Annotated in this window: 43 protein-coding genes and 3 tRNA genes; 1 reads left to right on the top strand and 45 read right to left on the bottom strand. The window is 60.0% G+C overall.

Annotated features, from left to right (window positions below; translation table 11 throughout):
• The 41 genes from WCT10_04110 to WCT10_04310 form a co-directional block, all read right to left on the bottom strand.
• Positions 1–419 (bottom strand): alpha/beta hydrolase (locus tag WCT10_04110; GenBank protein ID MFA6603992.1); only part of this gene is annotated, 419 nt, incomplete at its 3' end.
• 529 nt (positions 420–948) lie between these two features.
• Complete coding sequence (locus WCT10_04115; GenBank protein ID MFA6603993.1) at positions 949–5,904, bottom strand: hypothetical protein; 4,956 nt, start codon at positions 5,902–5,904, stop codon at positions 949–951.
• A 567-nt stretch (positions 5,905–6,471) separates the two neighbouring features.
• Positions 6,472–6,560, bottom strand: a tRNA-Ser gene (locus WCT10_04120).
• A 353-nt stretch (positions 6,561–6,913) separates the two neighbouring features.
• On the bottom strand, positions 6,914–7,591 hold the full coding sequence (locus WCT10_04125) for a hypothetical protein (protein ID MFA6603994.1): 678 nt from the start codon (positions 7,589–7,591) through the stop codon (positions 6,914–6,916).
• A gap of 26 nt (positions 7,592–7,617) precedes the next feature.
• A complete protein-coding gene (locus WCT10_04130) occupies positions 7,618–8,265 on the bottom strand; it encodes a hypothetical protein (protein ID MFA6603995.1) in 648 nt (215 codons plus the stop codon).
• A gap of 34 nt (positions 8,266–8,299) precedes the next feature.
• A complete protein-coding gene (locus WCT10_04135; GenBank protein MFA6603996.1) occupies positions 8,300–10,201 on the bottom strand; it encodes a DUF87 domain-containing protein in 1,902 nt (633 codons plus the stop codon).
• A 7-nt stretch (positions 10,202–10,208) separates the two neighbouring features.
• Complete coding sequence (locus tag WCT10_04140) at positions 10,209–10,904, bottom strand: TraC family protein (protein MFA6603997.1); 696 nt, start codon at positions 10,902–10,904, stop codon at positions 10,209–10,211.
• Between the two features lie 6 nt (positions 10,905–10,910).
• Positions 10,911–11,348, bottom strand: a complete 438-nt coding sequence (locus WCT10_04145) for a PrgI family protein (GenBank protein ID MFA6603998.1) — start codon at positions 11,346–11,348, stop codon at positions 10,911–10,913.
• 38 nt (positions 11,349–11,386) lie between these two features.
• Positions 11,387–12,685: a hypothetical protein gene (locus WCT10_04150; protein MFA6603999.1), complete on the bottom strand. Its 1,299-nt coding sequence runs from the start codon at positions 12,683–12,685 to the stop codon at positions 11,387–11,389.
• A 10-nt stretch (positions 12,686–12,695) separates the two neighbouring features.
• A complete protein-coding gene (locus WCT10_04155; protein ID MFA6604000.1) occupies positions 12,696–13,982 on the bottom strand; it encodes a hypothetical protein in 1,287 nt (428 codons plus the stop codon).
• A gap of 24 nt (positions 13,983–14,006) precedes the next feature.
• Positions 14,007–16,745 carry a hypothetical protein gene (locus WCT10_04160; protein ID MFA6604001.1) on the bottom strand — a complete coding sequence of 913 codons (2,739 nt, stop codon included), beginning with the start codon at positions 16,743–16,745 and terminating at the stop codon, positions 14,007–14,009.
• Between the two features lie 23 nt (positions 16,746–16,768).
• Positions 16,769–26,341, bottom strand: a complete 9,573-nt coding sequence (locus WCT10_04165) for a hypothetical protein (GenBank protein ID MFA6604002.1) — start codon at positions 26,339–26,341, stop codon at positions 16,769–16,771.
• 62 nt (positions 26,342–26,403) lie between these two features.
• Positions 26,404–27,063 carry a hypothetical protein gene (locus WCT10_04170; GenBank protein MFA6604003.1) on the bottom strand — a complete coding sequence of 220 codons (660 nt, stop codon included), beginning with the start codon at positions 27,061–27,063 and terminating at the stop codon, positions 26,404–26,406.
• A gap of 96 nt (positions 27,064–27,159) precedes the next feature.
• On the bottom strand, positions 27,160–27,990 hold the full coding sequence (gene rsmA / locus WCT10_04175; protein MFA6604004.1) for a 16S rRNA (adenine(1518)-N(6)/adenine(1519)-N(6))-dimethyltransferase RsmA: 831 nt from the start codon (positions 27,988–27,990) through the stop codon (positions 27,160–27,162).
• Between the two features lie 20 nt (positions 27,991–28,010).
• Positions 28,011–29,225, bottom strand: coding sequence for an MFS transporter (locus WCT10_04180; GenBank protein MFA6604005.1), 1,215 nt, complete (start codon positions 29,223–29,225; stop codon positions 28,011–28,013).
• A 12-nt stretch (positions 29,226–29,237) separates the two neighbouring features.
• Complete coding sequence (locus WCT10_04185) at positions 29,238–29,873, bottom strand: L-threonylcarbamoyladenylate synthase (GenBank protein MFA6604006.1); 636 nt, start codon at positions 29,871–29,873, stop codon at positions 29,238–29,240.
• Positions 29,870–30,835, bottom strand: coding sequence for an NAD-dependent epimerase/dehydratase family protein (locus tag WCT10_04190; GenBank protein ID MFA6604007.1), 966 nt, complete (start codon positions 30,833–30,835; stop codon positions 29,870–29,872). The genes WCT10_04185 and WCT10_04190 overlap by 4 nt, the downstream gene beginning before the upstream one ends.
• Before the next feature lie 54 nt (positions 30,836–30,889).
• Positions 30,890–31,981, bottom strand: a complete 1,092-nt coding sequence (gene prfB, locus WCT10_04195; protein MFA6604008.1) for a peptide chain release factor 2 — start codon at positions 31,979–31,981, stop codon at positions 30,890–30,892.
• 142 nt (positions 31,982–32,123) lie between these two features.
• Positions 32,124–32,513 (bottom strand): hypothetical protein, encoded by a 390-nt coding sequence (locus WCT10_04200; GenBank protein ID MFA6604009.1) that lies wholly within the window; start codon positions 32,511–32,513, stop codon positions 32,124–32,126.
• Between the two features lie 372 nt (positions 32,514–32,885).
• On the bottom strand, positions 32,886–34,535 hold the full coding sequence (gene groL / locus WCT10_04205; GenBank protein ID MFA6604010.1) for a chaperonin GroEL: 1,650 nt from the start codon (positions 34,533–34,535) through the stop codon (positions 32,886–32,888).
• A 20-nt stretch (positions 34,536–34,555) separates the two neighbouring features.
• A complete protein-coding gene (locus WCT10_04210) occupies positions 34,556–34,846 on the bottom strand; it encodes a co-chaperone GroES (GenBank protein ID MFA6604011.1) in 291 nt (96 codons plus the stop codon).
• 90 nt (positions 34,847–34,936) lie between these two features.
• Entirely contained in the window at positions 34,937–36,256 is a 1,320-nt protein-coding gene (locus tag WCT10_04215; protein ID MFA6604012.1) for an O-antigen ligase family protein, read from the bottom strand.
• Entirely contained in the window at positions 36,253–37,182 is a 930-nt protein-coding gene (locus WCT10_04220; protein ID MFA6604013.1) for a hypothetical protein, read from the bottom strand. The genes WCT10_04215 and WCT10_04220 overlap by 4 nt, the downstream gene beginning before the upstream one ends.
• A gap of 167 nt (positions 37,183–37,349) precedes the next feature.
• A complete protein-coding gene (locus tag WCT10_04225; GenBank protein MFA6604014.1) occupies positions 37,350–37,838 on the bottom strand; it encodes a deaminase in 489 nt (162 codons plus the stop codon).
• A 131-nt stretch (positions 37,839–37,969) separates the two neighbouring features.
• Entirely contained in the window at positions 37,970–38,518 is a 549-nt protein-coding gene (locus tag WCT10_04230; GenBank protein MFA6604015.1) for a hypothetical protein, read from the bottom strand.
• A 157-nt stretch (positions 38,519–38,675) separates the two neighbouring features.
• Positions 38,676–39,227, bottom strand: a complete 552-nt coding sequence (locus WCT10_04235) for a hypothetical protein (protein MFA6604016.1) — start codon at positions 39,225–39,227, stop codon at positions 38,676–38,678.
• A gap of 188 nt (positions 39,228–39,415) precedes the next feature.
• A complete protein-coding gene (locus tag WCT10_04240) occupies positions 39,416–39,727 on the bottom strand; it encodes a PRC-barrel domain-containing protein (GenBank protein ID MFA6604017.1) in 312 nt (103 codons plus the stop codon).
• Positions 39,728–39,740: 13 nt separating this feature from the next.
• On the bottom strand, positions 39,741–40,475 hold the full coding sequence (locus tag WCT10_04245; GenBank protein ID MFA6604018.1) for a YidC/Oxa1 family membrane protein insertase: 735 nt from the start codon (positions 40,473–40,475) through the stop codon (positions 39,741–39,743).
• A gap of 63 nt (positions 40,476–40,538) precedes the next feature.
• Positions 40,539–41,819 (bottom strand): transcription termination factor NusA, encoded by a 1,281-nt coding sequence (gene nusA, locus WCT10_04250; protein ID MFA6604019.1) that lies wholly within the window; start codon positions 41,817–41,819, stop codon positions 40,539–40,541.
• Between the two features lie 328 nt (positions 41,820–42,147).
• Entirely contained in the window at positions 42,148–42,738 is a 591-nt protein-coding gene (locus tag WCT10_04255; GenBank protein MFA6604020.1) for a class I SAM-dependent methyltransferase, read from the bottom strand.
• Positions 42,739–43,019: 281 nt separating this feature from the next.
• Positions 43,020–43,619 (bottom strand): hypothetical protein, encoded by a 600-nt coding sequence (locus tag WCT10_04260; GenBank protein MFA6604021.1) that lies wholly within the window; start codon positions 43,617–43,619, stop codon positions 43,020–43,022.
• Positions 43,620–43,693: 74 nt separating this feature from the next.
• Positions 43,694–44,125: a YraN family protein gene (locus WCT10_04265; GenBank protein MFA6604022.1), complete on the bottom strand. Its 432-nt coding sequence runs from the start codon at positions 44,123–44,125 to the stop codon at positions 43,694–43,696.
• Positions 44,079–44,507 carry a hypothetical protein gene (locus WCT10_04270; protein MFA6604023.1) on the bottom strand — a complete coding sequence of 143 codons (429 nt, stop codon included), beginning with the start codon at positions 44,505–44,507 and terminating at the stop codon, positions 44,079–44,081. Before WCT10_04270 ends, WCT10_04265 begins: the two co-directional genes overlap by 47 nt.
• A 263-nt stretch (positions 44,508–44,770) precedes the next feature.
• The gene (locus WCT10_04275) at positions 44,771–45,325 is read right to left on the bottom strand and encodes a methyltransferase domain-containing protein (protein ID MFA6604024.1); all 555 of its coding nucleotides are present in this window, start codon (positions 45,323–45,325) and stop codon (positions 44,771–44,773) included.
• Positions 45,326–45,338: 13 nt separating this feature from the next.
• Complete coding sequence (locus tag WCT10_04280) at positions 45,339–45,602, bottom strand: hypothetical protein (GenBank protein MFA6604025.1); 264 nt, start codon at positions 45,600–45,602, stop codon at positions 45,339–45,341.
• A 72-nt stretch (positions 45,603–45,674) separates the two neighbouring features.
• Positions 45,675–45,751: transfer RNA gene (locus WCT10_04285), tRNA-Val, on the bottom strand.
• Between the two features lie 432 nt (positions 45,752–46,183).
• Positions 46,184–46,270: transfer RNA gene (locus tag WCT10_04290), tRNA-Leu, on the bottom strand.
• Between the two features lie 124 nt (positions 46,271–46,394).
• A complete protein-coding gene (locus WCT10_04295; GenBank protein MFA6604026.1) occupies positions 46,395–47,174 on the bottom strand; it encodes a diacylglycerol kinase family protein in 780 nt (259 codons plus the stop codon).
• A gap of 246 nt (positions 47,175–47,420) precedes the next feature.
• On the bottom strand, positions 47,421–47,843 hold the full coding sequence (locus WCT10_04300; protein ID MFA6604027.1) for a polymer-forming cytoskeletal protein: 423 nt from the start codon (positions 47,841–47,843) through the stop codon (positions 47,421–47,423).
• A gap of 151 nt (positions 47,844–47,994) precedes the next feature.
• Positions 47,995–49,599 carry an ATP-binding protein gene (locus WCT10_04305; protein ID MFA6604028.1) on the bottom strand — a complete coding sequence of 535 codons (1,605 nt, stop codon included), beginning with the start codon at positions 49,597–49,599 and terminating at the stop codon, positions 47,995–47,997.
• Between the two features lie 9 nt (positions 49,600–49,608).
• Positions 49,609–51,303: an ATP-binding protein gene (locus WCT10_04310; GenBank protein MFA6604029.1), complete on the bottom strand. Its 1,695-nt coding sequence runs from the start codon at positions 51,301–51,303 to the stop codon at positions 49,609–49,611.
• A gap of 51 nt (positions 51,304–51,354) precedes the next feature.
• Here WCT10_04310 and WCT10_04315 point away from each other — a divergent pair, with 51 nt between their 5' ends.
• A complete protein-coding gene (locus WCT10_04315) occupies positions 51,355–51,933 on the top strand; it encodes a hypothetical protein (protein MFA6604030.1) in 579 nt (192 codons plus the stop codon).
• 129 nt (positions 51,934–52,062) lie between these two features.
• Here the strand turns inward: WCT10_04315 and WCT10_04320 are convergent, their stop codons facing one another.
• The 4 genes from WCT10_04320 to tyrS all read right to left on the bottom strand — a co-directional run bounded on the left by WCT10_04320 (position 52,063) and on the right by tyrS (position 57,451).
• Positions 52,063–53,208, bottom strand: a complete 1,146-nt coding sequence (locus WCT10_04320) for a type III PLP-dependent enzyme (GenBank protein ID MFA6604031.1) — start codon at positions 53,206–53,208, stop codon at positions 52,063–52,065.
• A gap of 334 nt (positions 53,209–53,542) precedes the next feature.
• The gene (locus tag WCT10_04325) at positions 53,543–54,358 is read right to left on the bottom strand and encodes a histidine decarboxylase, pyruvoyl type (GenBank protein ID MFA6604032.1); all 816 of its coding nucleotides are present in this window, start codon (positions 54,356–54,358) and stop codon (positions 53,543–53,545) included.
• A gap of 98 nt (positions 54,359–54,456) precedes the next feature.
• Positions 54,457–56,214 (bottom strand): arginine--tRNA ligase, encoded by a 1,758-nt coding sequence (gene argS, locus WCT10_04330; GenBank protein ID MFA6604033.1) that lies wholly within the window; start codon positions 56,212–56,214, stop codon positions 54,457–54,459.
• 1 nt (position 56,215) lies between these two features.
• Positions 56,216–57,451: a tyrosine--tRNA ligase gene (gene tyrS / locus WCT10_04335; protein MFA6604034.1), complete on the bottom strand. Its 1,236-nt coding sequence runs from the start codon at positions 57,449–57,451 to the stop codon at positions 56,216–56,218.
• Positions 57,452–57,671: the final 220 nt, after the last annotated feature.

Consider the following 57,671-nt stretch of genomic DNA (forward strand, 5'->3'; position numbering starts at 1 on the left):
GCCAGGTCGGGACGGCCGCCGCGCGAGACGATGGCGGCGATGGCGCGGCCGCGGCGGGCGGCGACGTTCAGGGCGGCCGCGGCGCCGGTGCTCGCGCCGGCGAGTCCGATGGGCAAACCCCGCAGTTCCGGCGCGGCCAAGACCCAGTCAACGGCGAGATCCAGCCGCGCGGTCAGGAGATCGAGGTCAAAGACGTTCTGGCGATAATTCTCTTTCTCCCCGGCGGTCAGCAGATCGAGCAACAGCGTGGCGAAGCCAGTCTCGTTCAGCCTGGCGGCGACAAGTATGTTGCGCGGGCTCTCCTTGCCGCTGCCGCTACCATGAGCGAAAACAATGACGCCGCGAGCGCGGTCTGGCACCAGCAATCGTCCCGGCAGGACAATGCCGTTCTTCGTGATGTTGATCGCTTGGTCGTGCATAATTCAACGGTGTCGTTCGCTGTGCTGCGGATCGGCTGCTGTTTTAAAATAAAAAATCTGCATCAACCGATGATGCAGACCGTCGACAGGATATCATCGTTCAAAATATTCTCGTCGCTGATATTAACGGCGGAGAAACGCCGAGCTGACTTCGAATTTCTAACAGCCACCGAATCAATGATTCCGGACGCAGTGGGGGTAAGAGAAAAGCGCATGAATCGTATTTTTAACCGGTTTGGTCTTTCATTTCACCGCTGCTGTTTCATGTGACGGATGGATGACACATGAAAGCTCCTATATGTATTTTACCAGCTAATGGGGGTGGGCACAAGCCCAAGCCCGACGAAAAATCGTCAGACGATTTTAAGGTTAAAACCGTCTGACGAAAACGGGGTCAAAACTGTCTGACGGTTTTTTGGGGGGCTTACGAATAAAAGTATTTAAGGCAAAAGAGACTGTTCTTTTTCGAGGTCATATCAAACGACCCGGCCGATCAAGGCCGAGTCGTTCTTTCAGGTCCGATCCAGGTTTATTTCCTGCCGAGGAAATCCAGGAGCGGGCTCCAGTCGAGACTGGTGCCGATCTCCAGAGACCGGGCTTCCCGGGTGCCTGACGGCAAACCCCACTCGGGGATGCTGAGCTGGTTGATCTCGGCTACCCGCCTGACGAGCTGTTTGACGGCTTCGTCCTTGGCTGAAGTACCCATCTCATGCTTGACCACCTTCCAGAGGGAGTCGCCCACCGCAAGCTTGGTCAGCGACACGCTGCCGGTATTGGCGGCGGTCGCGGCCAGGGTCACGATGAACTTGACGTCGCTCTTGTAACCGTAGAAGGAGCCGTTCCGGTACTGCTTCGTGATCGTGGCGGCGATGGCCGCCTCCATATCCACGAAGTCAACGGCCGCCACATCCTTGCCCACGTAGACGTACTTGCCGCTCTCGCCGTCGAAGTACCGGGCGATGACCAGGTAGTGGCCCGGAGCCGCCACGCCCTCGTAGCAAGTGCCGGTGGCGTCAGACGTGCAGCCGCCGATGCGGCCGGTGTTCTGCTGGTAGATGAGCGGGTACAACGAGCTATCGGGCTGATTCTTGCCGGAGAGCGCCTGGAACGCCGGATCGGCGTAGTCGAAGAGTTTCGTGCGCACGCCCCAGAGCGAGGTCTTCACAGAGACCTTCGTCGAGAGTTCCAGTTTCTCCAGGGTGAAAGTGTTCTTGATGCCGATGGAACAGCCCTGATAGCCGGCGCTGCCGGACGTGGAGGGCGGACACATATCAACGATCCACGTCATCGAGGCCGGCGTCGCCTGGATCGTACCGAACTCGTCGAATGCGCGGACCTGATAAGTGTGCGTGCCTGCGGTCAGACCCTCGATAGTCATCGGAGAGGCGCAGGCCGAGAACTCAGCGCCATCGAGGCTGCACTCCAGCCGATCCGTCGGCTGAGGAACAGAAGGTGGGGTGGTTATGCGTAATTCGATGACGTGCTGACCAAGTGAGAGTCCACTGAAAACGTTGTAGTTCCGACAGTTCAGGTAGTCACCACCATCAATACTGCACTCAGTATTCGCAGGCACTCCCATTACCCTGGAATAGTCGTAAACCAGGACTCGGTCGATGCTGAAAGTGGTCGCCTCCGGACCGCATTCGAAGCTGTTGAGATAATATTCGTAATCGGAGTCGTAACCTCGTATCACGCACATAGCTGCTTGCGACAACGGCCCCTGCGACCCCTGGCTGCCCTCGGTGCCACTGAACGTGACGACCAACGGATCAGCGAAGCCCGCGTCGGGAGCAGCGCCTATGACATTATTACCCTTCCAGTCAATGGCCGAATCGATGGAGGACGCCAGGACCACAGGCGATCTGAGATCGATCTGGGTAAGCTTTTGATTCCACAAGCCGTCTGCATCCTTGCATCTCATGGGCAGATAATGACTGCCGGCAGACGGAGTCCCTGCAATCACACCTGTCCAGCCGGACCAGCCCGCTGGCAGGGTCACTGAAGCCGTACCGCTCACGCCGCCGACATCCGAAAGGGTCATAGCTTCGGAGACCCTAGGGGTAGCGGAGTTGTTGCTGTCGAGCCAGCATTCGGTCACGCCCTGGTCATCGCTATACGACGCGGTGAATGTCCGCGGCTGGTCGATACGCGCCCAAGCCGGCGCGAGATCGCTCAGGACCGGAGCGGTCGGATTAAGATCTTGATTCCACCAGTATCCACCGTCCTCATCCATATTCCCTTCCAGATCAACGCACCTCGCGCTGAGAGAGGTCGTGCCCGAGAGCCATCCTGCTGAATTTGTCTCACCACTAATAATGGTACTTACACTAGGAGCATTGTACGTTCCGGGTATGAAATACGTCTCCGTGGTGCCGCTGGTACTGCCGCGGGTCAGGATCAGCTCTTGGTTAATAGTTCTATAGGTAGGTTCGTATCCCTGTTCCGCCCCCACCCTCCCCTCCTCTGCGTTCGAGGCATAGAAACGGCAGGCATAGATCCCCTTGGGGGCAGAGTAGCTGACCGAGACCGGCTTCGGCACGCCTTTAGAACCTGACAAGCTGGTGTTAAGACCAATCTGAATCTCATCAGTGCCAAGCTGATAGGCCATATTGGCCAGTATCTGATTCGAACGTCCGAGCGCATCAGTGCAGGTCAGGTTCATGGAGACGGACCAATTTCGGTAGCCAGTGAATATTCCTTGGTAAGCTCCCCAGAACACTTCCGGTCCAGTGAGCGTCAGGGCGTATTCGTTGGTGGTCCAGGTTTTCTTCACCAGAGAGGTCGCGAACGAGATCTCTTCGTTGTAAGAATGGGAACTAGCGGTGCAGGAGACCAACTCGGAGTCGTCGACGACCGTAAGGTTGAGGACGGGAGAGAGGACTGAAGCGGGGAACACGGTCGGGACATCGACGAAGTAAGGCGGACCGATGAGCGTCGATATCGTCGTAAGCTCACCCTGCCCAGTTTGGCCGGCGGTATCCGTACAAACGACGTAGACATTCCAATTGTCGCCGCCGGAGAACGTCCAGGGCAGCGTGGCTATCCCCTGATCGGCGCCGGGTGCCGACAACGTGGCCGCGGCATGGCTGCCGTCATCGAAGACGAACTCGCAAGCAGTCACTCCTCCCTGGTAATCCGAATAAGGAGCGGACAATAAGGTTTCGCGTCCGGGCACCACCAGGGTCGGTTCGACCGTGCCAGCGGACGGAGCATAGTCTACAGGCCTCGTCAGGTAAGCCGACGATTCGCTGCCGACCGTGCTATTGCCGTCGGCATCGCTGCACCTGGACTGCATATAATGGTACGACCATTCGTCGTTCCCATAAGGCCACTGGAAGTCGGCCGGGATCACATAGGTGGCAACGCCGCTCGTGCCGCCCGGAGCCGACAGGGTCATCGGACCGATGTCCGTGTAGTCGGCGATGAAGATACACTCCGTCACGCCCAGATCATCCGCGTAGTCCACTTTAACAGTCGACGGGACTCCGATACTGATCTCGAAGGCGTACGGATCCAACTCCGTCTGGCCGACGACCGGAAGGGCCGGGTTCGGCGTCAGTTCGAAGTACGTATAATTCTGATCGTTGCTGGCGCCGCTGGCGTTCGAGCAGACCACAGCCACGTAATGGAATGAATTCATGTTCCCCCAGGGCCACTGAAAGTCGGCTGGAATCACGTAGGTGGCAGTACCGCTCGCGCCGCCCGGAGCCGACAGGGTCATCGGACCCATATTCGTGTAGTCGGCGTAAAAGTCGCAGCTAACGACGCCGGCCTGATCCGAATAATCGGCGGAAATGGTCACCTCCGTACCGACCGGGGCAGAAGTCGGCGAAATCGGTCCGACCGTCGGCCGCGGAACGCTCAGCATGACCAAACTCCAGTAGGAAGACCCGATCTTGCTCTCGACATCCGTACACGTAGCCATCGCGTAATGGTAGGTCTCGCTATTCCCGAAAGGCCACGAGAAATCAGCGGGCAGGGTGTAGGTCGCCGTGCCGCTCACGCCGTTGGGATCAGAGAGCTCCATCGACAGAGGCGTGACCAGGTCCCAATCATCGATGAACAGGCTGCAGGAAACGATGCCGAGATCATCAGAGTAATCCACCGTGAAGCTCGCAGTCTGGCCGAGCTGAACCGAACTCGGCGCGCTGAGGGAAACGGTCGGCACCCCAGCTTCGGCCAGGAGAACGATGTACGTCGATCCTTGTTCCCAGTACATGCGGCCGGTCGTGTCTGCGCACTCCGCATAGACATAGTGATAGCTGTCGGGATAATTCCCCCAGGACCACTGGAAATCTGACGGGATGGTGTACGAGACCGTTCCGGTGCTGCTCGCGGGATCGCGAGTGATGGTCATGGGACCGACGAAAGAGTAATCGGCGTAGAAGGCACAGTAATCCAGGATCGCACCTTCCAGCTCTTCATAAGAAGCGGTGAAGGTCGCCTCCGAATTCAGATTGACCGACGTCGGAGAGAACTGGCCCACGTAAATGCCGGCGTTCATCCCGGTGACCGCGATGGTCGTGAGAGCGCCGGTGCCGGAGTTATCCGCGTCATCGAGGCAGACGACCTGCGCCGTCTGGTCGCCGGTAGAAGTAAAGACGTACGCAAACGAGGCTGTGCCGCTCATGGCACCCGGGGCGGAAAGGTCCATGGCCCCCAGGTTGGAGCCGTTCACGATGAGGTTGCAGCTCATCACGCTCTGATCATCCGAGTAGTCGGCGGACAGCGTGACTGTCTCGCTCATGACGGCCGAGGTCGGGCTCACGGCGCTGACGGTCGGCGGAATGATGTTGCTGGCATTCCGGGCCAGCAGGCTGGTCACCGGACCCTGGCCGACGTTGCCGCGGTCGTCCTCGCAGGTGACCCGGGCTTGGTGCGGCCCCACCACGGCCGTCCGATACCGAAGAGTGGCTGTGCCGCTCGCCAGGTCATGCTTGATGAGCGTCATCGCTCCGATTGCGGTCCCGTCGAACTCGAAAGTACACTTCTTCACTTCCGCCAGGAGCCCGATGTCCTGGTATTCGGCGGAGAAGGTCACGTCCGTGTTGGTGTTGAACTTCACCGGCGCGACGGCGCCGACCGTGAGCGGGCTCACCGCCATGAGCGTCGTCTCCGTGCCGTTGCCGACATTGCGGTTGTTGTCGGAACAGACGACCAGCGCACGATGCTCGCCGGTCTCAGGCACCACATAATTAATCTTGGCCGCGCCGCTCGTGCCGCTCGCCGCGTTGATCTGAGACAATTGCATCTTTCCGATCATCCGGCCGTCGAACAGGAAAAGACATTCTTTCACGCCCACGTTGTCGGTGAAGTCCGCAGAAAATGGTGTGATGACATTGGCGCCGACCAGACCGGGAGTGACCGCGCCGACTTCCGGAGCCGTGATATCAGCGGTCCTCGCGTTCGCCAGGCCACCGGACAGCATGGCGCCGGCAAAAATGGCGACAGCCGCTGTAATTATCCGTAACTTTAGGTGCTTCATACTTTTCTTGTTTATTCTGAACCCCGGGATCGGGGCCTGAGAAATGATTTATGTAATTATTAAAAAAAATCGCCTTGTTAATGATTCATAACATAGACGGATCTTGAGCCGCAGCCGGCTGGATGTAGGATTGCTATCGTCATGCGTACCCTGTCGTTAGTCTTGCCGGTTCATGACCGCAATAAAATGTGATTTATTTTTGTTTATTCTTGAAACTTTTCAAGCCTGTGGATACATTATATCAATTTTACCCCCCCCCTCACAAGAGCCCCGCTCTCTTCCATAACCTTAGTGCCTGACACCGAAGTCACTAACAATTGGGAGAGTGAGGGAGTGCGGTAGTCAGGGAGAGACGGAGCCACGTCGTTCGCGAGCGACGTGGCGGAGGGTGTGGGGCTCCTCCTCGCCCGCCACTCGCTACCAGGGGCCCCTGCCCCTGGTGCTCGCGGCTCCTTCGGAGCCCGGGTCGTCCGCAACTTGCCATACTAGGCAAGTTGCGTCCGTACCCTTCGAGCCCCACACTTCCATAATTAAATGTGACCCCGCATTAAGCGGAGTCACATTTAATGGCGGAGGGTGTGGGGCTCGAACCCACAAGACCCCTTACGGGGTCGCAGTTTAGCAAACTGCTGGCTTACCATTCGCCTCAACCCTCCTTAAAATGTAGGACCGACCTATTTATGTTTCCGTGATCGAGAACTGGCTTACAGTGCCCTTGGTCGCGCAGCGACCAAGACTACAGACGAGGCGGCTAAGGCCGCCACATCTCACTGCAGGCCGCACCATCGGACGGGCGGAGCGCAGCGAAGACCTGTCCGGCGGCATTTCGCTCGCATATTATATGAATTTGCTCGCAAAATCCAGGGCGCCCCTTGGCGCCCGCACATTGTTCGCCTGCTCACAATGCGCCCATTCGCCTCAACCCTCCAATAAACTAGTTACTGGGTGCTAGGTGCTAGTAGCCCCGGAATCCTACCCCAAACGCGCCTATTTGTGAAGACCGACGAGCCTATCCACGCAACAACGTCAGCCCCCAAACCCGCTTGGCTCCCCGCGCTCTGAGCACCCGGGCGCAAACCGACAAGGTCGCTCCGGTAGTGAAGACGTCGTCAATCAGCAACACCGATTCGGGAACTCTCGTCCCCGGCTCCAAAAATATCATCCGCTCAACGTTCCTGTGCCGCAACAACGGCGAATCCAGCTGAGTCTGGCGCTTCCAGCCGAAACGCCGCCGTAGCAGCGACCGGACCGGCAACCCAAGCGGCGCCGCGACCGCCGTCGCCAGCGTCCCGGCCTGATTGAAACCACGCCAAGCCTCGCGCCAGGGGTGCAGTGGGACCGGCATGATCACGGCCTCGAGCCCGAGCAAGCTGCCCATGACCGGCTGCGACCGGGCCGCAAAACCGCCCAGAACGCCCGAGATCGCCCGACCGGCTTCCAGGATGCCGGAATACTTATATAAATGAAGAGCTTCCCGCGCCGCCGTCTCGGCGTACGCCGCCGCCGACATGACGCCATCCAGCGACGTCCGCGACCGGCACGCGGTCGAGCAGGCCGCGCCCCAGACCGATGGCGCGGCGCAGCCTGGACACTTAAAAACGCCCTTTCGGGCGCTCAGATTCAGCCGACAATCATCGCAGATGACGCTCCCCTCCCGGCCGCACTCCACGCAATAATGGGGAAACAAGACCCCAGCCGCCCCACGGCCCAGCCTCAGCCAGAATTCACTTTGTCGCCCCATTTGGCCGCGTCTACTTTCCATGTGCCGTCGGTCTTAACGAAATCAATGCTGATGACCTGGTAATAGAGTTTTTCACCGCCGTTCGGCGCGATCTCGCGCCGCTGGGTCGTGACGGCTATCTTGGCGATTCCTGCGGTTTCGTCAAGTTTCAGGACCTCGGACGACACCGACCGCGTGACCATGCCGAAATATTCCGCGCGGACCGCGCCAGCGGCGGTCGCGTCGGCGACATATTTGTCAGCCCACTTGATCATGGCGGGGCTCATGAAAGATCTCAAATCAAGGATGTTCTCGTAGCCGCTCTGGTTGGAAAAACTCCCGAACCGTTCGGCAAAAGCGGCGGCCAGGCGTTTCAGAGCGGCGCTTTCGTCCGGTACGGCCGGCACGACCGGCGTGGTCGCGTCGGCAGCCGGCTGAGACGGAGCCGCGGCATTGACGTTCGCCCCGGTCGTCCGATCCAGACTGCCGCCCAGTTGCCTATTGATGTCCGTTGCACCATCGTCCGGCAGCGCCGTCACGCCCGCCGATCCGCGCGGCTGCAACAACAGATACGCGATGATCGCGCCGACCAGCAGCAACAGAGCCGCGATGATGAGGATGATCCGTGTGCGTCTGGACATGCAGATGTTCCGGCTCGTCAGCCGTCAGAGATGATTATTTGTTGCCTTCCGCTTCCGCCAACTTAGCCTCGTATTCTTTCTTGGCCGCTTCGATCTCGAGAAGCTGTTGCGGGTTCGTGGTGACGACCTGGTCCTCGGTATAGGAAGCGACGACCTTGATCGCCGCGTGCTTGTTGCCGGCGAAGAAGATCCCCTCGCCCACGCCACCCTCGAGCAGCAGGAACTTCTCGCCCTCCGTGAGCATGAAAGTCTTCTGCAGATTATCGACCGCAGCCGGCGACTGTTTCAGCAGGAGCTGCATGGCGGAATTCGTGACGATCGCCTGGCCGAACGGCGAGCGCAGGAAGTCGTTGACGTCCTGGGTGATGGTCGTGACGCCGAGATAATACTTGCGGCAGCGTTTGACGAGAGCGAAGATGAATTTCGCGGAATCCTCGTTCTGCATGAGCCACCAAGCCTCGTCGATGACGAGGATGCGCTTCTTCCGTTCCGCGCGGACGACGTTCCAGATGTAATTGACGATGGCGTAGATCGCGAGCGGCCGTAGCTCGTCCTCGAGGTCGCGCACGCAGAAGGTCACGAGGATGTTGTTCATCGCGACCGTGGTCGGGGAATTGAACAGGCCGGAGAAAGTGCCTTCGGTGTATTTCTTGATGCGGATGACGAGATCGGCCGTCCCCTCCATGCCCTCGAGCACCTGCTGGAAATCCTGCATGATCGGCATCTCGACCGTGGCCAGGTCCGCGTCCGGCGTGATGTCCTTCTTGGCGTAGGTCTCAAGCAAAGCGCGATCCAGGACGGAATCTTCCTGAGGCGTCACGTTGCCGAGCATGATGCGCAGCAGGCCCTTCACGGTGATGACCGCGCTCCGGATGATGTCCTCGGTCGACACTTCGCTGCTGATGGCGCGCGGCAGATCGAACGGATTGATCTTGGCGTCGGAGGCCAGCGAGATATTGATGTAAGTGCCGCCGACGGCGTCAGACAAATGCTTGTACTCCATTTCCGGGTCAATGACGATGACCTCGGTGTTGAGCATGAGCGACCGCAGGATCTCGAGTTTCACGGCGTAGCTCTTGCCGGCGCCGGAGGTGGCGAAGACGATGTAGTTCGCGTTCTGCATCGAGAAGCGGTCGAACAGGATCAGGCTGTTGTTGTGGCGGTTGATGCCGAACAGGATGCCGTTGTCCGAGGTAAGGTCCGCGGAGATGAACGGGAACGAGGAAGCGATCGGACTGGAGTTCATGTTGAAAGTGATCATGAGCTCGTCGTTCCCGAGCGGCATGGTCGAGTTGAACCCCTGCTCCGAAGTGTAGAAAACCCGCTTGGTATAGATCAATTTGCCGCCGAAGAGCGTCTCCACATCCTCGGAAAGCTTGTCGAGCTGAGTCTTGTCCTTGGCGTAGATGGTGACGTAAAGCGCGAACTGGAAGAAATGCTCGGTGCCCTGCGAGAGCGAGTCGCGGAGATCCTCGATGTCGCGGAGCGCGGTCTCGCGGATCGGATCGCGGGGCGCGCCTTTCTCGGAATCCGACAGGATCTGCGCTTCGAGCGCGCCGACCTTCTTTTTGAGCTGCTTCAGGATGATGTCCGCGCGGACCGGATAAAAGAACATGGCGACGTCGAGCGTCGTGTTCATGTTGATGATCGGCGCGAACCAGCCGAGGGTCACGTAGCGCGGGTAGGTCACGACGAAGATGGTCCGGACGAAAGTCTCGCCGAGGACCAGGAAGGTCGGATCGATCTTCATCCCGGCCGGAGCGATGACATCCTTGATGGAGACGACGCCTTTGCGATAGATGCGCTCCTCCTCGAGCAGTTGTTTCTCGGTCGCGATCTTCTCAGCCTCGGCGAGCTTCCGGCGATCGGCCGGATCCGGCTGGCGAGGCGGCTGGACCGCTCCGGTCGCGCCTAGTTGTTGCGGTTTGAAAGCCATAGTGTGATCAGACCGTGGACGCGTTATCGCTCACGCGCAATTTATCGGTGTCGCTCATCTTCTCGGAATCGAAAGTTTCCGGATTATAGACCCGATAATAGAGCTCGATGAGGCTCTGGGTGTCGAGCTGTTGGGATTTCAGGCCCATGCTGTTCAGCGCGCTCTGCATATGCTCGACGCGGAGCATCAGCTGCTGTTTGCGCTCCTGGAAACGCTTCTCGGCGAGCCGCACGGACAGCGCGGGCGAGATCGCGTCCTGCAGCTGCGCGAAAAATCCCTTGCGCTTGTCGGACAGCGGATTGTACGGCACGACCACGAAGAACTGCTTCTGCATGATCTGTCCGAGATCGATGAGTTCCTTGATGAACGCGCGGTATTCGGAGATCTGCATCCGTAGCAGGTCGTTCTGCTGTTCCCGTTCGGCCGCCTGCAGGCGTTCCAGATATTTGTCGATGTTCAGGCGCCGCGACTGGATGACGATCTGCAGCGGATACTCGAGCGAGTTCAGGAAAGCGACGTACTGGGCGATGACCGCGTTCTGCTCGTCCTCGGATTTGAGGGCGAAATTGATGCTGGCGACCATGATGACGGCCCGAAGCGTGCCATCGCGCATGATGACGATGTCCTCCTTGATCTCGGCAATGTCGATGTAACGCTGGGTGGCCGGACCCGGTTTCGGACCGGCCAATTTCTGGGACTGCATAGGACTCTAGTCTTCCGGATTATAGACGCCGCCCGTGTTCACGATGAGCGACAGTTCGTTCAGCTTGGTCGTGCCCAGCGCCTCCTTGTAGATCCTCTTTTTGGGCGGCAGGGGCGGCGGAACCCTGACGATGAAATTCAACTCGGCATCGGTCAGGTTCTTGTCCCAGGCCCGCAGAGCCGGCCGCCGCAGCGTCTGGACCAGATTGAGCAGAAAAAAATGGAACGGTTGGCCGTTGACCCGGAAAAAAGCCAGGGTGCCGCCGATGAGAAGCAGGGCGATGGCCACGACCAGGAACAGGCTGAAATCGAAGAGCTTGTAGGCCAGGAACTGAAAAAACGCCATTGCGAGCAGGATCACGAATTGGCGCGTAGTGACCGGCCCGATGATCTTATCCTCCACCTCGATGAATTGCGGCACGGTGTACTTCATGACGTCTTCCATTATATCACAACCCCGCAGGACGGTCGCACGACCCCGGATCAGCCGAAGCGGAGCTTCCGATTAAGCTCCATGATGGCATCGAATTCCGCTTTGTTGAGCACATTTTCGCCCTTGGATTCCTTCTCGGCGATGATCTCCATGATCGGCCTTCCTTCAAGGCTGGAGCGCAATAATTCAAGATAAAGGCGGTTAGCCTCCGATTCCTGCCAACCCCTGATGCCGGCCGTGCGTTTTTCGAACGACTCTTCTTTGAGCAGGTCGATCTTATCGGTGATCTTCAGGGTCGCTTCATGCGGATCGCGCGACAGGCGGCGGAAGTCCTTGATGGTCATGGCGCGCAATTCTTCGACCGGACCGAGGAGTTTGGAAGCGAATTTGACGTCAGAGACCACCGGCTTGATCTCGGTCAGAGCCGGAATCTGGACCTGCGCTGGCGCCGCTGGTTCGGGAGTCGGCGCTTCCTCTGCCCGGACGACCGGCAATCCCGGCGGCGGCGGAGCTTTGGCTGCCGAGGGTACCAATTCGATATTGATCGTTTCGGGCTCGGCGGAAACAGCGGGATGAATGGCCGCGGCATCGACCACCGTGATGATCTTCGGGGTCGAGGGCACGGCTGGCTGGACCGGGAACGGCGGCGCTGCGGCAGCGGAACCGGATCTCTGGGTGATCTCCGAGAAACGACGCTCCAGAGTCTCGACCTCTTTCGTCTGCGCCTGCTCGGAGACGTTCAGGACCTTTTCCGCCTGCGTCGCGAGATACCGCTGTCTCGCCGCATCATTGGCCGACTGGATCAGGCCGCGATAAGCGGCGACCTTGGCTTCGAGCAGCGCCATGACGCGGTCAGCCTCGGCATCGTCGAGTCCCATGCCGCCGGAGCCGCGGGACATCGTGAGCTTGGACCTGGTCTCGAGCGCGTCGCGCAGATCGCGGAAGAACAGGTTCACAGCGGTCTGGTATCTTTTTTCGAGATCGAAATCATTGAGCCGGACGCCGCTGGCTTTGACCGCGTCCGCGACCGCCGCGTCCAGACAATCGGCTTCCGAGGCCATGCCGGATGAGTCGGCTTTCTGCTCGGCACGGGCGGTCTCTCCGGCCGCGATGAGATCGGCGGAATCGAACTTCGAAACATCGGGTTTCTTTTCGACGACTGACGTCGGCAAAGCCGTGGCGGGAACAGTTGCCGCCGCCGGCAGTTGATCCGCGCCGTCCGGCGATGCGGAAACAGCCAGTGCGGTCGTCTGATCGCCCTTGATGACGCGTCGGGGCTGGTTCTTGCTGACGACGATGATCTCGTCGTCATCCAGACCGAACGATCGATTGCTGGCGTTGTCGGCCATAGATCTGTGGTTAGACTTCCACCGGTTCAAGCCATTTGAATATCCCCTCGTCCGCGTCAAAAGCCGCGAGTTCAGCGTCTGCCGTCAACAGATTGTTCTTTTTCAGCAGATTATAAGCTCGCAAACCGAACCGGGCGGAATCATTCTCGGTCAGTCCGGCGAAACCGCGCAACAGCATTTGCATGAAAAAATTGAAGAAGCGCGTCTGGTAGGGATCGATCTCAAGCATCGCCGCCCCGTCCGCGTTGCCGGCCGCCAGACGATCGGCGACCAGGTTGCGCAAGCGCTTGTCCTTGGCCAAAACATCCCACAGCGTGCCTGTCTGGGCCAGCGCCATGATCGCGGACACGACCTCCAGCCGGTCAACAGCCTTCCCCTCTTCCGGGAAAAGCTGGATGAAAAGCCAACCAGCCAGATCCTCCGGCTTTCGGCCAGCAGTATCGAAAATATTCTGGATGTGCCGGGCGAGATCAGCCTGTTCTTCGGGCGCGCCGGCATAGATGTCACGGATCATTTTCGGCGTGAACCTGGGCTCGGCCGCCGCCGCAGCGGAAACCGGCGGCACGATATCTTCGATGAAGACGGTCGCGTTCAACTCATCATGAATGGCGTCCAGGATCCGCTCGGCATCTTCCGAAGCCAGGTCGAGCCCGCCGGTCTTCACCGGTTTCATCAGCTGTTCCTTGATCTGAGTGTCGGTCCGGACCGCGCGCAGACGCGTTTCGATGAGATGCTGCAGGCGCACGCTATCGAACTGGGGCGGCAGGAATTTGGCGGCCTCAGCGGAGATCTGGCGGGCGCCAGCGTCATAACTCATGAGCTGCAACGCCAGTTTCTCCTGCGGAAAAACTGCCGGATCAACCTTCAAATCCCTGATGAACCCATCGACATCGCCGATATAGCCGCTAGCCGGCAAAAACAATTGTCCAGCGATCTCGACCGCCAGTTTATCCAGTCGCTCCCGGTCGGACCATTTGAGACGTTCGGCCAACAGGCCATGGAATTCCTTGAACGGCCGGGTGCGGAAAAAAATGGCGTTGATGACGCTGACCATGGCGAAGATCTCATCGCTCGCCAACTGGAAGTCAGTCGCGACCTTCTCGAACCTGGCATCGGTCGACGGCGACAAGAGATATTCCCTGATGGCGGCCGGAGCTTTCTCCAGCAACTCGAAAAAATCCGTGTCCGGCGCTGGCGGCGCCGGCTCGGCCGGCAGCGGCGACGCTGAAACAGCGGCTGATCCGGGAATCGTCCCGGCCGCGCCCGCTGCTCCGGCTTTTACTGTCTCCTCAGACATAATTCTTCACGCCGACTCCCCGACCTAAGCGCTCTTGACCCGGCCGGCGGCTGAAGCTCCGGCGATACCTTTGGGAGCCGCTTTCTGGATTATCTGTTTGGACGCTTCCTGCGCCCTCGCGATCCTCTCCATCATGATCTTGATCTCGGCCTTGAACTCATCACTGTCGTGGCCCAGGCTGGGACGCATCTTTTCGACCAGTTTGGCGGCAATCTCGGCCGGATCCTTGATCGCGGCGATTCCCTGCGCCGCCTGCATCATGGCCGGATTTTTCGCCTCGGCCATCTGGTTGACCGTGGTAGCGTCAATATTGGTGACGAGCTCGATGGCCACCTCGTTCACGCCGCCGCCAGCCGTAAGCACGGAGGGACTGATCGAGGCCGCCAACTCGGCCGCTTGCGCCGGCGACTCTTTGGCGCGTTCACGGAATTGCGCCCGTCCTTCGTCGGCATAGCTGCCGCTGAAATTACCGCTCGGGTTGAGCGAGAAATTCTCCAGCGTCCGGCTTTGCAGGGCGGCTTTCAACACGCTGGCCTGCCCGATGCTGTCCGGATTCTTGGCCAGTTCGTTGATACCAGACAACTTCAAGCCGTCGGCGATCTGTTTGGACAACTCGACATTCTTACCCAGAGCTTCAGCGTCGACCTTGGCCACTTGTTCAGTGGTCAGGGCGCGTCCTTTCTTGTTATCAGCCAGGGCCGACAGCACCGCCGGGGTCAATTCAGCCCCGTCGATCGCGGCCACCTGCGCGTTGCTCATCTTGCTGTTGATGGTCGGCAAGAGCTCCTGTTCCCGCTGTTTCAGATACCGCTGTTTTTCCTCGGACTCAAGACCGGCAGCCAGGCTCTCGCCGCTTTTCCTGTTCAGAAACGCGTTGATCTTGCCAGTGACATCCGTACCGGCGAAGTCCAAAGCCTTAGTCAGGGCTTTCGGATTCATCTTGGCCATCACATCGTCTGTCAGATCATCCTTGTTCATTTCACCGATCTTCTGAGGCGACAGGCTGCCGACGACCGATTCGAAAGCCCGGCCATCAGTCTTAACGATGTCCATTCTCTCTTCTTCCGCTTTCGAAAGCTGGCCAGCCGCTTTCTTCTTCTCCAGATCCTGCCATTCTTTATAATTGGCGGCGGCGGCGGCCGGACGGGTCCTGATGGCTTTCCAGCGATCGCCGATATAGCTCGGATCATCCTTGACGAACGCTGAATGCTGATCCATGGCTTCTTTAACCTTGGCGGTATTGCCGGAGATCAAAGCGGCAGACAGTTCATTCTTGGCCACAGCCGCAGCCCGAGCCCGACCAGCAGGTGTCAACCTGCCTAATTTACCCATCACAGCCTGAACCCGACCAGCAGGTGTCAACTTGCCTGATTTATCCACTGTGCCCGTGCCCATGGAAGCAGCGTATTTCTGATACTCCGGCGGCAGACCGCCAATCTCTTTCTCCGCCCGCGATCTGATTTCCGCGGACTTGGCCCGGGAATCGATCAAAGCTCTTTTGGCCAAGCCACCGCCCATAAAAGACGGCAACCTCATGGCCTGGGCCAGACCAGCCTCTTTCAATTTATCCAGACGACCGCCACTCAAGTTATCAGCAGTCACGGCAACACCCCTGCCAGCCCTGAGGCTCATGCGACCGGCTTTCTGAGCGTATTTCGTCGCGCCCTGGCGGATCTGCTTGGCCATGCCCATGGTCTCGCCGGCCATCTCGGTCGCCATCGTGTAACCGCCGAGCAGCAGACAGACGCCGATCATGAACTGCTGGACGCTCTGACTATTGAAAGCCGCTGAAACCTCGTCGCTGAAACTCTCCTCCTCGTTGCGCGCCGGAAAACCGGCGGTCACGTCGCCCTGCTGGACGACGGCCAGCGACAACCACAGGAAGAAAGCCAGGAACGGCCCCACGATCACGTTGCTCGTGAACTTGGACCACCACTTGCCGTAGAAACCCGAGGCCGCGCCGCCAGGGACCGCCTTCAGGAAGAACGCGAGCGGCGACAGGACGACGAGCAGCCACAGGAAAACGATGCGGACGATGAGAGTGATGGTCATCATGATGACCACGAAGGTCGCGATCGCCGTCATGACCACGGCGAGCAGCATGGACACGACGATGGCCGTGGTCGAAGCGTCGGCCCCTTCGCTCTTCGAAGAGTCCGAGGCCTGCATCATCTCGGTGATCTTCATGGCCTCCATGAAGTTGCCGCCGGCGGCATCCTTGAAGCCGCTCACGAAGGTCAGCATGACCACCTGGCCGAAATCGATCATGATGCCGCAGAGCGTGCGGGAGAAATTGATGACGATGGCCATGATCAGGAGGCGCGTGAGCTTGCCGCCCTTGATGCTGTAGTTGTCCATCCCGAGGATGGTCGCGAACGCCATGATCAGGAGGACCACGATGAAGAACATGTTGACCACGTCCCGGAGGATCGACCAGCCGAGGCCGACCGCCGGCGACGTGACGAACGAGTTGTACTGAGCGACGTTGACGAGCACGCCCACGACGATGAGCAGCACCGAGGCTAGCAGCCAAATGATGAGCTCACTGGCGTAACCGATGATGACGACGACCATTTTCTCAATGGGATCTTTCGCGGCATAGACAGAGCTCGCCGACCAACACAAACCGACGACGACGATCGCCGCGACAGCCAGCATCGCGTAAGCATCGCGGCCGCGGGGGCGCGCAGCATAAAGTTCCGCCGCGCGGGAGCGAAGCCGGCCGATCTGGGTCCGGATACCGTTCAGTTTTGAGGCGATCATATGGCTCTGGTTCAGGGTCAACTTTACGGCACTTCGATCTTGATCTTGCCGTAAGCCCAGGTCCACGGCGCCTTCTCAGAAGGCTTCGTGGTAGTGGTCGTGAGGTTGCCGAAACAATCATTGCCCTCCACGTCGTTATTCCGGTCCGTGTTGAGGCAGAAATTGTCGCCGTCGGTCTTGACGCACGTGCCGTTGCAGACGCCCCAATTGTCCGTGAACTGGACGCGCGGGCGGAAGACGCAGTAATTACCTTCCTTGCAGGGATACGTCTCTTCGTCGACCAGGTTGCTGCAGGCCGGCAACGAGTCGCGGTACGGCGTGTTGCAGACGTAGGTCTTGGCCTCCTCGAAATACCGCGGATCGCACGTGTCGTCGGTCAGGCCCCAGTATTTGCCCCAGTCGGCGTAATCCGAGCTGCAGATCTTCTTGAGATTCGCGGCGGCGACGGGGCCGTTGTAGAAGGCGCCGCGGTGATTCTTATAGTAAGCGTCGCCGGAGGGGACGAGTTTGCCGTCGCCGAAGTCGAAGACCTTGCGGCGCAGCGGCATCTGATCCTTGTCGGCGTAGGCGTAATACCTGATCTTGACCGTCAGCCGTCCGCCGCCGTCGGCGCCCTGGATGATGTCGGTGCCGGCCGAGGTGCTATTGCCGCGGTCCGAGATCATGGTCAGACCCTCGGTCGCGAGTTCCTGGCAGACTCCTTCTTCGCCGTCGATGCATTTGCCGATGCTCGTGTCGACGCCGACGACCCGCGGCCGCTTGGAGAACGACGTGAGTCGCGATCGGTCATCCCAACCGCCTGCCGGCTGGTAGGTCAGATCGTTGGAGTTGCCGCCCCAGTGATAGATCTGTTCAGCGGTCGCGAAGAGTTCCGAGAGCCGGCGTGTCGCGTTCGGCAAAGCGCTGGCGCCATTATTGTTCCAGCTGGCCGGAAGACCGGTTCCGCCGCAGGCGCCGACGCAAGCATACGGCACGCCGCTATAGGACCGACCGCCGTCGTTCTTATAAGCACTGGCGGCGCTGTTCCAATAGATGTACGTGAACGGGCTGCCGCCTTCCGTATTGAACACCGGCAGGATCTTCTCGAACGTATCCGGAGCGATGCCGGCGGGGTCGGAACCATAGGTCAGCGCATCGGCATTCTGGGTCGCCGGAATCGTGGCGATGCGTCCGAACGGTTCCAGCGATTCGCTGGCGCCGGTGCGGGTGGAGGCGTGGGTGAACGAGTAGCCAGTGGCGACGAACTGGCCGGCTTTCCACATCCGATCGGTCCAGACGACGCCCGGAGCCACCGGATTATGGACGTAGGCGACGTCGGTGCAACGATCGCGCAGATGGACGGTGATGGTGCCGTTGTAGACCGGGTTACAGGACCAATTGTCGTTATGGCACATCGTGGTCTTGAAACCATCCAACTTCTTATCAGCGGTCCAGATCGGCATGATGCCCACACAATCGCGATCGTTCTGGCCGTTGTTGTCGGCGGACCAACGATCGCACCAATCCGCAACCTCATCATTAGTGCCTTCGGTCAGCAGGTTTACGCAGATCGACCTGGCCTGGCCGCCGGAAGCCGGAATACCTTCATCGGATTGAGGCGGCCAATCGTTAGCCGGCTGATGGCCCGGCGCGCGTGTTTCCGTGCCTTCCCAAATTCCGGCTTTCGGATGCCGCTTGCCGCCGGTGTCATCATCTTCCCAATCAATCGCTTTGCCGTTGAAATCAGGACCGGTCATATACAAGGTGACCAGACCACTGGAGCTGGGTGCGCCCTGGCTGCACAAAGATTCATTGCAGGCCGTGCCGCCACAGAGGCTGGCATTCGGACACTTGCCGTCATTGGTCAGTGTTCCCTGGTCAGGATCCGAACCGCAATCGCGGGTGCAATCCGTCGGCTGCCGGAATTTAGTGCCGTCAGCGCAAACCCAGCGGGTACAACCGGCGTTACCGGAACAAGTCTGAGACCTCGTCCCATAATTGGAACAGGTCGACGCGGTCGGATTGCAGCCAGGGTTGAAATCCACCTGGATGCCGGCGATCTGATCGCGGCTGATCTGCGGCGCCCAATCACGGATCAATCGGCCGCCTTCGCCGTTGGTCAGGTAAAACAGATGTTTGTAATTGCCGCTGGCGGAGCCGGTGTATTGCCGGCTAGCGGAATATCCCTGACCAGCGACCTGCGTGCCCTCGGCGACAGCGCAATAGGACAGAGCGCTGGTCTGCTGGTAGCCGGCCTCCCGGAACTGGTTGAAACGATCCGGCATGCCGGACAGCTTGTCCACCGGCAACCACATGATGCAGGCGCGCCGGGCCTCGTCGTTGTTGATGATCAGCGACTCGTCGTAATCCAGGCAGAAGCCCGGCCAACCGAGCAGCGTCGAGACCGACTTGAGCTTCTGGCACTGGCCCTGGCCGTCGACGCAGGCCGCCTTCAGACCGGGATCGATCGCGCCGGAACCCAGATCGCAGGGTTTGCCGTCCTCGGAGCCGCCGACGCACAACGTCTTCGCGAAGCCGCGCTCATAAGTCGCGTCCTTGACGCCGAGGTAGCGCTTCTCGCCGTAATTCGTGCCGTAGGTCAGTTTCTGATAGGCGCACTCGCAGTCATTGCCGTTGCCGTGGCAGATATTAGCGCCGGCGAAATCAGGCGACCGTTCGGCTTCCACGCCGGAAGCGGTCCCGGTGGCGGCGTCATAACCCGCCTGGCCCTTAAGTATGATGGTCGAAGAGTAGGGCGAATCGACCTCCGGATAAGCCCGGCAGAGTGGCATCGCGCCGACGTCGTTGCGCAGCAGCGGACCGCCGGTGTAGTCGTAGTAGCAGAGGTGCTGGTAGCAGCGGCCGCCTTTGTTCGAAGCGCCGAAATCCGGATCGATCTTCTGATCGACGCAATCGCTCGAGATGCCCGATCCGCTGTCGTCGTTGGGCCGGCAGGTCAGGGCGCAGGAACCGGAGACGCCGCCGCAATCCTTGTCGTTGGTGCAGAGCTCGCCTTTCTTGGCGCCGCTCTTGCACAGCGCCAGATTGACGCCGTAGCGCTGCTGGGTCATTTCGGTCTTGGAGCACCAGGCTTTCGAGCCGCAATCGGCGTCCGTGGCGCAGGCGACGCCGTACTTGTTGATGTCGCCCATGCAGCTGCCGCTCTTGTTACCGGTCACTGTCGGCATGGTGGCCGGCAGCAGGTACTGAGCCGGGTAAGCATTGGGCACGCTGTAACCGGAGAACTCCAGACCCTTCCAGGAAACATCGCGCTGGGCGTACTGCTGGTTCGTCAGCCGCGATTTCTCCGGCTCGACGTAGCTGCGGCACTCGCTCGCGACGCCGACGACGGTCGACTCCTCGCACAAGCCGAAACCAGTGCAGGATTCGCGCCACTCGCCCTTGGTCTCATCCCAGGTGATCTCCGACTCGCGGCAATTGAGCCAGCGGGCGCACTCGCGGTCCGGACGGACCTTGAGCACGATGTTGGCGTCATTGCGGGTGAAGTCGACCCCGGTCAGGCTCCGGCGGCAGGTCTTGCCGGACGGACAGGTCGCCGGATCGCCGTAGGTCATGCATTTCTCGCCCAGCTGGGAGCTGCAATCCCGATCGGAGCGGCAGCCGAAGCCGTAGCTCTCGGTCCCGATGCAGCGTCCGACGCCGCAATCGGCATCCTGGTTGCAGGCCTGGCCCAGAACCGTGATGTCCTCGCAGGTGCCGTTGACGTAGCTGAAGCAGCGGCTGCCGCACAGCTCGTCGGAACGGTTCGATAGGTTGCAGTTGACCGGGCTGGCGCTCATATCGCCGGCTTTGACGTACGAAGCGGCGGCGGAATAGAGGTTCTGCGGATTACTGGTCTGCTTGAGCGCGACGCAGCCGGTCTTGAGATCGACGTTGCCGCCGCAGGTGGACTGATCGATCTTGCTGTTGAATATATAATAGTAAGGTTCGCCGGCGGCGTGATTCGGCGAGGTCGCCACCGTGTCGACGAATTCCTCGCAACGGTCGTACTCGGCCGCGCACAGACCGACCCAGCCGTCAAAGCCGCAGACGCTGTTGCCGCGCATGACCCGGCAGGCCTGTTCGACCTTGCAGGTGGTCTTGGTATTGCCGACCGTGCAGGAATTCTGTCCTTCGTTCGGGCAGGCACAGCCTTCGGGTTTGGTGCAAGCCGACGCCAGGGTGCAATCCGGAGAATCCGGACTGGTGCTCAGATAGCACGGGCAGCCGGCGTCCTGGGTGCACGGCGTCTTCAGGTCGCAGCGCTGGTCCTTATTCTTGGCGATGGCATAGAACTCGCCGTTCACGAGCCGGTCGCCGTAACACGGCAGCAGGGCGCCGCTCTCGGTCTTCCGGAACCAGCCCGAGACCCGGCGATCCTTCACGAAGACGTTCTCCCGGTATTCGCAGGCGCGGTTGCCCGGATCCTTGAAGTAGTAGGAACCGTCGCGCGTCGAATACTGGGCGCAGCCGACCTCTTTCTCCAGACACAGGGTCTTGGAATAGTCGGCCGGATTATCCTTGACGGCCGCGGCTTTCCAGCTCCCGATGATCGGCTCGGAGACGGAGTACTGGCAGCGCGATTCGCCGATCTTGATCTTGCAATAACCCTTGGTCTTGGGATCTTCGCAGCCGGTCTCGGCGCTCACCGGCGTCTCTTTGTTCGCGACCCGGTTGACACACACGCCGTCAAAGGCCTGGTTCGGGACGCCGACGGTGCGACAGCCGATGTTCGCGGCTTCGCATTTGTCCTGAGGAGTCACGACGAGATGGGTCAACGAATCAGCCGGCACGACCACGATATCCGGATTGGCGGCGCGGGACGCCAGCGACGCCCGGGTCTCCAGGTTGAATTTCGTGATGCGGCACTCGGTCTCATTGAACGCGACGCGACAGGCGTCGAACAGCATCAGCGGCGCTTCGGCAGAGGCGGCCGCGTGCGGCAATCTGTAATTACAGATGCAGTTCGTACCGCCGTCGGCCGGAGCCTCGGGGCTGCCGCAGCGGGCCGGCAGGCTGCAGACAGCGTTGAACGATTCTTCGTAAGGATTCTCGACCGTGTTCTTGGTGTCGGAGTAAGCGGAGCAGCCGACCACCTTGTCGCGGCACAGCTTGCTGAACGAACGCAGGTAGCTGACCTTGCCGGCGGTGTTGCGGTATTCGCGGCAGCCGAGCATTTCCCGCGGCGACGCCGCGCCCGCGAGCGTCTGGTCGCAGGAAGCGGGGATCTTCCAGGAATCGCGGACCACGCTGATCGTGTCGCGGACCTCGTTCAAAATGAGATTGTCGAGATAGACCTCGCCGATCGTGACGACCGGAGCGGCCGCGGACCCCGCAATGCTGAACTTCAGACAACGGCCGTTCGGACAATCCGGACCGGCAACCACGGTCTCCTGGAAAATGACCGGACCGAGGGCGTAACGGCGCCACTCGCTGGTCAGGATGATCTTCGGCGCGGACTTGGTCGCGTTGTTGTCGTCGCTGAACACCTGGGTGCCGGCGCCAGTCTCGGAGCCGAAGCTGATGTTGAGGATACCGCCGCCGCGAGCCCAGAACGACAGGCTATAGGATTGGCCGCCGGTCACGAGCGTTCCCAATTCCCGCACGATCTCGCGCCTGTCGGTCGCCGTGCCGGAGAGTTTGAGCGAGTGTCCGCCGACGACCAGCGCTTCCGACGATTGCGCCGGGATCGCGGTGCCGGCTTTCCAGACGGCCGCGTCGATCGCCTGTTCGAACGCGTCGGTGAAAGCGGCGCGGATGTTCGAAGCGGCATTGCCTTTGTAGGCCCGGCAGCCCTTGGAAGCCGCCGCGCAAGCCAGGCTGTCGCCGGCCGAAGCGGCGTAGATGCATTCCTGTTTCGCTTCGTTCCAGGAGCCGTTCGAGTCGCGGCAATCAGACTCGATCGAACCAGTGATGCGATAGCGCCGGCAATCCGCCGCAGCCACGATGACGCGCGACATCAGCCGGTAATGGCGGTTGCCGAACTCATCGTAAAATTCGCGGCAATCGTAATCATGGCCGGCATCAATGGAATCACGGGTGCAGAAACCGTCGGGCAGTTCCGCGCCGGCGATCGCCACGGACTCGTCCAGACACTCGAACCGGTCATCGCCGACTGGGGCCGCGGTGTTCAGGTGGACGCAGGGCGAGTAGCCGCAAGTTCCGCCGGCGGTCGGCGCGCAGACATCACTCGCGGTGGCGGCGGCCGTAACGATCTGGGCTTCGGTCCGCTTCAGGTTCCAGACCTTCAGCTGATAGCCGGCCGTGTCCGAACCTTCCCAGGAATAGAACACCTGGTTGGTGTCGGCCTCGGGTTTCTGGCAGATGCGCAAACGGGAATAATAGCTGCGCTGCTCGTTCTCCAGATCCGTGAACTCCGAACAGCCGATCTCGGCCTCGGAACAGGACTGGGCCAGTTTCGGAATGAAGTAGATCGGGAATTTGGAAGCGCGTTCGAATTCGGACGCTTCCTGTTTGAAGACGTCGTAACCGGAACATTCCGCCGGACAAGCGTCCTGCGGTCCGACGACGCCGGGAATGGCCGGATCGGCGGTCGCAGGAGTATAGCGGTCGCAACCGACCTCGTTGTCGCGGCAGACCATCGCGAAGCTCTTGCATTCCGCGCGGTCGCCGTCCTCGCCGGTGCAGCCGAGATAGTTCGGAGCGACTTTGGCGTAAACCAGTGATTCGACCTCGCCGTAAGTATCGTGGTAAGAGACGCCGCCGCCCTCGTTCAACAGGACGCCATCAACCATGGTCTGGGCGCCGCTGATCTCCAGGTAAGCGCCGGCGATGGGCCGACTCACCGTGAACGTGCACGACGGGCGGACGTAAGCGGCGTCCGACAGAGCCGGGTCCGTCGCCGCGGTCAGGGTCATGAAGAGGCCGCCGGCCGGAGTGAAGTCGCACGGACCGACGTTGGGGGTCACGATGACGTCATCATTCTTCACCCAACCAGCCATGGAGGCCGACTGATTATAATCGGACTGGTAGAACTTGAGCCGCAGCGTCGCGCTGGCGGCGCCCGGTCCTGGGACCAAAGCGGCCGGGATCTGCCGCAGGTCGGCGGACAGCGTATAGGTCTTGCCGATCTCGAGCGGCAGCCGATCCTGGATCAGACGATTGGTGAGCGAACAGCTGGTCTCGCCTTTGGCGACCGCGCAGCTGTAGCCGCCCTTGGGGCAGGTGCAGGAAGGATAATTCGCGCAGGCCGTATTCAGCGTGCAGACATCCTCGTAATCGCCTCCGACCCGGGCGGCATTCGAACCAGCGGAGGCATAGAACTTGTTGTCCGCGCCGCGTTCAGTGATGATCCCGCCAGCGCCGCCGACCGTCACTTTGCCGAAAGGCGACCAGTACTTGGCGTGATCACTGGCCCCGTCGGCATCCATATCCTCGAGCGTCTCGAAACTGCCGTTCTTGACGAGATTCAAAGACTGGCCGGCCGCGAGCTTCACGAGAGCGGTGCAGCCGTTCTTGTCCGCCGAACAGCCCTGAGCCTGTTTGTTGAGATAAAGAGCCGGGGTGATCTGCCAATCATCGCCGGCTTCGGGACCGCCGACGATAGTGCTGCAGGATCTGGCGCCCGACACGACCAGACAGGAAGAATTCTTGGAACAGTCGCACTCGGCGGTCTGACAGACATTGGGCAGCCGGCACTGCTCGCCGCTCGGCAGCAGCAGACAGGTCTTCTCGCCCTGACCGACCTTGCACGAACGAGGTATCGTGCAGGAACACCCGGCGCTATTCGAACACACGGCGCCGAGAGTGCAGCTGCCGGCGTTCAACCTGGTCGAGTACGCCCGACAGCCTTCATTCGAGGAATTGCACACGCCGTAATCAAGAGTGTTGACTAGGAAATTTTCGGTCTTGCCGGACGTGCTCTTGAACGTGCGGCAGGAATTATAATATTCAGGGCAGGAATCGGCGTTGAACCGCCAGACGCGCCGGTCCTGAGTGCAGTAACCGTAACCGCCGACGCACTGGCCGAAATCGTCCTCTTTGAGACAGGTGGCCACGTCCGTGCAGGTCTCGGCGCGAGTGGCGATCCCCGCGCTGAGCAGCACCGGTCCGTAAACCTTGGCGCGACATTCGGCTGACGGCGCTTTGAGGACCCAGTTGGGATCAATGAGATGGCACCACTTGGTGGCCGGATTGGCCGCGTCGGGTGCGCCGTTCACGCCGCAGACATTGAAGCCGGCGACGACCTGGCCCAGCGTCACTTTTTCTCCGGTCGCGGCGACCTTGCTCGCGGCGATCTCCCAGCCGATCGGGATGATCCGGGCCGCGCGCATCTTCTTGAGATTCGTCTCGCAATAACCATCCTGATAGCAGGAAGCCTTGGCGTTATCCTGGCTGGTCGCCGGGATCAGCCGGAAATCCTTGTGCAGCAGATCCTGTTTGAGGGCTTCGCCGACGGTCAGCGGGATGGCGTTGCCGGAACGGATCGCGACCGCGAGCGCCTGATCCATCACGCAATTCTCCGGACCGCGATATGCCTCGGGACACAGACCGAACAAGGTGACTACGTCATACATGCCGGTTCCCTTGATCGGCGTCGCCCGGATCAGCGACGAGGGAGCCTCGATCTCCCCGATCCGCTCGCTGCTCTGAACGAGACCAGGATTCACCAGTGATTCGCGGTCCAGCAACGCGACCTCCGTGGCCGCCTCTTCGGCAGCCATGAGCGACAACAGTTCCTGAACGCCCTTGTTCCAGAATCCCTTGATCAGGGTCATGGCGAAAGTCTGGACCATGCCGCCAACGATCGGCTTCCAGGCCTTGGCAGCCAAAGCTCCCGATGCCGCCATCTGCACCCCCGTATCCGGAATGACGCCGCTCTTGTCCTTGTAGAGGTCGAATTCTTTCTTCGCGACCGCCGCCGGACTGAGTACATTGCCGGTCACGGGATCGGTGATGTCCGAAAAACCGCCGCCGCCGGCGTATTTATTGGCGACTTTCAAACTCTGTTCCAGATAAGCCTTGGGTTGGACATCCACCTGGATGAACGAACCCATCCGTAAACCGGCTGACAACGGCGATTTGCCCGGCTTGACCGTATCCTTCAACATCTTCATCATTTCGCCTTTGGAGAACTGATTGCCGACCTTGCCCCAGCTCTCGGCGATCTTGGACAGGTCGCACTTGGGCCGCGGCGGCTGGATCTCGTCAAGCAGACCGAGCTGGAGATTCAAAGTGAGATTGATGTTCGGCGCACAAAGATTCAGCCCCATTGCCGTCAAACCGGAAGCTTCGCTGAAAGCCCCGATCGCCTCGCCCGCCGCGCCGGCGACGGCATCTTTCAAGCCTTTGGAAAATTCCTTGGAATCGAAGCAAGGTTTTTGACCGGCGCAATTCAACAGGTTCTGCGCCAGCATGCTCGCGACCTGCTGAGCGAACTGATTAGTGGCGCTGACCGCGGCCACCATGACGCCTTCAGTGAGACCTGTGGTGATCTGATCGAAAACGGAGGCGGAAACAGTGGTGGGTCCGCCGATGACATCAGCCGCCTGCGCCCGGACCGGACGCGGAAACGCCAACATGAACGGCAACGCCGCCGCGAAAGCGAAACCAAACATCAAGATGGCGGAGGCGGCCCTGGATTGACGTGAGTTCATGTTGATCCGGATTAATTTAATTTGCGACGCTGGCGGCTGCTGGCTGAGGCGACGTCTCCGGATCATTGTCCGGTGTCGTTGTTAGTCAAACCAGCATCTTTCAAAGTGTCCAACATCAGCTGACGCAGCGCGTCATCGGGAGCTTTCGCGACCAATTCGGTGGGCAGTCCGATCTCGACGTAAAACTTTCTCAGATCATCGCCGGTCATCTGCGCCACGATCGCCTCGGCTTTCTTCTGGGTCAGCTCGGCCGGATCGCCGAAGATGCGCGTGACAGCCTGGATCAGCGGACTCTGGCTGTCCGAGACCACCGATTCTTTGACCGGCTCTTCCGGCAGATCGGTCAGACCAGACGACAAGGTCGGAGCCGTAGACGCGCCGCTCGAAGATGAAATGGAAACCTGGCGGCAAGTCTTGCCGGCCGGACAATTGGGGTCGCTGTTCTGGCTGATCTCCAGCCCGTCAGGAGTACCGTCGGAATCAGTGTCGGCGATATAAGGACTGGTCCGAAACGCGTAAAGTTCGTCGAAATCAGTGAGCCCGTCCTTGTCGGTGTCCATGGATTTCAAAGACGCTACCCGCTCCTGCTCGATCTGATCCGACGTTTTGATGGTGCCCGTAGCCTGCGGCTGGAAGAAGGGCGAAATCACGGACTTATTCAGGCTGATGACATCAAAAAGAAGCGTGGCCGTACCGATGACCACGACGATCGTCAAAGCCATTTTTTGGTTAGTATTGAGCACGCGAGTTGCGCTTAATCGTTCCTATACAATTATAACACGGGCTCAGACCCGCGTCCAAGGTAAATTAAGGGGGTTTCAGGACCGCTTGGCGAGCTCGATGGAGAGGCGCGCCCAATCGCTGACGGAGAGTTCCTGGGGCCTGGATTCGGGCTTTAAACTAGCTGAAATTATAGCTTCATTGAGCAAAATATCGCTGAGACCCAGCTGGCGCAGCGTGTTCTTGATCTGTTTGCGGGGTTCCTGAAAAGCCGCCCGGGTCACCCGGAAATGCCGTTCAGCCGACCAAGCGGCGCCGAATCTGGCGCTGAGTTCGGCTGATGAAAACGGCTTGATGTGGATAACTGCGGAGTCGACTTGCGGGGCGGGATAGAAGCTGGCGCGCGGCACCCGGACCACGAGCGCGGCTTGCGCCAGGGTCTGGACGAGCACCGCGAGCGAACTCATCTCGCCCGGCGCGGCCAGGACGCGGTCAGCGACCTCGGCCTGGACCATGAGCGTGAAACTTGCCGGCTGCGGCGCTTCGAGCAGGAACTTCTGGATGAGGGCGCTCGTGATGGCGTACGGGATGTTGGCGACGACGCGGTAACCGGATCGCGAACCGCCGGCCGCTTCGGCCAGCGCCGCGTTCGTGAAGGCCAGCGCGTCGCCCTCCAGCACCTGCAGATCCTGCTTGTCGAAACGGCGGCGCAGGAACGAGCAGAGCCGCGGATCGATCTCGACGGCCGCGACGCGCGCGCCGCGCTCGAGCAGCCGGCCGGTGAGGACGCCGGCTCCCGGACCGATCTCGACCGCGGCGGAACCACGTTCGATGCCCGCGGCCGCGACCATCTGGTCGATCACTTTTTCGTCCAACAAGAAATTCTGACCGCGCCCTTTCCAGGGTTCGATTCGGGCTTCATTGAGCAAAATTTTGAGCTCCTCCGCGGTCATGCTACCGGCGCCACAATGGTCTCGTCCGGCGTTTCGCCGCGCTTGTCGATCATGACGGCGAACAGCAGCGTGAAGCCGGCCGCCAGGATGAAGATGGGCGTCCAGGCATCGGGGAAGATCCGGAACAGCGCGACGGCGGCGAGCGCTGCAAGGATCTTGCCGACCGACAGCGCCATCTCGAAGAAGATGACCTGCTCGGTGGCGCCGTCGCAGCGCGCTTTCTCATAGAGCAGCGCCACGAGCGGGATGCCGATCATGTTCTTGGCGACGCGATAGAACGAATCGATCAGGAAGACGCCGAGGCCGCCGCCGACGAAGATGCGCACGAGCCAGGAGCCGGCCGTGAAGAACGCGCCGCTGCGCAACACTTGCATTTTTCCGCCATCATCCACGAGGCTGCCGATGTACAGGATGACGACGACGTTGACCATCATGGCGAGCGACATGATCGCGCCCAGGGACAGCATGTTCGGAATGACGAACGACACGAAGATCGGCCAGAGCACCAGGGCCAGGAATTCCTCGCCGTAGCCGATGAAGGCCAGGAGCGCGCGGCGGTTGTCTTTTTTGACCAGCCGCTTCAGCGCCCCACCATAAGAAAATGGCTTAGGTATGAAGAATTCCGGGGTCCGGAGCAGCGGCGCGTTCGAGAGCAGGATCAGCACCGAGACGACGATGAAGAGAGCTTTGAAACCCAGGAAAGCGACAATGACGCCGCCGACGACCGGCGCGGTCGCGGCCGCGAACGCCGACAGCGACCACATGTTCGAGATCTCCCGTCCGGTCTCAGCCTGCTGGCTCCAGGTCGCGAAGTTGGAATGGTAGCTCGGCCAATACAGGATCTTCTGGATCGCGAGCGCCACGACGGCCGCGGCAATGAACAGCTGATTGTAAGAGATGGCGAAGAACGAGAGATAGTACAGGATCAGGAACGGCGAGCTGAGCAGGATCGTGTGCTCGTAGCCGTGCCGGCGGCAGATGCGGCCGCCGATCGGCAGCAGGAAAAAATAGAGCACGTAGACCGCGGCGTAAAAGAGGAGGATCTGTTCGATTGAAAATTTCTGCGAATAAAGATAGATCGGCTCGAACACCATGACGAGCGACATGGCGAAATCCAGGATCGCCGTGGACCAGAAAAGCTCCCGGACCTCGCGAGCCGGATGCGGGGCGAGGAAATGTTCGACGTAATGCCGGAGGTGTCCCGTGGCCATGTGGGGTTGCGGCTAATGGCTCTCAGCCAGTTTTATGCTGCCTGGACGCAAAATAACGACCTGGCCTTTCACGATCTTAACGATAGTCGAAGGCGGCCGACGGGGCAATGCCCCGGCGTTCAGGAATAGCTCCGGCTGTCGGCGGCGCGCGACCAGTTGTTTCCGCACCTCGCGCGGCGAGTAACAGGCCGGCTGGCCGGAAAGGTTCGCCGAGGTCGAAGTGAGCGGCGCGCCGAATTCGCGCGCGAGCGCGCGGGCCCAGGCCAGCGCCGGCACGCGGACAGCGACGGTCGCGCCGCGAGCGCCGGCTCCGACCGGACGGCGGCCGGATCTGACCGGCGCGACGATGGTCAGGGCGCCGGGCCAATGTCGGAGCGCGAGACGGCGCGCCGGGCCAATGAGCCGCACGACTGCGGCAGCCTGTCGGAGATCGGCGGCGATGAGTGGCAATTTCTTATCATTCGTCCGCCCCTTGATGGCGTAGATCGCGGCCACGGCCTCGCGGCTGAACGGATCGGCGGCCAGACCGTAGGCAGTCTCGGTCGGAAAGACGACGACACGGCCGGAACGCAAAACGCGGACCGCCTCGCTCAAGGCCGTTCGCGAAACGCGATCGCGTTGGATGCGCAGCGTTCTCATGCCGTTCATCTCATGAAAGCCGGGCGCCGGGTATGTTCCGCCGACGGCCGCGGCGAGCGGGTCTTGGCCACTGACGCATACGCCAAGCTGAGCCCTTCCTCGATTGAAACCTGCGGCCGCCAACCAACCTTGGCCGCACGGCGCGGATCGAGCACGCTCCGGCGATCCTCGTTAGGCTTGGCCGCCGCGTGTTTAGCCTCGACTTCGGAGCCGGAAATTTGCCTTAAAATGCGGAAAATATCATTGATCGAGGTTTCGACGCCAGTGCTGACGTTGAAGATGCCGTGCAGCCGCCGTTCGGCCGCGAGCACGACCATACGAGCGATATCGCCCACATAGACGAAATCCCGGGACTGGCCGCCGTTGCCATTGATGGTCGGTGACACGCCATCGCACAAATATTTCAAAAAGATGGCCACGACTCCGGCCTCGCCCTTGGAATTCTGGCGCGGACCGTAGACGTTGGCGAACCGCAGGATCGAATCGCTCATGCCGGAGAGTTCGTGGTCGGCCAAAAGGTAGCGTTCGAAAGCGGCCTTGGCGATGCCGTAAGGAGACGACGGTGCGAGCGGCGCATCCTCGGGCGTCGGCAGCGTCTTGGCGCTGCCGTAAGCCGCGCCGGAAGACGCGAACACGAAATGCCGCGCGTTGGCGGCGTGAGTGGCTTTGAGTACGTTCAGTCCGCCAATGATGTTGATGTCGGCATCAGCCGCCGGATCCTCGCTCGAACGACGGACGCTGATCTGGGCTGCTAGATGAATGACGACCGCGGGCTTGAGCCGGCGAAACAAGGCCGGCAACTTCGATGACCGGATATCGATCTTGTGCAGGTTCGCCGCCGGATTGAGATTCGCGCGCTTGCCGGTCGACAGATCGTCGATGACGTGGACGCGATGGCCATGTTCGACCAGGAGATCAACGACATGCGAGCCGATGAAACCAGCGCCTCCAGTTACAATAAATGTTTCCATATGATACGACCGTCAGATAACGCCTTAGGACTTCTAGAAGCCGCGAAAATGAGCTTAAATATCGTCCGACTCGGCCTCTTCAGCCGCTGACGTGCCATCCGCGGACGACGTGTCGCCGCCGCCCTGTTTGCGATACCGCAGATAAGACTCAACGAACTCGTCGAGGTCGCCATTCAGGATGCGTTCCGCGTCCTGGGTCTCATATTTGGTGCGATGATCTTTGACCAGCTTGTACGGATGCAAGACGTAAGACCGCGCCTGATTCCCCCACTCCGCGCTCGTGAACTCGCCGCGCAATTTTTTCTTCTCGGAATTACGCTCCTGCAGATAGATGGCGTGCAGCTTGGCGCGCAAGATGCGCATGGCGGTTTCCTTGTTCTGGGTCTGCGAGCGTTCGTTCTGGCAAGAGACGACGATGCCCGTCGGCAGATGCGTGACGCGCACGGCCGAATAGGTCGTCTGCACGCCCTGGCCGCCGTGGCCGCCGGCGAGGAACGTGTCGATGCGCAGATCCTCGGGCTTGATCTTCACCTCTTCGATGTCGCCAAGATCGGGCAGGACCTCGACCAGGGCGAAGGACGTTTGGCGGAGATGGTCGGCGTTGAACGGCGAAAGCCGCACGAGGCGATGCACCCCGGCCTCGGATTTCAGATGACCATAAGCAAAGCGCCCCTCCACGGAGAAGGTCGCACTCTTGATTCCGGCTTCAGCGCCACGATGCTCATCCAACGTTTTGACGCGCCATTTTTTAAGCTCAGCATAGCGGAAAAACATCCGCATCAGCATCTCCGCCCAATCCTGGGCTTCAGTGCCGCCGGCTCCCGCGTGGACCGCCACGATGGCGTCGCGGTCGTCGTATTTATCATCCATGAGCGTCGCGAATTCCAGTTTCGCCAGGCGCTCCTTGATGGCGTCGAACTGCTTCAGGATCTCCGCTTCGGAAGCCTCGTCCCCTTCTTCAGCGGCCAATTTGGCGAACTCCAAAAGTTCGGACGAATCCGTCCGGAGAGATTTCCAGGCTTCGTAATATTCCTTCAACTCGGCCAGTCGGCGCGAGACGCGCTGGGCCGTTTCGTTGTCTTTCCAGAAATCAGGCTGCTGCGATTCCCATTCCAGTGATTCGATTTCGCCGTGGGTCTTATCCAGGTCAAAGCAACCCCCACGTCCCGGAGACTTTGGCGGCGATCTCGTCGATGGCGTGGAGGTATTGTTTGATCATATGGCTGACAGGTTCGAGACGGGCGGCGGCACGGAAAGCCGCGGCCCGGACCGACCGAACCCTGGCCGACTAAAGTTTGATCTGTTTAGCGTACTGGCCGACCACCGGCAATTCCCAGCGCTCGCCCTGATAAGCCTTGACGGCGGCAAAAATCGAGAGGACGACGAGGGCCAGGCAAGTCATCTGCCCGATGAACGGGATCCAGACGATGAAACTGGCGACGACCCAGACGAGAAAGAGGGCGATGCCCTGGCGGACATGAAACTTCACGAACTCATCGTTCTTGGCTTCGGTGAGCAACGGGATCAGGAACAGGACGCCGATATAAGAAATGGCGGCCATGAGTTTGTTATTGTCGATAGCGGCGGCTGGAGCCGGGGCGGATTGCTGGGCCTGAGGTGCCGGAGCCGGGGCGGGCTGGCTAGCCGGTTGTTCGGCAGGCTTCATTTCTTCGGACATAAACTTCAAACTAGAGAGTTTAATTTCGACTGCTGAAGCTTAGCTCAATTTTGAGAAATTGGGAATATAGAGAGTGCGGGAGTCAGGGAGTGACGGAGTTACGGAGTCATTGTCTCTACCTGATCCAATGAACGGGAGAGTGCGGGAGTGGAGGAGTTGGGGGAGACCCGACAAAAACTCCTGCACTCCCTCACTCCTGCACTCTCACACCCCAAAACTCCCATACTCCGTCTCTCCCTGACTCCGCCACGTCGTTCGCGAACGACGTGGCTCCGTCTCTCCTGCACTCCAGCACTCCAGCACTCTCTGATTCAAAGCGGAGGTCCCTCTACTGAGGAACCCCCGCTTTTCTGGCTATTGGTTAACCGCTACCTAGTACATCCCGCCGCCGAGGCCGCCCATTCCACCCATGCCGGGCGCGCCATGGCTGCCTTCTTCTTTCTTCTCCGGGATGTCGGTCACGACGCACTCGGTCGTGAGCAGCAGCGAGGCGATGGAAGCGGCATTCTGCAGCGCGCTCCGCACTACCTTGGTCGGGTCGACGATGCCGGCCTTGACCAGGTCGCCGTACTCGCCGGTCGCGGCATCGTAGCCGAAACTGACCTCCTGGGAATTCTTGACCTTGTCGAGCACGACCTCGCCGTTCACGCCGGAGTTCTCGGCAATGAGGCGGACCGGCTCCTGCAGCGCCAGATAAATGATATTCTTGCCGATCTCGGATTCCCTGGCTTCGTCCTTTTCCCGATGGACCAGGACCCGGGACGCGCGCAGCAAGGCCACGCCGCCGCCCGGCACGATGCCTTCCTCGATCGCGGCCTTGGTGGCCTGGACCGCGTCCTCGATGCGCTGCTTGATCTCTTTCATCTCGGTCTCGGTGGCCGCGCCGACCTTGATGACAGCGACGCCGCCGGCGAGTTTGGCCAGTCGCTCCTGGAGTTTTTCCTTGTCGAATTCGGAATCAGCGGCCTCGAGTTCGTTCTTGATCTGGGCGATGCGGTCCGCGACGATCTTCTGGTCGCCGGCGCCGTCCACGATGGTCGTGGTCTCCTTGGTGGCGACGACCTTGCGGGCGCGGCCGAGATCCTCAAGCTTGGTATCCTCGAGTTTGAGGCCGACCTCTTCGCTCACGACCTTGGCGCCCGTGAGCGCCGCGATATCCTTGAGCATCTCCTTGCGGCGATCGCCGAAACCCGGAGCCTTGATCGCGAGCGCGCTGAAAGAACCGCGCAGCTTGTTCACGACAAGCGTGGCCAAAGCCTCGCCGTCGATGTCCTCGGCGATGATGACGATCTCTTTCTTGCCGGTCTGTGCGACCTTCTCGAGCACCGGCAGGATGTCGTGGATCGAGGAGATCTTCTTGTCGGTGATGAGGATGTGCGCATCGTTGTACTCGGCCTCCATGCGGTCAGCGTTAGTGATCATGTAGGCGGAAACGTAGCCCTTGTCGAAGCGCATGCCGTCCACAACCTCCTTGTCGATGCCGAACGATTGCGATTCCTCGACGGTGATGACGCCGTTCTCGCCGACCTCTTTCATGGCGCTGGCGATCAGCTTGCCGATCTCGGGATCATTCGCGGAAATGGACGCGACGCGCTCGATGTCGTCGCCGGAAATTGGTTTGGAGATCTTCTTCAGCTCCTCGACGACCAGGCCGACGGCTTTGTCGATGCCGCGCTTGATCTTCAGGGGGTTCGCGCCCGCGACCACATTCCTGAGACCCTCGTTGAAGATGGCCTCGGCGAGCACGGTGGCGGTCGTCGTACCGTCGCCGGCGACGTCATTGGTCTTCGAAGCGACTTCTTTGACGAGCTCCGCGCCGATGTTCTCGAATTTATCGGCGAGCTCGATCTCCTTGGCGACGGTCACGCCGTCCTTGGTGACGGTCGGCGAACCGAAGCCCCGATCGAGCACCACGTTCTTGCCGCCCGGGCCCAACGTCGTCTTCACGGCCTTGGCCAGGATGTCGACGCCTTTCTTGATGCGCTGGCGGGCGTCCTCGGCGAACAGTATCTGTTTAGCCATAGTTGATGTTCAAAGGATTACTATTCCATGATGGCGATGATGTCGGATTCGTCGAGGATGAGCAGCGTCTGGCCGTCGATCTTCACTTCGTCCGGACCATACTTCTTGAACATGATCTGGTCGCCGACCTTGACGCTCATCGGAGCGCGCTTGCCGTCTTCGAGCAGTTTGCCGGGTCCGATCGCGAGCACCTCGCCCTGCTCCGGCCGTTCTTTTTCGACTGTCTCCGGAATAACGATGCCGGACTTGGTGACCTCGGTCTTCGGCGTGGCTTTGACCAGCACGTGGTCATTCAGCGGTTTGACTTTCATATCATGGCTTATAAAATATCTGCTTCATTAAGCAAATATATAGGTGATGATTAGAGGCTATTAGCACTCGCTATTTTAGAGTGCTAATCGCTAAACGTCAAGCGGCGCGGGGTCGTTGCGGCCGAAGCTCCAGGCCAGACCGCACAGCAGCCAGAACTGCAGCTGTCCGAACCACGAACTCCAAAGATAATGATCGAAGCAGGATGCGACGATGACCGCCGCGAGGCCGGCGGCGATGACGGCCGCCGGAGCCGAACCGCGCGCGGCCGCGGTCATGGAACTGTGGAGGGCCAGGGCCAGCGTACTGAGCCAGGCGATCAGTCCAAGCAGTCCGATCTCCGCCAGACTGAGCAGATACACGTTATGGACCGGCTCATAACCCCAGCCCGGGCGGCCATCGCCATGGTCGCGTTCGAGTGCGAGCGGCATTTCGCCCAGGCCGACGCCCATGAGCGGATGGTCGGCGATGATCTCGGCGGCATCCTGGAGCTGGCTGCGCCGATCATTGAACGATCGGGCTTCCAGGCGGCCGGAGCCGCTGAGCCGCGTGAAGACGACCGCGTTGAAAATGCTGCCGAAGAGCAGCAAGACCGCGGTCACGGCCAGAGCCGAACGGAAAACCGCGGAGAATGACGGCTTGGAAAACCGGACCGACCAGATCAACAAAACGACGAAACCGGCGGCCAGGGCCAGGACGGCGCTCCTGGAAAGCGAGCAGAAGATGCCGGCCGCGAGGAGCGGCAGGGACGCCGCGGCCAAACGGCGGGCGCGGCTGCCAGCTGGCAAGGTCAGGAGCAGGCCGACGGCGAAAAAGATCCCGACGGCCAGAAAGAATCCGAGGATGTTCGGATGCGCCAGTGATCCGTAAGCGCGCAGCCAGCGGCCCGAGGCGGTCTCGACGACGTAGGAACCGGCGACCGCGGCTTCATGCGGCGCCATGCCGAACCATTTGGCGCTGACAGCCGACTGAGTGAAGAATTGCGCCGCCGCGAGCGCGGCCTGGACTGCAGCCGAAGCGACGAACGCCGCGGCGACGGTCAGGAAAGGCGCTTCGACCAGCCTGATGCCGCACAAGACCAGCGCACCGAGCGCGATCCAGGAGACGGCGAGCAGATTCCAGCCGGAAACCGGCCCGGAAATGACGGAGGCCAGCAGGGCCGCGAGCGGCAAAGCCGCGGCCGCTGCGGCCGCCGGACCAGCGAGCCGACCAAGCCGCCGCTCCCGCGCCGCCAGAGCGAAAGCCGCGAAGACGAAAACGACCGCGAGGATCTGCGTCGCGAAAAGGCTGATGGTCCCGGCCTCGACCGGGAACCCGGCGATCGCGCCGCGGCTCCAGATGTAACGGGTGCCGAACGGCGCCAGGAACACGAGCGTCGCGAAGATCAATTGGACGGAACGGCGCAAATTCATAATTGCTTGAGGACCTCGGCCCGCCGCTCGCGGAACCGCCGTTCGTAATCGGCCCGGCGATCATCAACATGAAACTTGAGGATGTCATCAGCCACGACCACGCGGCTGTCCGTGTTGGCCAGCTCGCGGATAGCCGCGGGGAAACGCCGTGTCTGCCAGCGCTTGGCGAAACCATCGAGACGACGCAATAGCGGCAACAACCAGCCCGTGCCGGCGACGACCGGCACGCTGCGGCGATCAGCCTGCGGATTCGGCACGGCTCCGGGCAAGGAAGTCCGCACCCAGGCATTGGCGTTCCAGAGACGCTCCATCACGCCGCCGGCGTCGTACAGCGGCATGAGCGTGGCGGTCCAATAGAGCAGATACGGATCGCCGCCGGGCAAAGCCAGGCCGGACAGATCCAGACGGTCCTCGGAAATGATGAAGCTCAGGCAGAACCGGTCGGCTTCGCGGCCTGGCTCCGGACGCAGCCCGAATAGCTGCAGCAACCCAGCGACGATCAGACGCGTGATCCAGAGCGTGCCAGGGCGGCAGATCAGGAACAGGTCGATGTCGCTGGCCTCGTCGGCGTTGGAAAAAGCCAGGCTGTTGCAGACGGCGACGAGCCGGATCGACGGCAGCAGCCGCGTCCAACGGGCGAACCGGACGGCCAGGCGATATTTGCTTTCCGCCAGCCGATAGCGCCGCTGCCGGCTGGGGACGATCTCTTCCCGGCCGGCCAAAAAATAATATCCGCTGGCTTCGCCGACCGGCGCGCCGGCCAAAACCTCGCGGATGTCGTCGAGCTCCGGTGCCGCGACCGGACCGCCGAAGCGCCAGCGCCGCAGTTCGAGCAGCGTCAGCGGATAGTCGAACAGGTCGAAATAAGCCAGCGCGGCCAAGAGCGAAACGCGAAGTTGTGCCTGGTCAGCGGTATCCGCGATCATAATCTTTCCTAAATATAATCTAAAAAGCGGGTCTCGGCGAGCGCGGGAAAACGTAGCGGCGTGAAAACGCGGCGGCGCGAAGCAACGAAGCTTGCGCCGGCCGCGGCTTGGCGCCACCTGAACTGGCGCAAAAAAAAATGACCGGGCCAGAACCCGGTCAAGACGCTTCAGATGAACTGCCGGTCGACGATGTTGTCGGGATGTTCGCGATTGAACAGGGTCTCGCTGTCCTGCAGCAGGCAGACGTCCCGGATGCCGGCGGCCTCCATCAGCTTCCAGCAAGGTTCGCAGCACCACCAGTGGCCCCACAGGTACAGGTCCGCGCCGCGCGGATCATGTCCGTGGCTGTGCGCGCTCTGGAGAGCTTTCGCTTCGCCATGATTCCGGGGGTGGCAGCCGTCGCACAGCTCGTAGCCTTCGCCGCTGCGGCACTTCAACTCCACCCGGCGGCAGCCATGGAGATCATGGTAATCGCTGCCGTTGGCGCCGATGCCGATGATCCGGCTGCCTTTGACGAGAACCGCGGCGTTCGGCATGACCCGGTCCAGCGAATGCCGCTGGGCGTACACTTTGGCCAGGGCCATGAACAACCGATCCGGACCGACGTAGCAGATGGAGCGGCCTTCGGGCAGATAAGGATAAATGATTCCCGGCATGCGGAACTCCTGGTTTGGAGGAAAAGAACCGCGGTGATCTAAACACGCCGCTCTCGCCGCGTCAATCGCGCGCGGGCTAAAAAAATGACGCCTCTGCCGAGAGAGGCGTCGTGAGCGATCCGTGAGCCGGATCAGGGCTCAAGGCGCGTGGCCAGGAAGCGATGGTAAGACGACCAACCGCTCGCAAAACCCTTGGACCGCGCCAGAATGAAGTACAGGTCGTACGTCCGCCGATAGGGCCGATCCCAGAGGCTGAGATTGAAGACCAGATCCTGGTCGCGATAAGTCGCGCCCAGAGCGGTGATGTCGCATTGCCGCCGGAGACGATGCGGATGCTGGGCCAAAAAGGACAGGAACTCGTGGGCGTCGGCCGGCCGGTAACCGCGCTGGGCCAAATCGGCCAGAGCCTGGTCGGTTTCCGGGAACCAGAGGGAGCCATCAAGTCCCAGGATTTCGAAGTCGCGGACGTAAGGCGTGACGTGGCAGACCGGATAGATCTCGGACCACGGCCGTGCGAACGGCTCATGGCTGTAAATCTTGATCCCGTCAAAACCGGCTTGACGGACGAGATCGTCGATGGGCACGTTCGGATCGACGTAGACGCGGAAAGATTCCGGGCCCGTCAATTTCCAACGCCGCCGCGCTTCCCAATTCGGGAACAACTTCGGGAAAAGATCCATGACCGTCTCCTTTGACGCTGCGGCCGCCATGGCCGTGACCGAAACTTAATCCGCCGAGACGCGAGTGTCAAGACGGAGCGAGGCGGATCGCGACGGCCTGACGGAACAAAAAAAACGCCCCGTTGAGAGGGGCGTAGCGAGCGACCCGTAAGCCGGATCAAGGATCAAGGCGCGTGGCGAGGAAACGGTGGTGGCTCAACCAATAACTGCGCAGGCTGCGACTCCTCAGAAGCAGATAGACGAGCCGGTACTCGCGTTCGTTCGGCCGATCAAAGACCTCAAGGACGTAAACTCGATCTTCTTCCTGGTACACGGCACCCAAGGGGATGATGTCGTGCTGACGCCGCTGCCGATGCGGATACTGGGCCAAAAAGGACAGGAACTCGCGAGCGTCAGCCGGCCGATAACCGCGTGCGGCGAGGACGGCCAAGGCTTCGTCTAAGTCGAGTCTTTGATGATCCCCACAGAGCTGCAGGAGTTCGAAGCGGCGGACGTAAGGCTTGCCGCCTTTGGCCGGATAGATCTCGGGCCACGGACGTTTGAGGCTGTCGAATCCAGTGAGACCGCTCACGCGATCAAATCCGGCCCAATGGACCAGTTCTTTGAAAGACATCCGCGGGTCGACACAGACGTCGAAATGATCCGGAAGAGGCAGCTTCCAACGCCGCAACGACTCAAGCTCGGGGAATAGCTTTGGGAAAAGATCCATGACCGTCTCCTTTGACGCTGCGGCCACTATGGCCGTGGCTGCAACTTAATCCGCACGTAGGCAAGAGTCAAGTTGGTTCGAAGCGGATCTTCAACGCTCTGAATATCCCGAGCTGACGCTCGGGATCGAACTGAAATGGCGAACAAAAACCGCCGAGCTGGGCTCGGCGGCTGTCGGCTGATAATTGTCTACGACCTGACCGATTGACTCGCGCTCGGCACGGCCGCTTCGGCACCGCGCAAGGCCACAGCTTCGGCCGCCTCGACGGCAATGAACTCGTCCTTGACCACCATCTTCTCATCGTCGAGCGAAATGACCTGGGTGGGATGGACCAGCAGTTCCTGCGGCAGCAGCGCCGAGAGCGAACGTGACTTGGCGACGACGTACTGCGCCACAGTGTGGCTCTCCGAATCAATGACCAGCGCTTTCAGTTTGCCGATCCGGCTCCCGTCCCGGGAAAAGACCGGCAGGCCGCGCAGCTCGTTATCACGGAGTCTCATAAGCGTTTCAGGGTCAGATCTTTTCCGCGACCGCGGCCGGCGGCTTGGGCCGCAGGGCGTAGTATTGCTGAACGATGGTGAGCGCGGTCATGACGAACCAGTACAATGAGAGGCCGCCCGGAAGTTTCCAGCTGATGAAGACCGTGAGCAGCGGCATCATGTACAGCATCTGTTTGTTCATCATGGAGAGCATCTCCTCGTCCTTGGCGCCCGGAACGCTCTTCGGCGGCTGCTTGGTGATCATCATCTTCGCCTGAAAGTAGGTGGCGATGCCGGCCGCCACGGCGAGATACGGATTCGCGACGGAAAGATCCACCACGCCGAAGATGAACGGCTCGATCTTGCCGGGATTCGCGACGAAACCGTACAAGGCTTCGAAACCGCTGGACTGCAGGCCGCGGCCCAGCGACTGGTACAAGGCGATGAAGACCGGCAGCTGCACCAGGGTCGGCAAGCAGGACGACATCGGATTGACCTTCTCCTTGGAATACAGCGCCATGAGCTCCTTGGCGAGCTTGTCCTTGTCGTTGGCGTATTCCTTCTTCAGAGCCTCCATCTTCGGCTGGATGTTATTCAGCGCTTTCTGCGAACGCAGCGCTTTCTGGGACAGCGGCCACAACGCAGCTTTGATGACGATCGTGAGCAGGATGATGGCGATGCCGATGTCAGAACCGGGGATGATGTCGTACAGGAAGATCAGCAGGTTGAAGATCGGCCGATAGAAGACTTCGTGGAAAATTTCACTCATAGTTCGGCGGTCAGGGTCGGCCGGCGGCGCCGGCGAACCGCGAAACCGCGGTCAATCCGTGGGTTAGGCCGCCTCCTCGGCCGCTTCGGAATCGTCAGCGGTCTTTTCAGCCTCGACTGCTGGTTCGGCGGCTTCGGTCTCGGCCGCTGGTGCCTCGGTCGCGATGACCTGCCCCTCGACCTCGGCCAGCGAACGGATGTTGATCTTCCAACCGGTCAGTTTCGAAGCCAGACGCACGTTCTGGCCGCCCTTGCCGATGGCGAGCGAGAGCTGGTCGTCGTTCACGATGACGTCGGCCGCGCGGAAATCCTCGTCGAGCGCGATCTCCACGACCTTGGCCGGCGACAGGGCGTTGGTGATGAACTTCACCGCGTCCTCGTCATACTGGATGATGTCGATCTTCTCGCCGCCCAGCTCGCCGATGATGGTCTGGATGCGCGTGCCGCGCTGGCCGATGCAGGAGCCGATCGGATCGACGTTATCCTGCGTCGAAGAGACGGCGACCTTCGAGCGGGAGCCGGCCTCGCGGGCGATGTCTTTGATCTCGACCACGCCGGCCGCGACCTCGGGGATCTCGACCGTGAAGAGTTTGCGGATGATCTCCGGATGGGCGCGGGACACGACGACCTCGGGGCCGCGGGAAGTCAGGCGAACGTCGGTGATGAGCACTTTGATGCGATCGCCGGGAGCGTAGCGCTCGGTCGGGATCTGTTCCTCGGGCGGCATGACGGCCGTCGAGCGGCCGATGTCGATGAACACGATCCGGCCCTCGCGGCGCTGGACCGAAGCGGTGATGAGTTCGTTCTGCTTGTCCTTGAATTCGTTAAATAGCTTGGAGCGCTCGGCCTCGCGGAGCTTCTGGGTGATGACCTGCTTGGCGGTCTGCGCGGCCATGCGGCCGAACGCGGCCGGCACGTCGAGCTGGGTGCGGATCTCCTCGCCGATCTCCGCGCCTTTCTTCAGGGTCTTGCGGGCCTCGGTGATCATGATCTCAGTCTTCGGGTTGAAACGCTTGACCTCTTCCTCGCTGGACGCGAGTTCGGTTCCCGGCGCGGCCGACTCGACCGGAGCGGCAGCGCCAGGACGCCGCTTCTCCCTCGCGGGCTCTTCCTCGGCCTCGGTCTCTTCGGGCAATTCCTGATCCTCGACCACGGTCTTGACGTCGAACACGTCAAAACTGCCGGACTCAGGATCGAACTTGACCTTGAGGTTCTGGTCCTTCTCGCCGAAATCTTTGCGGTACGCGGCGGCCAAAGCGGCCTCGATGGTCTCGATGACCGAATCCGCGGAAATATTCTTCTCGTCGCTGATCTGCTTGATGGCCTGCATTATCGGTGACGGCATAGTGCTGGTGGCGGCGCGTCCGACTACTGTCGTCCGGGCCGGTATGAATATTTTAGCTCAACTGAGCTGATTTTTTACTTATATAAAATGACTAGTTCTAGGATTAGAACTAGTCTTATGGGGAGAATACATGATTTGAGCCGGTTTGGCAAGGCTGAGAGTGACAAAGTCATGGGGAGACGGAGATGCGAAGATACGGAGTGCGGGAGAGACGAAGAGACGGAGTCAGGGAGTTTAAGAGTGCAGGAGTGCTGAAGTGCTGGAGAGACGGACAATAAAAATGCGGCCCGGGATCCCGGGCCGCGCGACGATCAAGATGGCTCCGGTCTCAAATGCGCCGGAAGATCTTCCAGACCTCGACCACGTCAGGGCCGAACATCAGCGACGGCGTGTGCATTTCCAGGCGGCTTTCTTCGATGCCGGCCAGAGGATGTTCGCCGAGCCGATCAATGGTCTGATAGCTCACGATATTGCCCGCCTCGTCGACGGTCTCCTGATCGCGCCGCGATTCGTAGTAGAATCCGCCGACGAGACCGCAGGTCAGTTCCGGAAAATTCCGGAACAGCTCGCCGTAGATCCGGTAGCGTTCGACGACCGGCAGGCAAGCCTCGATGGAGAACAGGCTGACGAAAGCCTGGGGCGGGAACGGCAGCTGCGACCGCAAGAAAGCGGGGTCGGCGTAGTCGCCGCTGATGACGCGCCCGGGATGCCCGGGGTCGTGGCGGTCCACGCCGACGTATTCGCGAAAGGCTCCGTGCCGGAAATATTCGCCGAGCCCGCAGCCGAGATCAACGACAGCGGCCTGCTTCGCGTTGCAACGGCCGTCGAAGATCCGGAAAACCCAGCCATGATTCTCGCGGACGGTCGGCTCGGCCAGATATTGCGCGTAAGCCTCGAAAAACTTCTGATCGTAAGCCATGCTCGCCTCCGAAGCGGTTTGAGAAAAGAACAGCTGGCGACAACTTATCCATTCCGGGATCGGGTGTCAATCAGTGGGTGGAGAGAGTGCAGGAGTGCAGGAGTGCGGGAGAGACGGAGATGCGGAGAGACGGAGTCAGGAAGAGACGGAGTCAGGGAGTGATGAAGCACTCCAGCACTCCAGCACTCCAGCACTCCTGCACTCCCGCACTCCCGCACTCCTGCACTCCTGCACTCTCAATAAAAAGAGACGAAGCGATGCTTCGTCTCGCGGAGATACCGTTATTTCCGAGGCTGATCCTGGCCAGCAGCCTGGCGCGTCTGGTACAGCGGTGCGAAGAACCGGATCTGACGCTCTAAATGGTTGACTGCCATGACCGGATGCGAGCGGAGCAGTTCGCGCTCCTCTTTCAGGAAAACTGCCGCTTCTTCCGGGGTCACGAGGCCGCCGGTCGCTTCTCGGCTGAGCCAGAGCGCGAGGATCACGATATCCTCATCCTCGAGGCCGGCGATATGCCTGGCCAGATGGCCGCGCAGAACTTCGAGATCATCGAGCGTCTGACTGAGCTCGTGCTGCAGCCGGCGATCCGCGGCGGAGTTTCTGTCGACCAGGTTCTCAAGCTGCTCCCGCAACCGGTTCTTGCGGCCGCGGCAGGCGTAGAACGCCATGGCGACCATCTGATAGACCGCGATACACTCCTGCTCGCGCCGGAAGACAGGATCGCGCTGCATACGCCACCACCGGGGCAGCGACCGGAACCAGGCCGCGAGGCCCTTGAAGGCCGCGACGTTATTCTTCCAGCACAGCATCGTGATCACGATGAACGCCGCGACCGACAAAAAAATGACCCGACCCAGATCGAACATGGTCTGTCCGTCCATGATGTTCTCCTTGGAAAAAGGCTGATCGCCTTGGCAAAGAACTGGCCAGACCTTAGCAACCGACTGTGGCCGCGTCAATCCGCCTCTTCGACGGCGCGGCGAATGTGCCGCAGAGCCGCCCTGCCGCCGCGGACCGGCGGACCGATCGCGATGATGTCAATGCGAAAACCGGCGCGACTCAATCCGCGAGACCGCAAATAACCGTGAGCCGCCCGCCGCAACCGCTCCCGCTTGCCGGCCGTGACCGCCTCCTCGGGATATCCGAACTCGCGACCACGTCTGGTCTTGACCTCGACAAAAACGACCTCGCTGCCTTCCATGGCCACGAGGTCGAGTTCTTCTGAATTCATGCCGCCGCCGCGCCAGTTGCGAGCCAGGATGCGGTAACCGGACGCTTCCAGATAATCAGCAGCCAAAGCCTCGCCGTTCCAACCGAGAGCCGAGCGGGCGCTCGCGGGATCAGCGATTCGCTCCGGGAAGATATTTAGCCAGGCGTTTCTTTTCATCGAGTTCGGTCCGCAGGCGGGGATAATCGCGGGCGACGTAGATGACGACCCGGACGAGCCAGACCAACAGGACCGTGAAAGTGAGCAGGAACCAGAACCGCATGCCGAACAGCGGCACCTGCTCGTAGGCGCAGAACAGCGACGCGAGCCCCAGGAAGCCGGTCCAGAACAGCAGGCTGGCGAACCGGTTAAAAACGCCGGCTTTAAGCGCGTGGTCGCGCTTCAGACTCCGGGCGATGATCGCCAAAATAGCCGCAACCACCAGGAACCAGAGGAAAAATATCAAAATACCGCCGACCAGCGACGGACCCAGCGGGACCGGGTTGGGATTCAGCCAATAGCGATAATCGAGGAACGGAGCGAAACCCTTGATGAAGTTCATAGGCTTATGATGAGCGACGAGTTGGCATTCTAACAGGCGACCAAAAAAAAGCAAGTGAGCGGCGGAGTTGGGGAGGATGGGAGAGACGGAGAGACGGAGTCAGGAAGAGACGGAGTCAGGGAGTGATGAAGCACTCCAGCACTCCAGCACTCCAGCACTCCAGCACTCCGCCACGTCGTTTGCGAACGACGTGGCTCCAGCACTTCCCTACTCCCAACAAAAAACCGGAAGCGCGGCGCTTCCGGCTCACTGATCCGATCGACTCACGGCTTGGTGAAAAGCAGGCCGTAATGATAACGACCCGGCTCGAACGCCTTCAAAAACACCAAGCCGGCGGCTTCCGCCAATTTTCGGGCTTCCTCGGCGCTGATGCGGGAGGCTTGATCAGGACCGAACGCCGGCCCCGTCGGTTTCCAATCGATCACGACGAACTTGCCGCCCGAGCGCACGGTCCGGACACACTCGCTCATCATCGCCTCCCGATGGCGCGACATGAAAAGATTATTGATGAGCAGACCGATGTCCAATTCGCCGTCAGGAATACTGACGCCCTTGGGCCTTTCCAGATCGCCCCAGATCGTCTCGACGTTATTGGCCGTCTCCAGTTTGATGCGGCCCTGGATGCCGCCGAGCACGGACTTCAGGATGTCGACCGCGTAAACTTTTCCCGACGGACCGACCAGACGCGAGGCCGGAAAAACATAATGGCCGATGGTGCCGCAACCGAAATCAGCGACCTTCATCCCGGCGCGCGTATCCGCTTCCTCCAGGACCTTGAAAGGATCGATGAGTTCTTTGCCCGTGGGTATGTAGGCCATAGTGATGGAGTGTTTAGGCCGGAGGCGTGAACAGGCGGCCGACGGTCCCCATGAGGAAACCGCCGATCATGCCGGTAGCAGCCAGAAAACCGATGAAAATGATGCCGAGGCCGATGAGTTTATAGAACAGGCGCGTGCCGCCGGACGTGCCCAGATGCTGCTCCGCCCATTCGATGGCGCCAAAATTATTGAGGAACCACTCGGACTTGATGACGAACAACAGGCCGACCCCGACGGCCGCCAGACCTCCCAGGACCCTTCCGATGATGGCGAACATAATTTCGAAGCGATTATTTTAGAAGACAGGCGAACCTGCGGTCTGGCCGCGATACTTATATTTTACATCCTTTGGTGGGCACGGGTGGATTCGAACCACCGACCTCCTCGGTGTAAGCGAGGCGCTCTAACCAGCTGAGCCACATGCCCGTCTGGCCCACCGGAGGATGTAAACAATGAGGCGATGCGGCCCGCTCTGACCAGCTGCCCGCCACCCACAACTCCGCAGGAGCGGAGGGTGGAGCTAATCGTCCGGATACGCGAGCCCTCTCATCCTGGTCATTATTATAGCCTTAATAAGCGACGCGAGCAATTAATATGAAGTGTGGGAGAGACGGAGTGCAGGAGTGCTGAAGTGCAGGAGTGCGGGAGAGATGAAAGATTGGAGCAATAAACCGAGCTGAGCTCGGTAAATACAAAAACCAGCCGGTGTTGTCCGGCTGATTCTCACCACTGAACTCGGCTCTGGAGTTTCGGTGGGCCAGCTCAGCTAGCCACACCTCGCTCTGGTCGCTCGGTTGTTTCATCAGAGAATGCGAAGCTGAGCTTCGCCATCATCTTTTGGAACCGAGCTGAGCTCGGTGGTGCGGACGGAGGGATTTGAACCCTCACGAGGTTGCCCCCGCCAGCCCCTCAAGCTGGTGCGTCTGCCAGTTCCGCCACGTCCGCGTAGCTGATAAAATAGCCGACTCCGCCAAAAAAAGCAAGCGTCAGGATGCCGAAGCCGCGAAATCACCGACTTCCCACTACTCCCTGACTCCATCTCTCCCCAACTCCGTCTCTCCCACCCCCTTCACGCCGCGAACAACCGCTCCTTGCCCGTAACGACCTTCAGCCTGGACGGAGCGATCTCGATCAAGGCTTCGCGATATTCGGTCTTGCGGCCGTCGACCACGACAGTGAACGGTTCGTCGCTCGAGACCTTCAGCCGGCGGAGCGGTATCAGTCCGGCTTCCTCGTTCTTGCCGCGACCGCCCAAAAATCCGCCGGACCGCTTCGGGATCATGAGCATATCCAGACGCCCATCCTGAGGATCGCCGGGATGCCTGAGAGCGGCCGGACCGCGCAGGGCGAGTTCGGCGCTGCGGATATTGCTCACCACGATCTCACACTCGGAATCGACCGAGGAGATCCGGTAATCGCCCTCGCCCTCGACGGTATAACGTCCCGGAGGTATGACCACCTGCCACAAAAAATACTGGCCATTGATCTTGCCCAGGTCGATCTTCTGGATGACGCGACGCGACAAAACCTCGCAAGCCTCGGCGCCCGGCGGAATGCCGAGCGACTTGGCGATGGAATTCGGCTGGCCGATGGGAATGAGTCCCAAAGTGACGTCGGCGTCGCCAAGACCGGCCACGACCTGCGAGACGGTCTCGTCGTTGCCGACGGCGACGATCGTCTTGGCGCCGCGGCGCGTCTCATCGCGAACAAGGCCGCGCGCATTGGTGAACGGCGTCAGCCGGCCGATCTTGCCGGTGATGCCGAGATCGGTCAGAGCGATCTCCACGGCCGCCATGACGCGCTCGTATTTCCGGTCGCTGATGAAGCTGTCGTAAATATAGAAATACATGTTGGACGGGACTAACCCGCGCGTCCATCATAATCATAAGCGGCGGGACTGTCGAGCGCACGGACCACGCCTATTGGGAGAGTGCAGGAGTGCTGGAGTGCGGGAGTACGGGAGAGACGGAGTCAGGGAGTCAGTATCTTAACTTCGTATCTTCAGCACTCCAGTACTTCAAGAGTATAGTAAAAAACCACCGGCTGTCGCCGGTGGCTTTCAGTTTGCGGGTTATGCCCGCCATTCGTCTGGCGGTTAGATGGCCGGCAGCTTCACTTTTTCTTCCGGCTTCTCGGCCAGCTTGAACTGCGGCTTGGCCTGGTTCTCATTCTTGCCGGTCTCTTGGCCCATGGCCACGCGGCCGTTGACCTGCGCGCCAGCCGCGACGGTCAGGACCTTGGCGCGGACGTCGCCATAGATGTGGGCCGTGGCTTCGAGTTCCAGTTTCTCGGCCACCACGATGTTGCCGCGGACTTCGCCCGCGACCGTGGCGCTCGCCGCGGACACATCAGCGTTGATGCGGGCCCGCTCGCCGACGCGGAGATTCTTCTCGGTCTTCAGGCTCCCCTCGACGACGCCTTCGATGAGCACATTGCCCTGGCTCACGAATTCGCCCTCGACTTTGACGGAGGCGGCTATCACTGTTTCGGCTTCGTTGCCGATATCGCGGTTCGCCATAGGTTTGGCTTGAAACATATTATGACGGCGGCGGCGCCAAGAAAGGCTGACGCCCCGGCCCGACGGTCCGTACGCAGATTAATAAAACACCCCGCGATTATACCATTGGTCCGCGGAGTGTAAATAGCCGCTCAACTGAAAGCCAGTCGGCCTACAGTTCAAAAGGCAGCGTGAAACCGAAAGTCGAACCCAAACCCTTGCCCGGCGATTCGACTAGGATCTCGCCGCCGTGGGCCTGGATGATATTTTTGACGATGAAGAGCCCGATGCCGGAGCCGTCTTTGTTGACCTTGATACCGCTCGTGCCACGCTGGAACATCTCGAACAAACCGCGCTTGTCCGCGTCACTGAGTCCGGCCCCGCTGTCCTTGACGCGCACTTCGATGTGTTTGCTGGTAGCCGCAGCCGAAATCGTGATCCCGCCGGTCACGGTATATTTGACCGCGTTATCGATCAGGTTCATGAGCACATGGTAGATCTTGCCGCCGTCACAAACGATCATCGGCAGCGTCAATGGGACATCGACTTCCAGCATCAATTTCTTGGTGCCAGCGAGCGGCTTGATGCTGCTCACCGCCCGTTCGATGACCTCGCGCAGATTGGTTTCAGAACGGTAAAGTTCGAACTTGCCCAGTTCGATCTTCGTGGCGTCCAGGAACGTTTCAATGGTCTCAAGCAGCTGGTTCGCCGCGACCAAATTACTGACGATGATCGGACGCTGTGCCGCGGTGAGCTCGCCGAAATCGCCGCGGTTCAGCATATCCAGATAACCGCGGATGCCGGCGAGCGGCGCGCGGAACTGATGCGAGGCGATGGACACGAACCTGGTCTTGGAGCGATCCGCTTCGATGAGTTTGGCGTTCATCGCCGTCACCTGCTCGTTCAGGATCTGCAATTCGCGAACGTGGCGGATCTCCCGCATGATGGTCCGACTGGTCACGATCCCGTAAAAGATGAGCACGATCAGGGTCACCAGCCGCAGGGAAAAATCAACCGTTGACCGAGCCACCGCGATGTCGGCGATGACCACGAACAGCGCCACGATGACGAAGACCTCGATGCTCACGAGCCGCAGATCGACGAACAGGCGGTGGCGGATGATGCTGAGCGCGATGATGAATACGCCGATCATGAGCGCGACATTGCCGACCCAGAACGACTCGGCCAGCGTCGTCAGTTCGGAACCATACATCGCGACGAAAACGATATTGAAAGAGACGATGGTCCCGGCGACAATCGAAAGCAAATGCTTACGATCAAGTTCGGGCTGGCGGCGGCTGGCGGCGCCCAACAAAACGAGTCCCGCGATGGTCAAGATAACGAAATGAATCGCGAAGAATATCCGACCTGGACCGAAAACCGGCAAGCTCCAAGATTCGCCGGCGGACCGGACCAGGAACGGCGTATTGTAAGCGATCCAAAAAAGAACGGCGTTGGGCAAAAACAGCAGAAACTGTTTCCAGCCGCGGGGAATATCTTGCCGGACGTAGGAGTAAGCGAAGAAAAAATACAGCACCGGCAACAACGAACCGACAAAAAACAAAGTCCGGATCCAGAACAACACCTGATTCGGCTCGACGGACATGCGCCACAACACCAGGGAAAAGCTCCAGAACGACACAGCGATGAGCAACGAGCTCAGCGTCACGTTCCGAAAGTCGCCGCGCCGATCAAAATAGACCCACATGCCCAGACCGAAAGCCAGAGTCGCGGTCAGGATGGCGTTGTGTGTCAGAAAATAGGTCAGGAAACTCATGGCCGCGTTTTATGTTCCAGACAAATCATTGTCTGCTCCGTTGCAGACGCCGGATGCGACTGTCGGCAGCCGGACGGCAAAGATCGTGCCCTCGCCAGGAGCGGTCCGGTCCACCCAGATGTCGCCGCCCATGCCATGCAGGAACTTGGCGCAGATGAAAAGTCCGAGCCCCATGCTCATGCCCGACTGACGGATCGAGTTGGTCTGAGCCGGACGGAAAAACTTTTCGAACAGATGCTCCAAATCCTGGGGATTCATGCCGATGCCGGTATCCTCGATCCGAAGGACGGCGAAACCTTCGCCGCGATCAGGCTCCAGACTCACCTCGACATGGCCTTTCTGAGTATATTTGAGGGAGTTATCGATCAGGTTGACGATGATCTCGTGCAGCTTGTCCGGATCCGCAAAAACCTTGACCTTGCCGTCCGCAGACTGGCGGAAACGCAAATCCAAACCCTTATTCTTAGCCTCCAAGGAGAGCTCTTTGACAGCGTGATCAATGATCTCGACCGCGTCGACATCCTGGCAGAAGTAGGCCAGATTATCCCGCTCGATGCGCGTGACGTTGAGCAGATTATTGATCAGGTGGATCAGGCGCTCGTTCATCTCATAGAGCTGGTCGATCTTGTCCTGCACGGCGCCGCCGACCGCGCCGTAAGCGCCGTCTTTCATGAGCGACAGATAGCCTTTGATGACCGAGACCGGCGTCCGCAGCTGGTGCGAGGCGATCGAGATGAATTCGGACTTGGCTTCGGAGAGTTCGCTGAGGTGTTTGTTGGATTTCTCGAGTTCGACGGTCATCACTGACAGCAGTTCGTGGCGATGAACTTCGGCCACCACCGATTTGATGAGTAAAACGCCGAAAATTACCGAGATTACGAAGAGGACGCTCTGAAAAATAAAGTCCGAATCCGATGAGGCGATGAAAAGCCGTGAAAAATTCAACAGGACAAAAACGACCGTGAAGAACTCCGCCGCGATGACTTTGGTGTGGTCCACGCCATGTTTCACGACGGCATAAGAGGCCAAGATCACGAAGAGGGCGGAAGCGGCCGGTCCGATAACGCTGGCTTGGGAAAAATTAAAGAAAACCGGCAGGATCAAATTAGTGACCAGGCCCGATGACACCATCAGCGCGACGCCGATATAGATCAATACGATCTGTCTTTTGATGAGCGCGTCCTGACTCTTGCGGTAAGTCACCATCAAACGACGAGATGCCCAACCGAAACAAGCGACCATGTAACTCAGAAGAACCAAATACATCGGACCGGGCTGAAAATCGGTGCCCCAGGGCTTTAATTCAATAGAAAGGACATTTAATCTGGTGGGTACGAAAGGCAACATCAATATCACCGGCAATATATACAGTAACGCTCTGCGCAAACTCAGTTCTTTTGTTAAATTCGGAAAATAATACGTGAAGAGAAGAAAAAAGAACGAGAAAAAAAATGGTCCAATAAAGGCCAGTTGAGCCCAAAGAAGCGTGTCGGATGGCTTGCGCACTACGTCAGCCATCGAGGATGAAAAAACCCAGAAACTGACACTGACTGTTAGCAAAAAGAATGTCTGATTCAGCTCGTGTTGCCTATGCCGCCAAAAAATTATAACACCAAGAGCCAACACAAAGATCGATAACATGAAATTTATTGCCTGCGTAGGAGACAATAAAGTAGGTATCGCTTGTCCTATTGATGGTAACATGTTAGGGTTGCGTTGATTTAGACGTTCTTTGACTTCGCTAGGAGGCCGAACATGAGCAAAATGACCTGTGAAATGCTTTTTTCGATCACGGATGTGTCGCTCCAGCAGGAGTTATGGCGCGTCTATCTAGCCGCGTTCCAACCCAGCTCGGAACTTTGCATTCAAGAACAACTCTGTTACTCCGAGGAAAGCTTTCGCAGCGCCTTGACGGACCCGGATTACGTCAAATTCGTCGCCAAGGAAGATGGCCACGCCATCGGTCTGCACATGGGCACGAACAATTTGGAAAAAGCACGGGTCGCTTATGTCAACCCACGAAAACTGGAAGCGCAATTTCCTGAATTCGTGGGAAGAATCTACTACTTCACGATATTCGCGATCGAACCAAGCCGACAAGGTTCAGAGTGTGCCTCGCTTATCGTGACCAACGTAGGCCTCTTTATCGAGCAACATGACGCGATCGTGGCTTTCGATTACGCCTCGGAAAAGAACTCCCGACTGCCGCAGTTGATCATTCACGTGTTGGAGGTGGCGCATAGTCACAACCTCATCGCCTCGGATACTTTCACGGGTACACCGCTTGGCGGACAGTGCTACTACGCCATCCGTGTATCAAAATCGAAGAAATGAACTTATACGGAGACATCCTCGTCTCCGTATTTAATTATAGCATAATATCGACCCTCAAGCTACGTCTCTCGGGCTTAAATATGATTAGTGGCATAACAAAAAAGAGCGGAAGTCCCGCTCTCTGTTCGCTTATTCGCCGCAGATGATGATCCGCGGGAAAGAAAAGCCGTTATACGTCTTGTAGGAGTTGGTGTACGCTCCGGCCGTGTGAAAGATCACGCGGTCGCCGACTTCAAGGCGCGGCAGGCTGATATCCTTGGCGATGACATCAACGCTATCGCACGATGGCCCGACCAGCGTCACCGTTTCCGTCTTATCCGACGAGGCGGCGCCCAGACGCTCCAGGCGATACCAAAAAGCCTCGTAGGTTTCCATCAGACCGTTGAAGATGCCGACGTCGAGAAAGACAATGGTCTTCCCGTTGCGCTCGGCTCGGCCGATGACCGTGGTCAGAAGCGTGCCAGCATTCGCCACGAGAAAGCGTCCAGGCTCGATGATCAGCCGTTCCAATCCCGGCAGAAGCTCCTTCGCCATTTGGGCGACGACTGGTCCGATCTCGCTGACAGCCGGTTCTGTGCCGTCATACGCGGCCGGCAGGCCGCCGCCGATATCGAGCAGTCGCAGCTTCAGACCGCGTTGCTGCGCCTCGCGCCACACGTCGCGGCATCTGAGCAAGGCCGACCGCCAGTTGTCGATCCGCACGCATTGCGACCCGACATGGAAAGTCAGGCCCACCGGATCAAGACCGGCGGCCGCGGCAGCCGCGAGCAGGTCAGGGGCTTTTTCCGGCGACGCTCCGAACTTGCCGGAGAGCGGCCAGCCGCTGCCATGATTATCGACTTCCAGCCTCAGGTAGACCTGCGCGCCAGGCGCCAAAGCGCTGAGCTTGCGGATCTCGTCTTCCGAATCGAACGCGAACAGATCAACTCCCGCGCGGCGGGCAGCCGCCAATTGCTGCGGGATCTTGACCGGATTCGAAAAAGCGATCTTTTCCGGACCGACTCCCAGCGACAGCACGCGGCGGATCTCTCCCAACGATGCCACGTCGAAACCGGAGCCCAGGCGGGCGAGAGTCCGCAGCACGCGGACGTCATCATTGGCCTTGACCGAGAAAAACACTTCGAAAGACGAGCCGAAAGACCGGCGCAGCGCCTCGTAATTGCGGACGATCGCATCCAGATCCAGGAACAACGCCGGCGTCCGGCGTCGCTTGTCCGTCAGACGGTCCGCGAACGCGACTTCTCTGCGGCTTGTCCTCTTTTTTCTTGTGGTCATGACACCCTCCAAATTTGGAAAAGAACAGGCTCCGCAATCTGCAGAGTAGGTCAACGTAACCCACTCGCTTTAAGCTGTCAATTAAGATGATTTCCCGCGCTTTTCATCTTCCGCCGCGCCTTGATGATCAATAATGCAGCCATTTTCAATGGTCCGGCGCGCGGCCCCGCTGACCGATGAATCGGGAGCTAAAACAAGCCTGATTATTCGGATGACGCGGCAAGGAGCCGGCAGACCGCCGCCGACCGGATCGCTGTAATTGAAGCCTTTTAAAAGATAATAAAACCCCCTCGGACCGAGGGGGGGGGTAAGGTCGGGATGCGGATCAGTCGCATCACCCGCATTCGGAGAGCCAATCGTCGAGCGTCATCTGCCGCAGGCGTCTGAGGCCGTCGCGCGGCCAGGCGTTTCCGGCCAACCGCAGATACGGCGCGGCCACGAGAGCGCAGCCGACCTCGCCGGCAGCGACATCGATATCGGCGCAGGCCACGTAAATGCTGGCGCAGCGCAAACCTTGGTTCGCGGCGACCGCAAGCACGCTCGCGGCCATCGAACCAGTGATCTGACCGCGCTGGGCGGCGAGATCGCCGCCGCAGGCGAAAGAGCCGACATCCTCCATGAAGATGCAGGCCGACCAGGCCCGATCCTCGACGATGCCGAGGCCGAAAGCGGCGAAACACCGAGCCGGACCAGCGATGGTCGTAGACTTGTAGGCCGCGGGGCACAGGGAGCCGGGCAGGATCCGGAATCTCGAATCCGTGGCCGTACCGAGCAGGGCTTTCGAAGCCTCGATGAGCGGCGCGGCGTCGTAGACCGGCACCAGATGCCCGGAAGCGTCAGGCTGGTCCAGAAGCTTGCGATCGAGATCGGCAACACGGGCCAGATCGTAGCCCCAGATGAGGCCGCCCGGACCACAAAAGGACGAGACCTGGATGAGGTTGGTCTGACCAAGATAGGCCGCAGCTGTCTCCGCCATGTCAAAAGCGTGAATGCCGTCGAGCAGCTTCGAACCGTCGTGGCCGAAACGCTGCGGCACCTTGGCGGCGGCAGCGTTCACCGCGACAATGTAGCGGCTGGGATCAAGCGCGCCTTCGCAGAAATCCGCGAGCGAGCTCTTGAGATCGGCAGTATGCGCTCTGATGCTTCTCATGGTGACCTCCGTCTTGTGAAAGATCGCCCACAACAAAAACGCGGGGTGTCATAATTTATCCCGCGTCCGGACTACTGTCAATCAATATTTTTCAGATCCTACATCTCGCGCGGCGCCTTGATGCCCAGGATCCGCAAACCATTCTCGATCGTCAGACACGCGGCCTCGATGACGAGCAGGCGATGCTCGCGCTCGGCCGCGGACGCAGCCGCGATCACCGGCACGTCGCGGTAGTAATCATTGGCCGCCTGGGCCAGGTCGAACAAGTATTGCGCGAGGATGGACGGTTTGAAAGCCGCGGCAGCGCCAGCGACGATCTCCGGATACTCGGCGATCCGCGCAACGAGTGCGTTCTCATTCTCCTCAGCGGCGCCAAACTTCGTCGCGGCCGGCACGCCCCCTTTGTCCCCCGCAGCTTTAGCGTAGGGGGAAGCCTTGGCGATGATCGACGAGAGCCGGGCGTGCGCGTACTGGATGTACGGCCCAGTGAAACCATCGAACGCGAGCGCAGCCTCGATGTCGAAAACGATCGGCTTGTCCGGATCCTGTTTCAACATGCCGAATTTCATCGCCCCTTCGGCCACGAGCCAAGCCGTCTCTTTGATCCTGCTTTCAGACCAGTCCGGCTGTTTCTGGCGCGTCTCCCCAGCGACCCGACTCGCGAGTTCATCGCGAAAATCTTCGTAAGCAATGATGTTGCCTTTGCGCGACGACATCGCCCCCTCTTTCAGGGTCACGAACTCATACGCCAGATGCGTGGTCTTCAATTTATCGAAACCCATGAGTTCCAAGGTCTTGAAGAACTGTTTGAAATACAAGGATTGCCGCGAATCCACGACATGGATGCTGCGGCTGACGTTCTGATATTCGCTGAACTTCAACTGGGCAAGCGCCAATTCCTTGGTCGCATACAGCGAACTGCCGTCACCTTTGAGCGCCAGAAAAATGCCGAGGCTGTACTTCTCCAGATTCACGATGATCGCTTCCCGTTCGCCGATTTCGGCCAGTCCCTTCGCCAGAAGTTCCCGTACTAATTTCTTGCCCGGCTCCTCGACTTCGGATTCGTAGTAGGCGCGTTCGATCTCGACGCCGAGCTCGGCGAAGATCTCCTTGAACTCGACCAAGCTCCACTCCCGCGTCTCGCGCCACAGCGCGTCCCACTCGGGTTCGCGGGCTTCGAGCCGCCGCTGCACGTCGGCGATCTCCTCTTTCAGCTTCTCGTCCTCGTCAACGCGGCGCGTCGCCTCGGCATAGATCTGTCCGAGGAACTTGCCGCGATTGAGTTCCGGCGACTGCCGGTATTTTTCCATCTCGTCGGCATGGAATTTCTTCAGGCACCACAGACACTTCGCCACGTGCGAGCCGATGTCACCCATGTAACTAACGGGGATGACCTCCTGGCCGGCGGCGCGGCCCAGATTCACGACCGCGATGCCGAGACAGATGTTGCGCAGATGACCGACGTGGAATTCCTTGTGCGTGTTCGGCTGGGCGTACTCGATCATCACGCGTTCGCCGGTCGCGGCGCGCGTGCCGTATCCGTCCCGGGCCGAGAGCACCTCGCCGATGACCGCGGCGGAATACGCCGACCGGTCCAGATCGAAATTCAGGTACGGACCAAGGGCGCGGACCGCGGCGATGAAACCGCCGGTCTTGTAGCCGGAGGCCAGCTCCTGCGCCACGGCAGCCGGATTTTTCTTCAGGAGTTTGGAGGCGCCGAAACAACCGAACGCCAAGTCCCCCATCTCGGGCTTCGGCGGCCGGACCAGGTCGGTCGCGGACACAGCCAAATCAGGCGGTAATAAACCGCTCAACTGAGCGAGAATCTCTTTTTTGATCGTCTCGAGAGTAGTCATCTCAGATCTTCGGCCAAAGATTTTTCAGCACCAGTTTCACGAAATGACGTTTGCCTTTCTGGATGATGATCGCTTCCTTCTGGACGGCGATTTCAGAGTTCACATCCTTTACGACCTTGTCATCGACTTTGACGCCGCCCTGCTCGATGGCCCGACGAGCTTCGCTCTTCGATGCGACCATCATCGCCTCGATCAGCAGATCAACGAGTTTGTAAGCGCCCGCATCAACAGCCAGAACTTTGATATCATCCGGCACTTCCTTGTTCTTGAAGGTCTTGATGAAAGCCTCCTCCGCGGCCTCCGCGGCGTCAGCCGAGTGGTAGAAAGCGATGATCTCTTTGGCGAGCCGCGCCTTGGCGTCGCGCGGATTCATCTTCCCGGCGGCGCAAGCTTTTTTCATTTCAGCGACCTCTTCGAGCGGCACGTCGGTAGTCAGATTGAAATAATCCCACAGCGCGGCGTCGGGAATGGACATGGTCTTGCCGAACATCTGTTCGGGAGTCTCGGAAACGCCGATATAATTGCCGAGCGACTTGGACATCTTGTTCGTCCCGTCGATCCCGACGAGGATCGGGCCCAGGAACATGGCGTCCTGTTCCGGCTTGCCGAGCTTGCGCTGCAGATCGCGGCCGGCGAGGATGTTGAACCGCTGATCGGTGCCGCCGATCTCGACATCAGCCTCGACCATGATGGAGTCGTAGGCCTGCATCATCGGATACAAAAGTTCGTGCAGATGGATGTCCGAACCAGCGGCCAGGCGTTTGGCGAAATCGTCGCGTTCGATCATACGGGCGACGGTGAACTTAGCCGCGAGCTGGATGATGTCGTTGAAATTCAGTTTGGCGAACCACTCGCCATTGCGGCGCACTTCGACCTTGTCGAGATCGAGGATCTTGGCGGCCTGGTCGAGATAGGTCTTGGCGTTGGCTTCGATGTCAGCCTCGGAAAGCATCGGCCGGGTCTTGGACTTGCCGGTCGGATCGCCGACGCGGGTGGTGTAGTCGCCGATGATGAGCACGACCTGGTGGCCCAGTTCCTGGAATTCCCGCAGTTTCTTGAGAGCCACAGCGTGCCCGAGGTGCAGGTCCGGAGCCGTCGGATCGACGCCTAGCTTGACGCGCAACTGGCGGCCGGAAGCGAGCTTCTGGCGCAGACTGGCCTCCACGACGACTTCGGCGACGCGGCGGCGCAATAAGGATTCGATCCTGGCTTTATCGGTGATGATTTTAGCGACCATATGCGGGAAGCTTAGCGGAAAAACATATTTATTGAAAGATGCGGAGTCGGAGGAGAGGAAGTCATGGAGTTGCGGGGTGCGGAAGCCGGATCCGCTCCCTGACTCCGTCACTCCCACACTCCCTCACTCCTGCACTCTCAAACTACCCGACTCCGTCTCTCCCCAACTCCGTCTCTCCGTTTCTTCCTGGTGCCTAAACTCCAAAGAAAAAGAGCGGCTG

The organism is Patescibacteria group bacterium (assembly GCA_041667185.1).
Lineage (GTDB): Bacteria > Patescibacteriota > Patescibacteriia > SG8-24 > SG8-24 > JBAYFM01.

Coding starts and splice junctions, on each gene's coding strand:
- WCT10_04145 (MFA6603998.1), bottom strand. CDS start 11,348: ATGGAAGACGTCATGAAGTACACCGTGCCGCAATTCATCGAGGTGGAG.
- WCT10_04140 (MFA6603997.1), bottom strand. CDS start 10,904: ATGCAGTCCCAGAAATTGGCCGGTCCGAAACCGGGTCCGGCCACCCAG.
- WCT10_04130 (MFA6603995.1), bottom strand. CDS start 8,265: ATGTCCAGACGCACACGGATCATCCTCATCATCGCGGCTCTGTTGCTG.
- WCT10_04200 (MFA6604009.1), bottom strand. CDS start 32,513: ATGTCCGAAGAAATGAAGCCTGCCGAACAACCGGCTAGCCAGCCCGCC.
- WCT10_04275 (MFA6604024.1), bottom strand. CDS start 45,325: ATGGCCTACATACCCACGGGCAAAGAACTCATCGATCCTTTCAAGGTC.
- WCT10_04180 (MFA6604005.1), bottom strand. CDS start 29,225: ATGGCCACGGGACACCTCCGGCATTACGTCGAACATTTCCTCGCCCCG.
- WCT10_04165 (MFA6604002.1), bottom strand. CDS start 26,341: ATGAACTCACGTCAATCCAGGGCCGCCTCCGCCATCTTGATGTTTGGT.
- WCT10_04280 (MFA6604025.1), bottom strand. CDS start 45,602: ATGTTCGCCATCATCGGAAGGGTCCTGGGAGGTCTGGCGGCCGTCGGG.
- WCT10_04300 (MFA6604027.1), bottom strand. CDS start 47,843: ATGGCGAACCGCGATATCGGCAACGAAGCCGAAACAGTGATAGCCGCC.
- WCT10_04265 (MFA6604022.1), bottom strand. CDS start 44,125: ATGAAAAGAAACGCCTGGCTAAATATCTTCCCGGAGCGAATCGCTGAT.
- WCT10_04190 (MFA6604007.1), bottom strand. CDS start 30,835: ATGGAAACATTTATTGTAACTGGAGGCGCTGGTTTCATCGGCTCGCAT.
- WCT10_04220 (MFA6604013.1), bottom strand. CDS start 37,182: ATGATCGCGGATACCGCTGACCAGGCACAACTTCGCGTTTCGCTCTTG.
- nusA (MFA6604019.1), bottom strand. CDS start 41,819: ATGCCGTCACCGATAATGCAGGCCATCAAGCAGATCAGCGACGAGAAG.
- WCT10_04155 (MFA6604000.1), bottom strand. CDS start 13,982: ATGTCTGAGGAGACAGTAAAAGCCGGAGCAGCGGGCGCGGCCGGGACG.
- WCT10_04150 (MFA6603999.1), bottom strand. CDS start 12,685: ATGGCCGACAACGCCAGCAATCGATCGTTCGGTCTGGATGACGACGAG.
- WCT10_04115 (MFA6603993.1), bottom strand. CDS start 5,904: ATGAAGCACCTAAAGTTACGGATAATTACAGCGGCTGTCGCCATTTTT.
- WCT10_04315 (MFA6604030.1), top strand. CDS start 51,355: ATGAGCAAAATGACCTGTGAAATGCTTTTTTCGATCACGGATGTGTCG.
- WCT10_04270 (MFA6604023.1), bottom strand. CDS start 44,507: ATGAACTTCATCAAGGGTTTCGCTCCGTTCCTCGATTATCGCTATTGG.
- WCT10_04240 (MFA6604017.1), bottom strand. CDS start 39,727: ATGAGACTCCGTGATAACGAGCTGCGCGGCCTGCCGGTCTTTTCCCGG.
- tyrS (MFA6604034.1), bottom strand. CDS start 57,451: ATGGTCGCTAAAATCATCACCGATAAAGCCAGGATCGAATCCTTATTG.
- WCT10_04320 (MFA6604031.1), bottom strand. CDS start 53,208: ATGACCACAAGAAAAAAGAGGACAAGCCGCAGAGAAGTCGCGTTCGCG.
- WCT10_04225 (MFA6604014.1), bottom strand. CDS start 37,838: ATGCCGGGAATCATTTATCCTTATCTGCCCGAAGGCCGCTCCATCTGC.
- WCT10_04305 (MFA6604028.1), bottom strand. CDS start 49,599: ATGAGTTTCCTGACCTATTTTCTGACACACAACGCCATCCTGACCGCG.
- WCT10_04260 (MFA6604021.1), bottom strand. CDS start 43,619: ATGGACGGACAGACCATGTTCGATCTGGGTCGGGTCATTTTTTTGTCG.
- argS (MFA6604033.1), bottom strand. CDS start 56,214: ATGACTACTCTCGAGACGATCAAAAAAGAGATTCTCGCTCAGTTGAGC.
- groL (MFA6604010.1), bottom strand. CDS start 34,535: ATGGCTAAACAGATACTGTTCGCCGAGGACGCCCGCCAGCGCATCAAG.
- WCT10_04245 (MFA6604018.1), bottom strand. CDS start 40,475: ATGAGTGAAATTTTCCACGAAGTCTTCTATCGGCCGATCTTCAACCTG.
- WCT10_04235 (MFA6604016.1), bottom strand. CDS start 39,227: ATGGATCTTTTCCCAAAGCTATTCCCCGAGCTTGAGTCGTTGCGGCGT.
- WCT10_04310 (MFA6604029.1), bottom strand. CDS start 51,303: ATGTTACCATCAATAGGACAAGCGATACCTACTTTATTGTCTCCTACG.
- WCT10_04185 (MFA6604006.1), bottom strand. CDS start 29,873: ATGAACGGCATGAGAACGCTGCGCATCCAACGCGATCGCGTTTCGCGA.
- WCT10_04135 (MFA6603996.1), bottom strand. CDS start 10,201: ATGGCTTTCAAACCGCAACAACTAGGCGCGACCGGAGCGGTCCAGCCG.
- WCT10_04160 (MFA6604001.1), bottom strand. CDS start 16,745: ATGATCGCCTCAAAACTGAACGGTATCCGGACCCAGATCGGCCGGCTT.
- WCT10_04325 (MFA6604032.1), bottom strand. CDS start 54,358: ATGAGAAGCATCAGAGCGCATACTGCCGATCTCAAGAGCTCGCTCGCG.
- WCT10_04210 (MFA6604011.1), bottom strand. CDS start 34,846: ATGAAAGTCAAACCGCTGAATGACCACGTGCTGGTCAAAGCCACGCCG.
- WCT10_04295 (MFA6604026.1), bottom strand. CDS start 47,174: ATGTATTTCTATATTTACGACAGCTTCATCAGCGACCGGAAATACGAG.
- WCT10_04215 (MFA6604012.1), bottom strand. CDS start 36,256: ATGAATTTGCGCCGTTCCGTCCAATTGATCTTCGCGACGCTCGTGTTC.
- WCT10_04230 (MFA6604015.1), bottom strand. CDS start 38,518: ATGGATCTTTTCCCGAAGTTGTTCCCGAATTGGGAAGCGCGGCGGCGT.
- WCT10_04170 (MFA6604003.1), bottom strand. CDS start 27,063: ATGGCTTTGACGATCGTCGTGGTCATCGGTACGGCCACGCTTCTTTTT.
- WCT10_04255 (MFA6604020.1), bottom strand. CDS start 42,738: ATGGCTTACGATCAGAAGTTTTTCGAGGCTTACGCGCAATATCTGGCC.